Source organism: Pseudomonas sp. I2 (genome assembly GCF_040984075.1).
Taxonomy (GTDB): domain Bacteria; phylum Pseudomonadota; class Gammaproteobacteria; order Pseudomonadales; family Pseudomonadaceae; genus Aquipseudomonas; species Aquipseudomonas guariconensis_B.
In genome coordinates this window covers 1-57,671 of record NZ_JBCGFQ010000013.1, presented here as the reverse complement: position 1 = coordinate 57,671, position 57,671 = coordinate 1, and the positions used below count along the sequence as shown (strand labels likewise).

The following is a 57,671-nucleotide window of genomic DNA, read 5'->3' as shown; positions in this document are numbered from 1 at the left end:
GCGCGGCACGAGGCTGATTTGCTCGCCAATAATCGCGCCGTACTCAAGCGGGTAATCCATCTACTGCGAGTTGCCTGCGTGACATCGCCTGCCTGGCTTGTCGGCACGCGCGGCCATAGTTCGATCCTGAACGTGCCGGACGGAGTGGTCTGGGCTACCGTTGCAGGGCTTGTTCATCGCAACATTAGCAGTTTTGGTTCGGAAGATTCTCCACTGCTACTTGCATTGATCGAGGATGCTGTACGCGGCGTCAGTTGGTGGGCACCGGACATCGAAGGCTCTGAACAGATCGCCGGGATTGCTCATTGGCTCCTCCCGCGCGTTGACAGCTACAGAAGGGGCGATGCACGTAAACGCGTTCTCAAAGTCATTGCCAAGATTCCGAAGGCCAACCCTGTTCGCTTCGAAACTGTTATGCGCGGACAGATCAGGGACGGCTGGAATCACGACCCCGTGGCCGAAGAGTTCCGCGATATTCTTCTTGCGGGTCTAGACGGCGCACCTGCGGCCCGCGACCTGCCGGATCTTTTGATCTCCATCGCACTAGATAACCTCCTCGCCACGGAGGAGTACTTGAGCGAGGAACCCTTCGGCCGTTCATCCCTCGACATTGAGCTTTACTTCGGCATCAAGGAACACCTGAGCCGCCATTCTCTCCCTGCCAGTGCGTTCCGAGGACCATGGATCAACCTGCTCACGTGCCATCCGGGAAAGGGCCTCGATTTCCTGGTACAAGTCTTCAATCACAGTGCCGAGTGGTACGCGCATCCACGCCTTGGTGACCGATTGGAACGCGCTTGGGAAGTCGAGCTGACGCTCGCAGATGGGCTAGTGCGGAAACAATGGGTAAACCCGCGGCTTTGGGGGATGTACCGAGGCTTGGGCGTCAGCCCTTATGTACTTCAGTCGCTGCTGATGGCTCTTGAGAAATGGCTGCTCGGCTATGCCAAACTCCACCCTGAGGGATTGGATGCCATGCTGCTTGCGATCCTGCACCGCAGCGATTCCGCAGCACTCGCAGCTGTCGTTGCAAGCGTGGCAACCGCCCATCCTCACCAATCCGGAGAGGCTCTTCTGGTACTGCTTTCTGTGCAAGACTACATCCTTATCGACCGCAGTCGCATGGCCAGCGAGCACCAGACTTCCATGCTTGCGGGAATGTTCCCGACCCTAAACGCCGAGGACAAAATCTACGAAGAGGAAAGGAAGCAGTCGAACGAGCTACCGCATCGTCAACATGACCTCGAAGTAGCTATCGCAAACCTGCAATTCGGCTCTCTTGCCCCAAGGGTTCACGCGATCATCGACAAGCACCTAGCTGAACTGCCTGCATTGGACAAACGCCAAGAAGATGCCCTCATATGGCAACTTGCCCTTCATCGGATGGACTTACGCCAGTATGCCGTATCTGAAGCCCAGCCAGCATTGGGCGCGACATCCACAGTGGACAGCGAAAAGCCAACGAAGAACTACATCAGTTTGGAACCCAAACCCGCTGCCCTGGAAGTGCAGCAATTCATTGAGGAGAGCGCAAAAGACACGGAAGAAACGAATGCCCGGCTAGGCATCTACAACTGGGGACTCCAGATCTTCCAATACAAACTTGGCTCTGCTGAACCGGCACAATGGAGGAAGATACTGTCAGGTGCGCAGGAGATGGACCGCACCAATGAATACCCGGACGGCAGCCGAAATGCCCCCGGCTTCGCTGCTGCGGTCTGCGTCCGCGATCACTGGGAGGAGATGTCACCGCAAGAGCGGGACTGGTGCATTGATGTCATTTGCTCGGAAATCTCCAGGCACGCGGATTCATGGGGAACCATAAACCGGATGCAGAGGTTCTCGATGCAGGCAGATCGTCCATGTGCTTTTGTGGTGCCGCTGCTTCTATACAAGCCTCTGACCCAAGGCCAAACACCGCGCGTACGCCTAGCCTTTATCACTGCAATAACCCACCCGATTGACGAAGTCCGTTGGTATGCTACCAGGGGCATTGACGACCAGTTCTGGACAGCAAATCCCGCTCTCGCTCACTTGACTGTCAATGCTATTTCTACAGAGGCCTCTATTTCCAATTGTCATTGGAAAGCCGAAGAGAAGAAGCGTTACGACAAGCGGAACCCGCTGGAAGCAATCGTCGCTGCCGCAGCCTCAGCAGTTCGTGAGCGTTTCTGGACTGACGGAGCCATAGCCGAAGACGCGCACAGCCGTCTCGACATCACTGAGCCATTCGGTGCTGAGGCGTTCGCAAAAATCCTCGTAATACTAGGCCAGGCATCCAATGCGCCTCTTGCTATGGCTGCTTATAGACGCGCCAGTGAATACTTAGTCGACTGCTGGAACCGCGCGTACGGCAGTTCTAACGGTCGGCGTGACCGAAACTTCGAAAGTGAACAGTCGATATCCTACTGCATGCAAGAATTCGTCTTGCGTGTGACAGATGTCGATGCGGCACAAGTCCTGCAGCCAATCCTGGATGCAGTTGACAGGCATCCACGTGAAATCCATAGCTTCATCCAAGGATTGACCAGCAGCGAGGATCGCAACCCCAACCCCAAGCAATACTGGTTTTTGTGGAACCTGTTTGCCGAGAGGGTCAAGCACGCCAAATGGCTTGCCCATCTGGAAGGGGAGCTTCCTTACGGCAGTGAGGTACTCTCGACCATCTTTCTGACCGCGTATTGGAAGGACGATGTCCGGCACTGGCGGAGCCTGGAAGGCTACGCCCATAACGTCGATTCGCTGTTCAACGCTTTGCCACCGGCTTCGATCGTACTGGACAGCTACGCCCGTTTTCTCTACCACATAGGCGAGCGCTCCATGCCAGCAGCTTTTGTACACATCGCAAATGCGCTCAAACTGGGGAATACCGCCGAAATGCTGCGCGAGTCCAACACCGTTTTCATACTCGAAAGCCTGCTCCAACGGCATGTCTACTCACGCCCACTAGAACTCAAGCGTGATCCCACCCTGCGCGAGGCGATTCTGTATGTGCTCGACGTGCTTGTCGAAAGCGGCTCATCCGCAGCGTTCCGAATGCGGGACGACTTCGTAACACCGGCTACTTAGCGCTCAGGTAAGCACATTTGGGCGTTGATTACTTCTCCCAACCAGGGAAAGGCTACCTACAAAACCTACGGAACCTGGTTTTGTAGGTTTTGTAGGTAGCCCTTATGGGCTGAGGCTACGTTTTTCGCCAAACATAGCGTGTCGATGGGCGGCCACCTTTCTCACTGGCAACGTCGTAGCCAACGATGAAGTCGTGTTCAACCAGAATTGCGAGCGCGTTATTTACGGTGTCCTGCGAGCCCAATCCTGTCCAGTCCTTCTGGCGCACTTCTCGTGCGGTAAACGGCTCGGGTAATTTCTGCTGACGTTCCAGGAGCAACCGCGCCCCCAGTAGTGGGGCGTTAATTGCTGCACCGTACAATCGCTGTGCATGGCTCATCAGGTAGGCCGCCCAGCCAATTGCTCGGGTAGCAGCCTCTGCGCTGACCACTTGCTGTCCTCCGCCGATAAGCTCGAATAGAAGTGCTAATCCGGCAATGGTCTGTGGCATTTTTAGGAAGTGGGATTGCAATGCTGGATGTACTTCTTCCCTCCGGCTTTCCAGCATGTGGCGGGTATACCAAGCGTTAAATATCTCCTGTGCCTCCGGGCTGAACCTGAGCGCAGAACGAGGCTCATCGGGTATTTGGTCGAGCTGCTCTATAACCCAATCCACGCGCTCAGTGGCGGCTTTGTTCGGCCAGCGATCCACTAGACGCCATTCGCGGACATCGTCCGGGTAAACGGCAAGTTGTAGGCGCTGAATCAGGCCGTCATCCAATTCGCCGCTGATCGCGGCGCGCACCAGCGATGCGATTCGTGACGGTTGAATGCCGCCGATCAAGGATAAGCAGCATGACTCGATGAAAATGGTGCCGCGCCCAATGCGATCGTAGGTGAATGAGCCGTTGCCATCGAAACATTCCAGGTAGAAAGCTCGTGCGACAGAACCGTCCTCGCTTTGTATCGTCGCCAACCAGCCTCCCAGCTCGTCACGCAGAAGCAGTAGGCCGTTGGGGTTTTCGTTGAGCAGCTCGCCGAGTTTCTCAACAGTCGAGTCGTTGACGATGTACCGGCGAAGTACCGGAGCCTGCATGTCGCTGGAAAGTCTGTTCAGTTCCGCCAAAGCTGCGTTTTTATCGCCACTAGTGAGGAGTTTTTTTGCCTTGACCTTGGCGGCGTTGCGTTCCATTTCGAGCAACTCGTTGCTTGCCTTGTAATCGGCCTCAGCCAGGCTGTACTGTTTTCGCGCCCTGGACTCCAGCGCATGCAGTGGGCGCAGTGCCTGTTTGAGTGCAGGCGATTTCATCGCAGATGGCCGCCCGATGACGATACCCCACTGGTTGGGGACGACCATCCAATCATCGTGCTGTTTTGGGTGGATGGTAAATTTTCGGCCGACCACGGCGCTGACAGCAACCACGAGCGCGACTCCAATAAAATCTGGTGGGCATTGAGTGCGCTCAGCGACATCACGGACGTATTCCCGCAGATCGGCTGGCAGTAGCTCGTCATGCCAGGGCATGACCCTTGTTAACTCACACGGGAGCGGCTTTGGCGCAATTTCTGGGCTGAGATATGAGGCACGTGCCGGCTCGGGCATCTCCGCCAGGAATGGCGGGATCTGCTCGTTTGTGGTCATTGCTCATCTCTCTTGGGGAGATCCTCAGTGGTGCCATCACGTTCGCTGATCTTGCTCTCTAGCCAGGCCTCCACCTCCGCGACGACGAAGTAAACGCCAGCCTGTTTGGTTGAGCCAAATTTGATGGGGCGAGGGAAGCTGGGATCGTTTTCTCGCAGCTTCTCGAGGCCGGAGCGGCTCTTGTCAAAGCATTGCTGCAGAGAGGTATGGCTGATCAGGTACTTCTTGGGGGCATGTGTCGGCATGTGCGGGTCTCTGTGTGTAAGCCGACACAGATTTAATACTCCTGAAAGATCGCTGTGGCGCGTTTTCAAACCGGAAAAGCGACAGAAAACTTTTTTTCGGTTATTGAGGTAACGGCGGTAGCCGGGGAGGGGCTTCACGGGAAGGGAGGCTGTCATAAAGCTGGCATTACCCAACCATAACGGCCCCAAAAGACACAAAAAAGGCACTGTAGCTATTCGCTAAGTGCCTGATTTGTAAAGGATATTTGGTGGAGCCGGGGGGATTTGAACCCCCGTCCGCCAGTACTCCGCTGTCGGTACTACATGCTTAGCCGTGTCTACTGAGTTAACCCGCAGCCGCCCGACGGGCAGGGTGCTTTGGGCGAGTTGTGTAAGTTTTAGCCACTTCGTCCACAACGTACTACGCGGCGATCCTGTTCTGTATGACAATCACTTCGGGTTTACAGGCATCCCCTGGTGATTGCTGGAGCCGAAGCTACCAGGAGAGCGGGCTCGGCTGCTTACGCAGCGAGAGCGTAGCCCTCGTAGTTTTCGTCATTGGCAACTATAAAAGTTGCAACAGTGGATTTACGAGTTCTGTTACCAACTCGGCATGCACCTAGAGTTTCGCTACCGGCGTCGAATCCTAATCGGCCCCACGCATCAGCTCTAGCTGACGTGCCTTTCGACACGTGCGGTGGAGTATACGCCTTTGTGCGGGCGACGTCGACTGCTGGTCCGGTCGCCCGCGCGGCGCTCAGGCACCGCTGCCGCCGGAAGGGCCGCTGCCTTTGTCGGTTTTCTCCATGCGCTCGAGCACTTTGCTGGTGATGGCGATGCATTCCTTGGTGTCGCCGGCGGCCTGGGCTGCCTTGGCTTTGTCGACGTGCTCGGTGATGGCTTTGTCCAGGCCCTCGGAGGTGGCGCCGATGGTGGCCATGTTGTCGTCGATCTTCTGCAGGTTGAGGGTGCAGAGGTCCTCGTCGGCGAACACCGGCGAGGCCAGTAGGGTCGCGGCCGCGAAGAGGGCGGAAAGCGCAGTACCTTTCATGGGTGTCTCCTTCTGGAAGGCCTCTGGAAGGTGGGCCTGATCGGTGGACTGCGGGGGATTTGCGGGGGTTCCATCGGGGTGATGGCTCGGGGCGGTGTCGTTTGGGCGGTGGATGACGTGGTGAGCTTTCGGGCCCATTCGCCGGTAAGCCGGCTTGCACAGGTCCAATGGGGCGCACGGGTCGTGCGCCATGCAGAGGATTCTGGGGGCTGGCTTGCCAGCGGCTCCGAGGGTCAGAGGCTACGTGGGCGTGTCACGCGGTCCACCAGGTAGACCAGGCCGTGGTAGTCGATCCCGCTATGGCTCGACAAGCCGATCTCGCACGTGCGGCTGGTGGAGATCCCTTCGCTGCAATACTGCACCGCGTCCTTCAGGCTGCGCAGGGAGTGGGCATTGAGCTCTGGCGTGGTGAAGCCCTTGTCGCCGGCGAACCCGCAGCAATGGATGCCTTCGGGGATCACCACCTGCTTGCTGCAGCGCCGTGCCAAGTCGATCAGCGCCTGGCTCTCGCCCAGGTGCTGGGTGCTGCAGGTCACGTGGACGGCCACCGGTTCGTCCTGAGGGGTGAACTCCAGGCGCTCGAGCAGGTGGGTGCGGATGAAGCGCACCGGGTCGTACAGGTCCAGGCGGGTGTCGCCCAGGTCCTGGACCAGGCGCAGGGTGCAGGGGCTGGTGTCGCAGTAGATCGGGTCGAGGCCGCCGCGGCTGGCGTGGAGCAGGGCGTTGATCAGTTCCTGGCGCTTGTGCTCGGCCTGTTCCGGGTAGCCCTTGGAGGCGAATGGCTGGCCACAGCAGAGGTTGTCGGCGTTGTCGGGGAATACCACCTGGTAGCCGGCCTTCTCCAGCAGGGCGCGGGTCTTGTCGAGCAGCGAGCTCTGTTCGCGGTCGGCGTAGGCCGGGCCCATCACCCGTGACACGCAGGCGGCGAGGTACACCACGCGCGGGCGGGCGTCGTTGCCCGCCGGCCCGAATGCCACCGGGCGCAGGGGCTGGGGCATGGCCGGGGTCCACTGGGGCAGGCGGCCTTTGCTGGCCTTGCTCAGGGAGGTGCTCAGGCGGCTCAGGCGCGGGGCGCCGAGCAGCTTGCGTGCGCCGTTGGCGGCAGCCAGTGTCAGGCGGGCACCGCGCAGGGCGGTGTGGAAGTGCCCGGCCAGCCAGTCGGCGGCCTTGTCGTGTCCGGCGGCCTGGCTGCGCAGCTTCTTCACCAACTCGCCGGTATTGATGCCGACCGGGCAGCGCTGGGCGCACAGGCCGGTGGCGGCGCAGGTGTCGATGCCCTGGTACTGGTAGGTTTCGAGCAATTCGCGGGTGTCGAGGCCGGCGCGTTGCTTGGCTTGGATGTCACGCCACATGACGATGCGCTGGCGTGGGCTCAGGGTCAGCCCCTTGGAGGGACATACCGGCTCGCAGAAGCCGCACTCGATGCACTTGTCGACGATCTCGTCGGCGGCCGGCAGGGGCTTCAAGTGCTTGAGGTGGATGTCTGGGTCTTCGCTGAGCACCACGTCGGGGTTGAGGATGCCGTTGGGGTCGAGCAGGCGCTTGAGCGTCCACATCAGCTGGTAGGCGTCATGGCCCCACTCCAGTTCGACGAAGGGCGCCATGTTGCGGCCGGTGCCGTGCTCGGCCTTGAGCGAGCCGCCGAACTCCACCGCCACCAACTGCGCCACGTCGTCCATGAAGGCCTGGTAGCGCGCCACTTCCTCGGCGCTGTTGAAGCCTTGGGTGAAGACGAAGTGCAGGTTGCCCTCCAGGGCATGGCCGAAGATGATCGCCTCGTCGTAACGGTGCTTGTCGAACAGCTGGAGCAGGCGGTTGACGCCCTCGGCCAGTTGCTCGATGGGGAAGGTGACGTCTTCGATGATCACCGTGGTGCCGGTCTGGCGCACGGCGCCGACGGCGGGGAAGGTGTCCTTGCGGATTTTCCACAGCTGGTTGTACACCGCCGGGTCTTCGCTGAAGTCGACGCACTGCTCCAGCGGGAAGTCGGCGATGGAGGCCATGATCTGCTGCAACTGCTCATGCAGCAGGCTCTGGCTGCCCGCGCGGGACTCGATCAGCAAGGCGCAGGCATTGCCCGACAGGCCTTTCACCCAGATGGGCATGCCTGGCATGTCCTGGACCGAGCGCAGGCTGCGGCGGTCGAGCAGTTCCACGGCGGAAACCGGCTGGCGCTTGAGCACGGTGACGGCGCGGCAGCAGCTTTCCACGCTGGGGAAGACCAGCAGCGCGCTGGCTTTGTGCGGGTGGTCGGGCACGGTGTCGTAGGTGACCGCGCTGATGAAGCCGAGGGTGCCTTCGGAGCCGACCAGCAGGTGCTGGAGGATGTCCAGCGGCTGGTCGTAGTCCACCAGTGCATTGAGCGACAGCCCCGTGGTGTTCTTCAGCCGGTACTTGTGCCGGATCCGCTCGGCCAGCGCCGTGTTGGCGCGGGTCTCGCGGCCGAGGCGGGCGAGGGCTTCCAGCAGGTCGGCGTGGCTCTGCTCGAACGCCGCGACGCTGGCCGGGTCCTCGCTGTCCAGGCGGGTGCCATCGGCCAGTACCAGGCGCATGCCGGCCAGGGTGTGGTAGGTGTTCTGCGCCGTGCCGCAGCACATGCCGCTGGCGTTGTTGGCGACGATGCCGCCGATCTTGCAGGCATTGATCGAGGCCGGGTCGGGGCCGATCTTGCGCCCGTAGGGGGCGAGCCAGGCGTTGGCCTGGGCACCGATGACCCCGGGCTGCAGGCGGATCTGTTCGCCCTGGCCGCGGATTTCCTTGCCGCCCCAGTTGTCGCCGAGGACGATCAGCACCGAGTCGCTGATGGCCTGGCCGGAGAGGCTGGTGCCGGCGGCGCGGAAGGTCACCGGCACGCGCTCGCGCTGGGCCAGGTGGATCAGGCCGACGACTTCGTCCTCGGACTCGACACGTACCACCAGCTTGGGGATCAGCCGGTAGAAGCTGGCGTCGGTGCCGAAGGCCAGGGTCGAGGTCGGGTCGTCGAAACGGCGTTCGGCGGGGATCAGGCGCTCGACATCACGCAGGAACGCGGCGGGCAGGCTCATGCTATCTCCTCGCGGGGCCGCGGCGTCTGGTGCGCCGCGTGTCCCGGTCAATCAGGCGGTGTGTCGTGGGGCGCGGCTATCAGGCGCCCAGTTCGCGGACCAGCGAGTCGCGGGTGATTTCACTGATGGACTTGGCGCCGGTCAGCACCATGGCCACGCGCATCTCCTTCTCGAACAGGTCGAGCAGGTTCTTCACCCCGGCCTCGCCGTGGGTGGCCAGGGCGTAGAGGAAGGCGCGGCCGATCAGCACGCTGTCGGCGCCCAGGGCGATCATGCGCACCACGTCCAGGCCGCTGCGGATGCCGGAGTCGGCGAGGATCGTCAGGTCGCCCTTGACCGCGTCGGCGATCGCCGGCAGGGCCCGGGCGCTGGACAGCACGCCGTCGAGCTGGCGGCCGCCGTGGTTGGAGACGACGATGCCGTCGGCGCCGAATTTCACCGCGTCCTTGGCATCTTCCGGATCGAGGATGCCCTTGATGATCATCGGGCCGTCCCAGAATTCACGGATCCATTCCAGGTCCTTCCAGGAGATGGAGGGGTCGAAGTTGGCGCCCAGCCAGCCGATGTAGTCGGCCAGGCCCGTGGGGTTGCCACGGTACTTGGAGATATTGCCCAGGTCGTGCGGGCGGCCCAGCAGGCCGACATCCAGCGCCCATTGCGGGTGGGTCATGGCCTGCCAGACGCGGCGCAGCGGGGCGTTCGGGCCGCTCATGCCGGAATGGGCATCGCGGTAGCGGGCGCCGGGTACTGGCATGTCGACGGTGAACACCAGGGTCTTGACCCCGGCGGCCTTGGCCCGCTCCAGGGCGTTGCGCATGAAGCCGCGGTCCTTGAGCACGTACAGCTGGAACCACATGGGCCGGTCGATGGCCGGGGCGACTTCCTCGATCGGGCACACCGATACCGTCGACAGGGTGAAGGGAATGCCCTTGGCCGCTGCCGCACGGGCTGCTTGGACCTCGCCACGGCGGGCGTACATGCCGGTCAGGCCGACCGGGGCCAGGGCCACGGGCATGCTCAGGGTTTCGTCGAACAGCCGCGTCTCGAGGCTCAGCTCGGACATGTTCTTCAGCACGCGCTGGCGCAGGGCGATGCCGGCCAGGTCCTCGACGTTGTGGCGCAGGGTGTACTCGGCGTAGGCGCCACCGTCGGCGTAGTGGAACAGGAAGGGGGGCAGCTTGCGTTGGGCCGCGGCGCGATAGTCGGTGGAGGCGGAAATGATCATGGGGTCTCGCTGCAAAGGTGGAGAGGGGCGGCTGCCGGGCGCGACAGGGCGCGCCCGGCCCCTTTCACTTTAGTGATGAACCAGCATGCCGGTCAGCCAGTAGGCCTGGACCAGGGTGATCAGGCCGACGATGGTGGCGAAGAACAGGCTGTGCTTGACGGTGAAGCGGAACAGGTCCGATTCCTTGCCGACCAGGCCGGTGGCGGCGCAGGCCACGGCGATGGACTGTGGCGAAATCATCTTGCCGGTCACGCCACCGCTGGTGTTGGCGGCCACCAGCAGGGTGTCGTTGACCCCGATCTGGTGCGCAGTGGTGGCCTGCAGCGAGCCGAACAAGGCGTTGGACGAGGTGTCGGAACCGGTCAGGAACACGCCCAGCCAGCCGAGGAACGGCGAGAAGAACGGGAACGCGGCGCCGGTGCCGGCCAGGACCAGGGCCATGGTCGAGGACATGCCCGAATAGTTGGTGACGAAAGCGAAGGCCAGGACCATGCCGATCGACAGGATCGGCCAGCGCAGCTCCCAGAAGGTTTCCTTCAAAGTGGTCAGACCAGTTTTGACGTTGATCTTCAGCACGGCCATCGACAGCAGCGCGGAGATGAAGATCGCGGTACCGGTGGCGGAGATCGGGTCGAACTTGAACACGGCCGCGATCGCGGTCGGGGTGGCGGCGATCGGCGCGCCTTTCATCACCAGTTGGTCCAGGTGCGGGATGGCGAAGTTGAACACGAAGTCGTACATCGCGCCGCCCGGGGCGAACGCGGCCTTGAACGGCTTGAGGGTCCAGATCGTCACCAGCACGGTGAGGATCAGGAACGGCGACCAGGCCTTGAAGATCTCGCCCAGGCTGTAGGGCGAAGGCTGGCTGCCGCCGGTGCTGACCACGGCGGCGCCGACGCTGCCCTTGGCTTCGGCGAACGAGCGCTTGGGTTGCCAGACCTTGAGGAACAGGGTCAGGGCGATCAGGCTGGCCAGGGCCGAGGTGATGTCCGGCAGTTCGGGGCCGATGAAGTTCGAGGTGAAGTACTGGGTGACGGCGAAGCTCAGGCCGGCCACCAGGGCGGCAGGCCAGGTTTCCTTCACGCCGCGCACGCCATCCATCATGAACACCAGCCAGAACGGCACGAACAGCGACAGCAGCGGCAGCTGGCGACCGGTCATGGCGCCGATGTCGAAGGCGTCGATGCCGGTCACCTGGCCGGCGACGATGATCGGGATGCCCAGTGCGCCGAAGGCTACCGGCGCGGTGTTGGCGATCAGGCACAGGCCGGCGGCGTACAGCGGGTTGAAGCCCAGGCCTACCAGCAGCGCGGCAGTGATGGCCACCGGGGCGCCGAAACCGGCGGCGCCTTCGAGGAAGGCACCGAAGCAGAAGCCGATCAGCAGCACCTGCAGGCGCTGGTCGTCGGTGATCGACAGCACCGAACTGCGGATCACCTCGAACTGGCCGCTCTTGACCGTGAGTTTGTAGAGGAACACCGCGGCGACGATGATCCAGGCAATGGGCCACAAGCCGTAGAGGAAGCCATAGCCGGCGGCGGCCAGCGCCATGTCGACAGGCATCTGGAAGGCGAAGATCGCCACCAGGATCGACAGGGCAAGGGTGATGCTGCCGGCGACATGGCCTTTGAGGCGGAACACGGCCAGGGCGAGGAAGAAGAACACGATAGGGATGACGGCCGCCAGAGCGGACAGGCCAAGGCTCCCCAGGGGGGTATAGAGCTGTTGCCAGGTTTGCATAGTGGGATGGCCCCTAATTGTTGTTGGTCAAGCACTGGCATTGGATAATTGGTAAGACCAATTTACAATGACTGGTCGCTAGGTTAAAAGCGTGGTTGTGGCCGTGTCAATTTGTCCTGGGGAAAACTTTGGTCGGATATCGATGAGCGGGTATCTGGTAGCCCTGGAAAATCGTCATCTGATGGGTGTCGAGGCGGCGCGGATGGGCCAGAATAGGCGCCCCCCGGAATCCGCGGGGTTTGTGGAGAGCATGTGATGGTTTTTGATCAGGTCCGCCAGCGGCGCCTGTCCGACGACATCGTCGATCGGTTGGAAGGGATGATTCTCGAGGGCACCTTGACCTCGGGGCAGCGCTTGCCAGCCGAGCGCGCCCTGGCCGAGCAGTTCGGCGTGTCCCGCCCTTCGTTGCGCGAGGCGATCCAGAAGCTGGTGGCCAAGGGGTTGCTGGTCAGCCGCCAGGGCGGTGGCAACTATGTCGCCGAGACGCTGGGCTCGACCTTCAGCGACCCACTGCTGCAATTGCTCGAGCACAGCCCCGAGGCCCAGCGCGACCTGCTCGAGTTCCGCCACACCCTGGAGGCTTCCTGCGCCTACTATGCCGCCCAGCGCGCCACCGAGCCGGACCGCGACCGGCTCAAGGCGGCTTTCGACGCCTTGCAGGACTGCTATGCACGGGCCGACGAGGTCAGTCGGGCGGAGGAAGGGGCGGCCGATGCGCGTTTTCACCTGGCCATTGCCGAGGCCAGCCATAACGCGGTGTTGCTGCACACCATCCGCGGATTGTTCGACCTGCTCAAGCGCAACGTGGTGACCAATATCGGCGGCATGTACCAACAGCGTGCGGAGACCCGCGACATGCTGATCAGCCAGCATCGCGAGCTGTATCAGGCGATTGTCGAGGGGCGGGCGGACGATGCCCGGGAGGTGTCGAGCCGGCACATCCTGTATGTGCAGGAAGTGTTGCAGGAGGCGCAGCAGGAGGCCCGGCGGGTGGCGCGGGCGGAGCGGCGCAACGGCTGCTAGGGCATTGCCGGGAGGCCTTGGGGCTGGCTAGTCAGACGGTGCCTGGAGCCTTGGGGCTGCTGTGCAGCCCAAAGGCTGGGTAATCTCTCACAGAGCCCTCTGCATGGCACATGATGTGTGAGCGTCGCCGTCCCCTGGGCCAGAACAGGCCTACTCGTCGCGGCCTTTGCTGCGCACGGCGCGCTGGATCTCGCGGTTGGAGTCGCGCTCGCGTTGGGTGTCGCGCTTGTCGTATTCCTTCTTGCCCTTGCCAAGCGCGATCTCGCACTTGATCAGGTGCTTGCTCCAGTACAGCGCCATGGCCACGCAGGTGTAGCCCTTTTGCGCCACGGCCGCTTCCAGGCGCTCGAGCTCGCGCTTGTTCAGCAGCAGCTTGCGAGTACGGGTAGGGTCGGCGATGACGTGGGTGCTGGCGGTGGTCAGCGGGGTGATGTGGCTGCCGAACAGCCAGGCTTCGCCATCCTTGAGCAGCACGTAGCTGTCGGTCAGGTGCGCCTTGCCGGCCCGCAGGCTCTTTACTTCCCAGCCAGACAGGACCAGCCCGGCCTCGAACTTGTGCTCGATGAAGTAATCGTGTCGCGCCTTCTTGTTCAGCGCGATGGTCCCGGTCGGATGTTTCTTTTGCTTAGCCATAGGGGCGGCATTATAGGGAGTCGCCGCGCCGCCGGCTACGGGGTTTAGGTGTGCTTGAGCCTGTAGGACGAATCCCGGACAATGCAGACCCTGTTCTGTTGAACAGAACCGTTTTCGATGCGCTGAGAAGCGCTGCCGCCCAGTCTTGGAAGTGACGCCTGGATGACTACCCATATTCAACGCTCCGCCCTGCTGCCGTACCCCGCCCAGGCGCTCTACGATCTGGTCAACGATGTGGCCAGTTACCCGCAATTCCTGCCCTGGTGCTCGGCCTCGACGGTGCTCGAGGTCAGCGATACGCACATGCGGGCGAAGCTGGAAGTGGCCAAGGGCGGGATCAGCCAGCAGTTCGTCACGAACAATGTGCTGGTGCCGGGGCAATCGATCGAGATGAACCTGGAGGAAGGGCCGTTCACCCAACTGCATGGCCTGTGGATCTTCAAGCCATTGGGCGAAAAGGCCTGCAAGATCAGCCTCGACTTGTCCTTCGACTATGCCGGGCCCCTGGTGCGTGCCACCCTCGGCCCGTTGTTCAACCAGGCGGCCAATACCCTGGTCGATGCCTTCTGCCAGCGGGCCAAGCAACTCAATGCCTGAGGCCCTCGTGAACATCGAAGTCGCCTACGCCACGGCCGAGCGCCAGTGGCTGCTGGCCTGCGAGGTGCCGGCAGGGACCCGTGTCAGGGACGCATTGCGCCTGTCGGGCCTGGGTGAACAGGTGCCGGGGCTTGACCTGGCGTCCTGCCCGGTGGGGATTTTTGGCAAGGTGGTCAGCGATCCCGCTGAGCGCACGGTCGAGGAGGGCGATCGCCTGGAGGTGTATCGGCCATTGCTCGTCGATCCGAAGGAAGTGCGCAAGCAGCGAGCCGCCAAGGCGAAGGCGCAGCGCGGCGCCTGAGGGCTGAACGTCGCCATTGGGGCCGTGCCCGGCCCCAATGGCAGACAGCTTACTGCGGGGAGGTTTCCAGCGGTGCCGGCGTCGGGACCGGAGTGGTCTCGATGGTGTCGATCTCGCGTTGGATGGATTCTTCCAGCGAGCCTGGCTTGGCCGGCTTCTCTTCGGGCTGGCTCGGCTCGGTGGCCGGGCTGACGGTGGTGTCGCCGCTGCCGCCGAGGATCTCCTGGTCGCGGCTCACGCCTGGCATGAAGTCGCCAGACAGGCTTACCAACTGGTCGCTGTCGTTGAAGAAGATGCTCATGCGCTCCTGCTGGCGCTGGCCGCCGCCGGGCTGCAGGCTGTAGAGGTAATCCCAGCGGTTGGTGTTGAAGGTGTCCTGGATCAGTGGATTGCCCATGATAAACCTTACTTGCCGGCGGGTCATTCCGGGGCGTAATTGGTCTATCATGTCTTGCGTAACGACATTGCCCTGCTGGATGTCGATTTTGTAAACCCCGGGAAACGAGCAACCGGCGAGTGCGAGCAGTCCCACGAAGGTGAGGCTGGTTAGCAAGAGCTTGGTGTTTTGCATCGGTGGGCGACTTCCACTATCTTGGCTGGACAACGTAAACCCCGATCATACCCGTATTAAGAGAAGCTGCGAAGCAGCATCGGCGAGAAAGCTGACCATGGTTGAAAATAGCGAATTGCGCAAAGCCGGTCTCAAGGTGACCCTGCCTCGAGTCAAGATTCTTCAGATGCTCGACTCCACCGAGCAGCGTCACATGAGCGCCGAGGATGTCTACAAGGCGCTGATGGAAGCTGGCGAGGACGTCGGTCTGGCGACCGTCTATCGCGTCCTGACCCAGTTCGAAGCGGCGGGTCTGGTGGTTCGCCATAACTTCGACGGCGGTCACGCGGTATTCGAGCTGGCTGATAGCGGCCACCACGACCATATGGTCAACGTGGATACCGGTGAAGTCATCGAGTTCGTGGATACCGAGATCGAGAAGCGCCAGAAACAGATCGTGACCGACCATGGTTACGAGTTGGTGGACCATAACCTGGTCCTGTATGTGCGCAAGAAAAAGTAACGATTTGTTCGTTATCTAAAGCAAAGGCGGCCTTCGGGTCGCCTTTGTGCTTTTGGGGTGCCAGCCGTCTTTGGGGCCGCTTCGTAGCCCCTGGCATTGAGCCCGTTTCGATTCAGGAACGCCGGGCGACAACTGTCAGGCCTTGCCAGACACCACCATCTTGCGCGCATGGGCCAGTGATTCCTTGGTCAGGTCGATGCCGCCGAGCATCCGCGCCACTTCCTCGACCCGCTCGCGTTTGCCCAGGTTGGCGACGGCGGTATGGGTGGTGTCGCTGTGGCGCACCTTGTGCACGAACAGGTGGCGATGCCCCTGGGCTGCCACCTGCGGCAGGTGGGTCACGGTCAGTACCTGGCCGCGCTCGCCCAGGCGTCGTAGCAACTGGCCGACGATTTCCGCGGTGGGGCCACCGATGCCCACGTCCACCTCGTCGAACACCAGGGTCGGGATGCGTGAGGTTTGCGCGGTGATCACCTGGATCGCCAGGCTGATACGTGACAGTTCGCCACCCGACGCCACCCTGGCCAGGCCCTTGAGCGGCTGGCCGGGGTTGGCGCTGACCAGCAGTTCGATCTGTTCCAGGCCATGGGGCGACAGTTCGCCCCCTTCGTTGGGCGTGAGTTCGATGCAGAAGCGCCCGCCGGGCATGCCCAGGCGCTGGATCTCCTGCTCGACGGCAGTGGCCAGTTGCCTGGCCGCTTGCTGGCGCAAGGCGCTCAGCTCGCCAGCCTTCTCCTGGTAGTGCTGGGCGTAGGCGGCCAGCTCCTCGCCCAGGCGTTCGATCGACTCGTCGCTGGCGTTCAGCCCTTCCAGCTCTTCCATCAGGCGCTGTTGCAGGTGCGGCAGCTCGGTCGGGTGCACGCGGTGCTTGCGCGCCAGGGTATAGATGGTGTCGAGCCGCTCCTCCAGGGCCTGCAGGCGCATGGGGTCGGCGTCGAAATGGTCGAGGAAACGGTTGAGCTCACCGACCGCTTCCTCGACCTGGATCTGCGCGCTGGCTATCAGGTTGACCGCCTCGCCCAGGGCCTTGGGCGCGTTGGCCACAGCGGTCAGGCGGTTGAGGCTGGCGGTCAGGGCGCTGAGCACGTTGCCCGAGTCGCTCTCGCTGCACTGGTCGATGACCTGGCGGCAGATGCCGAACAGCGCCTCGGCATTGGTCAGGTTCTTGTGCTCCTGCTCCAGCTGTTCCAGCTCGTTCTCGCCAAGGCCGAGGTTGTCCAGCTCTTCCAGCTGGTAGCTGAGCAGTTGGTGGCGGGCGCGCTGTTCGTCGCCGGAGTTGGACAGGCGCTCCAGTTCCTGGCGGGTCTGGCGCCAGCGCTGGGCGGCCAGGTGCACCTGGCGGGACAGGTCGATGGCGCCGGCGTACTCGTCCAGCAGGCGACGGTGAGTGTCGGTCTTGAGCAGTGACTGGTGCTCGTGCTGGCTGTGGATGTCGATCAGCAGTTCGCCAAGGGCCTTGAGGTCGCCGAGCGGGCAGGGTGTGCCGTTTATATAGCCGCGGCTGCGCCCTTCGGCGGTGATCACCCGGCGCAGGATGCAGGGGCCGTCGCTGTCCAGGTCGCGTTCGGCGAGCCAGGCCGTCGCCTCGGGGATGTCGACGAGATCGAAGGTGGCCAGGATGTCCGCCTTGCTCGCGCCAGGGCGCACCACGCCACTGTCGGCGCGGTCGCCGAGGGTCAGGCCCAGGGCATCGAGCATGATCGACTTGCCGGCGCCGGTTTCGCCGGTGATGACGGTCATGCCGCGGGCGAGTTCGAGGTCCAGGTGTTCGACGATGGCGTAGTTGTGGATGGACAGGTGCACCAGCATGAGGGCAGCTCCCGAAGCGTCATGTCTGGTTATTTATACAGTGTTTTTTGTCGGGCTGACAATGCCCGCTCGGAGAATGCGCGCGCGTGCGGAAAACCCGCCTGCCCCTTGAACCTGGTTTTTCCGACCCCATATAGCCGGCAGACAAGGCGAGCCTGGCTCGCATACCCGAAATTGCGGAGGAGAGACCCGATGGCTGACGAACAGCTGGATGAGAAGAACCTTAACGCCGAAGAGGCTGGTGCAGAGGATCTCGGTGCCCGCGTACAGGTGCTCGAGGAGCAGCTGGCCGCCGCCAAGGACCAGTCCCTGCGCGCCGCCGCCGACCTGCAGAACATCCGCCGCCGTGCCGAGCAGGATGTCGAGAAGGCTCACAAGTTCGCCCTGGAGAAGTTCGCCGGCGACCTGCTGCCGGTGATCGACAGCCTGGAGCGCGGCCTGGAGCTGTCCAGTGCCGACGACGAAACCATCAAGCCGATGCGCGAAGGCATCGAGCTGACCCTGAAGATGTTCCACGACACCCTCAAGCGCTACAACCTCGAGGCGGTCGACCCGCACGGCGAACCGTTCAACGCCGAGCACCACCAGGCCATGGCCATGGAAGAGAGCGCCGAGGTTGAGCCCAACAGCGTGCTCAAAGTGTTCCAGAAGGGCTACCTGCTCAACGGCCGCTTGCTGCGCCCCGCCATGGTGGTGGTCAGCAAGGCGCCAGCGGCTCCTCAGCCATCGATCGATGAAAAGGCTTGAAATCCTTCCGGGCATCCCCATCTAGGTGTCAAGCATTCAAGTATTACCGCAGTTGGCCAATGTAGTCGCTGCAACCTAATTCAAGCTTCGGGAGAGTTAACATGGGCAAAATCATCGGTATCGACCTGGGGACCACCAACTCGTGCGTCTCCATCCTGGAAAACGGTAACGTCAAAGTCATCGAGAACGCCGAAGGCGCGCGCACCACGCCGTCGATCGTCGCCTACGCCAACGATGGCGAGATCCTGGTCGGCCAGTCGGCCAAGCGCCAGGCCGTCACCAACCCGCACAACACCCTCTTCGCCGTGAAGCGCCTGATCGGCCGCCGTTTCGAAGAAGATGTCGTGCAGAAAGACATCAAGCTGGTTCCGTACAAGATCGTCAAGGCCAACAACGGTGACGCCTGGGTCGAGGCCAACGGCAAGGAAATGGCTCCGCCACAGATCAGCGCCGAAGTCCTGAAGAAAATGAAGAAAACCGCCGAAGACTACCTCGGCGAGCCAGTCACCGAGGCGGTCATCACCGTACCAGCCTACTTCAACGACAGCCAGCGCCAGGCCACGAAGGATGCCGGTCGCATCGCCGGCCTGGACGTCAAGCGCATCATCAACGAGCCGACCGCTGCTGCACTGGCCTACGGCATGGACAAGGCCAAGGGCGACCACACCGTCATCGTCTATGACCTCGGTGGTGGTACCTTCGACGTTTCGGTCATCGAAATCGCCGAAGTCGACGGTGAGCACCAGTTCGAAGTACTGGCCACCAACGGCGACACCTTCCTGGGTGGCGAAGACTTCGACATGCGCCTGATCGACTACCTCGTCGACGAGTTCAAGAAAGAGTCCGGCATGGACCTGAAGAACGATCCGCTGGCCCTGCAGCGTCTGAAGGAAGCCGCTGAAAAGGCCAAGATCGAGCTGTCTTCCGCTCAGTCGACCGATGTCAACCTGCCGTACATCACCGCAGACGCGACCGGTCCTAAGCACCTGAACGTGAAGATCTCCCGCGCCAAGCTGGAGTCGTTGGTCGAAGACCTGGTCAACCGTACCATCGAGCCTTGCCGCATCGCCCTGAAGGACGCCGGCATCGACGCCAGCAAGATCCACGACGTGATCCTGGTCGGCGGCCAGACCCGTATGCCGCTGGTGCAGAAAGCCGTTGCCGACTTCTTCGGCAAGGAAGCGCGCAAGGACGTCAACCCGGACGAAGCGGTCGCCATGGGTGCCGCCATCCAGGGCGCGGTCCTGGCCGGTGACGTGAAGGACGTGCTGCTGCTGGACGTCAGCCCGCTGACCCTGGGTATCGAGACCATGGGTGGCGTGATGACCCCGCTGATCGAGAAGAACACCACCATCCCGACCAAGAAGTCGCAGGTGTTCTCCACTGCCGACGACAACCAGAGCGCCGTGACCATCCACGTGCTGCAGGGCGAGCGTAAGCAGGCCGCGCAGAACAAGTCGCTGGGCAAGTTCGACCTGGCCGACATTCCGCCGGCACCGCGTGGCGTTCCGCAGATCGAAGTGACCTTCGACATCGATGCCAACGGCATCCTGCACGTCGGCGCGAAGGACAAGGCCACCGGCAAGACCCAGTCGATCGTGATCAAGGCCAACTCCGGCCTGTCCGACGAGGAAATCGAGCGCATGGTGCGTGACGCCGAGGCCAACGCCGAGGAAGACCGCAAGTTCGAGGAGCTGGCCGCCGCCCGCAACCAGGGTGACGCGCTGGTCCACTCGACTCGCAAGATGGTCGCCGACGCCGGCGACAAGGTGACCGCCGAGGAGAAGACCGCGATCGAAGCTGCCGTGGTGGCCCTGGAAGCGGCCATCAAGGGCGACGACAAGGCTGCCATCGACGCCAAGGTCGAGGAGCTGTCCAAGGTCTCCGCGCCGGTTGCCCAGAAGATGTACGCCGAGCAGCAAGCCCAGCAGCCGCAGGGTGACGCCCAGCAGGCCGAACCGGAAGCCAAGCACGACGACGTGGTTGACGCCGAGTTCGAGGAAGTGAAAGACAACAAGCAGTAATCCCTGCACGTTGTCGGCCAGCCCAGCGCCGTTTGGCGTTGGGCTGGTAGGATGTCGCCGCGCGGGGGCTTGCTCCCGCGTTGGCGTGTCTGGAATACGGGAATTTTTACGGCATCTGTCAGGGCGCATTCGTGTGTGGCGGCAGGTGCTGACGGCAAGGCGCATAAGGCGCAGAGGTATGCCGAACGCCCTCAAGAGTGCAAATGACCTATGGCAAAGCGTGATTATTATGAGGTCCTGGGTGTCGAGCGTGGCGCCGGCGAAGGGGATCTCAAGAAGGCCTATCGCCGCCTGGCGATGAAGTACCACCCGGACCGCAATCCGGGCGACAAGGCGTCGGAAGAGAAATTCAAGGAGGCCAACGAGGCCTACGAAGTGCTGTCCGACGCGAGCAAGCGTGCCGCCTACGACCAGTACGGCCATGCCGGCGTCGACCCGAGCATGGGTGGCGGTGGAGCAGGCTTCGGTGGTGCCAACTTCTCCGACATCTTCGGTGACGTCTTCAGCGACTTCTTCGGCGGTGGCCGTGGTGGTTCGCGCGGTGGTGCCCAGCGTGGCAGTGACCTGCGCTATACCCTCGAGCTGAACCTCGAGGAAGCGGTGCGGGGCACCACGGTCAACATCCGTGTGCCGACGCTGGTCAACTGCAAGCCTTGCGACGGCTCCGGCGCGAAGAAGGGCTCCACCCCGGCCACTTGCCCGACCTGCGGCGGCATCGGCCAGGTGCGCATGCAGCAGGGCTTCTTCTCGGTGCAGCAGACCTGCCCGCGCTGCCATGGTCAAGGCAAGATCATCACCGACCCTTGCAGCGCCTGCCATGGCGAAGGCCGGGTCGAGGAATACAAGACCCTGTCGGTCAAGGTGCCGGCCGGTGTCGATACCGGTGACCGCATCCGCCTGTCCGGCGAGGGCGAGGCGGGTACCCACGGCGGCCCGACCGGCGACCTGTACGTGGTCATCAATGTGCGCGAGCACCCGATCTTCCAGCGCGACGGCAAGCACCTGTACTGCGAAGTGCCGATCAGCTATACCGACGCTGCCCTGGGTGGCGAGCTGGAAGTGCCGACCCTCGATGGTCGGGTCAAGCTGAAGATCCCGGAAGGCACCCAGACCGGCAAGCAGTTCCGCCTGCGCGGCAAGGGCGTGGCGCCGGTGCGCGGTGGTGCGGCTGGCGACCTGCTGTGCCGCGTGGCCGTGGAAACCCCGGTCAACCTCAGTCGTCGCCAGCGCGAACTGCTCGAGGAGCTGCGTGACTCGCTGCAGGGCGACAGCTCCCATTCGCCCAAGGCCAACGGTTGGTTCGAAGGCGTGAAGCGCTTCTTCGGCGATCTCTGACAAGGAACAGGCTATGCGACGTATTGCGGTAATGGGCGCGGCAGGGCGCATGGGCAAGACCCTCGTCGAGGCTGTGCAGCAACAGGCGCCCCAGGCGGGCCTGACGGCGGCGATCGACCGTCCCGACAGCACCCTGGTCGGTGCCGACGCCGGCGAACTGGCGGCGCTGGGGCGGATCGGCGTGCCGATCTGCGACGACCTGGCGAAGGTGGCGGACGAGTTCGACGTGCTGATCGATTTCACCCATCCTTCGGTGACCCTGAAGAACCTGGCGTTCTGCCGCAAGGCGGGCAAGGCCATGGTCATCGGCACCACTGGTTTCACTCCGGAGGAGAAGGAGCAGTTGGTCGAGGCGGGCAAGGAAATCCCGATCGTCTTCGCCGCCAACTTCAGCGTTGGCGTCAACCTGTGCCTGAAGCTGCTGGATACCGCGGCGCGGGTGCTGGGCGACGAGGTGGACATCGAGATCATCGAGGCGCACCACCGGCACAAGGTCGATGCGCCGTCGGGCACCGCGCTGCGCATGGGCGAGGTCGTGGCCCAGGCGCTGGGGCGCGACCTGCGCGAAGTGGCCGTCTATGGTCGTGAGGGCCAGACCGGTGCCCGCGACCGGCAGACCATCGGTTTCGCCACCGTGCGTGCTGGCGACGTGGTGGGCGATCACACCGTGCTGTTCGCCGCCGAGGGCGAGCGCGTGGAGATCACCCACAAGGCCTCCAGCCGCATGACCTTCGCCAAGGGCGCGGTGCGTGCCGCGTTGTGGCTGGAAGGACGCGAGCCGGGGCTGTACGACATGCAGGATGTGCTGGAGCTGCGTTGATCTGGTCGATGTAGGTGCCATTTGGGCTGCTGTGCAGCCCCAAATGGCACCTGCGGATCCCCTGTCGCAATCCTGTGTTTTAGAGGCACATGTGCGGTAGACCGAAAACGCCATTTCCTGTAAGCTACAGCTTTAGTGTGTCCACTAAAAGCGCGCAGACAAATTCAGCATAGAAGCGGGGTGACGTGTCCATACGTCATTCCGCTTTTTTGCAACCTGCGATCGCCCTTTCAGGCTTGATTTACGGGAGGTCTTCTTGACTAAGCCAGCCATACTCGCCCTTGCCGATGGCAGCATTTTTCGCGGTGAAGCCATCGGAGCCGACGGTCAGACCGTTGGTGAGGTGGTGTTCAACACCGCAATGACCGGCTACCAGGAAATCCTCACAGACCCTTCCTACGCCCAGCAAATCGTTACCCTGACTTACCCGCACATCGGCAACACCGGCACCACCGCCGAAGACGCCGAGTCCAACCGTGTCTGGTCTGCCGGCCTGGTCATCCGCGACCTGCCGCTGCTGGCCAGCAACTGGCGCAACACCCAGTCGCTGCCTGAGTACCTCAAGGCCAACAATGTCGTGGCGATCGCCGGCATCGACACCCGCCGCCTGACCCGCATCCTGCGTGAGAAGGGCGCGCAGAACGGCTGCATCCTGGCCGGTGACGACATCGGCGAAGAAGCCGCCATCGCCGCCGCCCGTGCCTTCCCAGGCCTCAAGGGCATGGACCTGGCCAAGGAAGTCAGCACCAAGGAGCGCTACGAGTGGCGTTCCAGCGTGTGGAACCTGGCTACCGACAGCCATCCGACCCTGGACGCCGCCGAGCTGCCGTACCACGTGGTCGCCTACGACTACGGCGTCAAGCTGAACATCCTGCGCATGCTGGTCGCCCGCGGCTGCCGCCTGACCGTGGTCCCGGCACAGACGCCAGCCAGCGAAGTCCTGGCGCTCAACCCCGATGGCGTGTTCCTCTCCAACGGCCCTGGCGACCCCGAGCCGTGCGACTACGCGATCCAGGCGATCAAGGACATCCTCGAGACCGATATCCCGGTCTTCGGCATCTGCCTCGGCCACCAACTGCTGGCCCTGGCCTCCGGCGCCAAGACCATGAAGATGGGCCACGGCCACCACGGTGCCAACCACCCGGTCCAGGACCTGGACAGCGGCGTGGTCATGATCACCAGCCAGAACCACGGCTTCGCCGTCGACGAGGCCACCCTGCCGGGCAATGTCCGCGCCATCCACAAGTCGCTGTTCGACGGTACCCTGCAGGGCATCGAGCGCACCGACAAGAGCGCGTTCAGCTTCCAGGGCCACCCTGAAGCGAGCCCAGGCCCGACCGACGTCGCGCCACTGTTCGATCGTTTCATCGATGCCATGGCCAAGCGCCGCTGAGCATCCTGCATCGAGGCCCCGGACCGGCCTGCGCCGCGTCCGGAAGCGCCTGACCCAGATTGTTCAAGACGGCTTGCCGACTGACCCGCGGATTTGAGTGACAACCCATGCCAAAACGTACAGACATCAAAAGCATCCTGATTCTCGGCGCTGGCCCGATCGTGATCGGCCAGGCCTGCGAATTCGACTACTCCGGCGCCCAGGCGTGCAAGGCCCTGCGCGAGGAAGGTTTCCGCGTCATCCTGGTGAACTCCAACCCGGCCACCATCATGACCGACCCGGCCATGGCCGATGCCACCTACATCGAGCCGATCAAGTGGCAGTCGGTGGCCAAGATCATCGAGAAGGAGCGCCCTGACGCGCTGCTGCCGACCATGGGCGGCCAGACCGCACTGAACTGCGCCCTGGACCTCGAGCGCCACGGCGTGCTGGAGAAGTTCGGCGTGGAAATGATCGGCGCCAACGCCGACACCATCGACAAGGCCGAGGACCGTTCGCGCTTCGACCAGGCGATGAAGGCCATCGGCCTGGAGTGCCCGCGCTCCGGTATCGCCCACAGCATGGAAGAAGCCAACGCGGTGCTCGAGCGCCTGGGCTTCCCGTGCATCATCCGTCCGTCCTTCACCATGGGCGGCACCGGTGGCGGTATCGCCTACAACCGTGAAGAGTTCGAAGAGATCTGCGCCCGCGGCCTGGACCTGTCGCCGACCAAGGAGCTGCTGATCGACGAATCGCTGATCGGCTGGAAGGAATACGAGATGGAGGTTGTCCGCGACAAGAAGGACAACTGCATCATCGTCTGCTCCATCGAGAACTTCGACCCGATGGGCGTGCACACCGGCGACTCGATCACCGTCGCCCCGGCGCAGACCCTGACCGACAAGGAATACCAGATCATGCGCAACGCCTCCCTGGCGGTGCTGCGTGAGATCGGCGTGGAAACCGGCGGTTCCAACGTCCAGTTCGGCATCTGCCCGAACACCGGCCGCATGGTCGTGATCGAGATGAACCCGCGCGTGTCGCGTTCCTCGGCCCTGGCTTCCAAGGCCACCGGCTTCCCGATCGCCAAGATCGCCGCCAAGCTGGCAGTCGGCTACACCCTGGACGAGCTGCAGAACGACATCACCGGCGGTCGCACCCCGGCGTCGTTCGAGCCCTCGATCGACTACGTCGTCACCAAGCTGCCGCGCTTCGCCTTCGAGAAATTCCCGAAAGCCGACGCCCGCCTGACCACCCAGATGAAGTCCGTGGGTGAAGTCATGGCCATCGGCCGTACCTTCCAGGAGTCGATGCACAAGGCCCTGCGTGGCCTGGAAGTCGGCGCCTGCGGCCTGGATCCGAAGGTCGAGCTGGGCAACCCGGACCTGACCAACATCCTCAAGCGCGAACTGACCGTGCCGGGCGCCGAGCGCATCTGGTACGTCGCCGATGCCTTCCGTGCCGGCATGAGCCGCGACGAGATCTTCGCCCTGACCAAGATCGACCACTGGTTCCTGGTGCAGATCGAGGACCTGATCAAGGAAGAAGAGAAGGTCAAGACCCTGGGCCTGGCCAACGTCGACGCTGCGCTGATGCGCCGCCTCAAGCGCAAGGGCTTCTCCGACCAGCGCCTGGCCAAGCTGCTGGGCGTCACTGACAAGACCCTGCGCCGCCATCGCCACAAGCTGGAAGTCTTCCCGGTCTACAAGCGCGTCGACACCTGCGCCGCCGAGTTCGCCACCGACACCGCCTACCTGTACTCCACCTACGAGGAAGAGTGCGAGGCCAACCCCTCGACCCGCGACAAGATCATGATCCTCGGCGGTGGCCCGAACCGCATCGGCCAGGGTATCGAGTTCGACTACTGCTGCGTGCACGCGGCCCTGGCGCTGCGTGAAGACGGCTACGAGACCATCATGGTCAACTGCAACCCGGAAACCGTCTCCACCGACTACGACACCTCCGATCGCCTGTACTTCGAACCGCTGACCCTGGAAGACGTCCTGGAGATCTGCCGTGTCGAGAAGCCCAAGGGTGTGATCGTCCACTACGGCGGCCAGACCCCGCTGAAACTGGCCCGTGCCCTGGAAGAGGCCGGTGTGCCGATCATTGGCACCAGCCCGGACGCCATCGACCGCGCCGAAGACCGCGAGCGCTTCCAGCAGATGGTCCAGCGCCTGAACCTGCGCCAGCCGCCGAACGCCACCGTGCGCAGCGAAGACGAGGCGATTCGCGCCGCTGCCGAGATCGGTTACCCGCTGGTCGTGCGTCCGTCCTACGTCCTGGGCGGCCGTGCCATGGAAATCGTCTACGAGCCCGAAGAGCTCAAGCGCTACCTGCGCGAAGCGGTCCAGGTGTCCAACGACAGCCCGGTCCTGCTCGACCACTTCCTCAACTGCGCCATCGAGATGGACGTGGACGCGGTCTGCGACGGCACCGACGTGGTGATCGGCGCGATCATGCAGCACATCGAGCAGGCCGGTGTTCACTCCGGTGACTCGGCGTGCTCGCTGCCGCCGTACTCGCTGCCGGCCCACGTGCAGGACGAAGTCCGCGAGCAGGTGCGCAAGATGGCCCTGGAACTGGGCGTGGTCGGCCTGATGAACGTGCAGCTGGCCCTGCAGGGCGACAAGATCTACGTGATCGAAGTCAACCCGCGCGCCTCGCGTACCGTGCCATTCGTCTCCAAGTGCATCGGCACTTCCCTGGCGATGATCGCGGCCCGTGTCATGGCTGGCAAATCGCTGAAAGAGCTGGGCTTCACCCAGGAAATCATCCCGAACTTCTACAGCGTCAAGGAAGCGGTCTTCCCGTTCGCCAAGTTCCCAGGTGTTGACCCGATCCTCGGCCCTGAGATGAAATCCACCGGTGAAGTCATGGGTGTCGGCGACAGCTTCGGCGAAGCCTTCGCCAAGGCCCAGATGGGCGCCAGCGAAGTGCTGCCAAGCGGCGGTACCGCCTTCATCAGCGTGCGCGACGACGACAAGCCGCAGGTGGCGGGTGTCGCCCGCGACCTGATCGCCCTGGGCTTCGAAGTGGTCGCAACCGCGGGCACCGCCAAGGTCATCGAGGCGGCTGGCCTGAAGGTGCGCCGTGTGAACAAGGTGACCGAAGGTCGCCCGCATGTGGTCGACATGATCAAGAACGACGAAGTCTCGCTGATCATCAACACCACCGAGGGCCGTCAGTCGATCGCCGACTCTTATTCGATTCGTCGCAATGCGCTGCAGCACAAGATCTACTGCACGACCACCATTGCGGCAGGTGAGGCCATCTGCGAAGCGCTCAAGTTCGGTCCCGAGAAGACCGTCCGTCGCTTGCAGGATCTGCATGCAGGATTGAAAGCATGAGCATTACCAAATACCCGATGACCGTCCAGGGCGCTCGCGCCCTGGAAGAGGAACTGACCTTCCTGAGCAAGACCGAGCGTCCGCGCCTGAGCCAGGCGATCGGCGAGGCCCGTGAGCTGGGCGATCTCAAGGAGAACGCCGAATACCATGCCGCCCGCGAGGAGCAGGGCATGGTCGAGGCCCGTATCCGTGATATCGAAGGTCGCCTGCAGAACTCGGTGGTGATCGATGTCACCACCATTCCTCACTCTGGCAAGGTGATCTTCGGCACCACCGTCGACCTGGCCAACACCGAAACCGACGAGCAGGTGAGCTACCAGATCGTCGGCGAGGACGAGGCAGACATCAAGAAAGGCAAGCTCTCGCACAGTGCGCCGATCGCCCGCGCCATCATCGGCAAGGAAGAAGGTGACATCGTCGTCGTCAAGACGCCAAGCGGCACGGTCGAGTACGAGATTGTCGAAGTCAAGCACCTCTGACCGGCACCAGCGGGCGCCATCCCTTGAAGGGATCCTCTGGCAACTGGCCCAGGTCTTCTGGGTCGGTGGCCTGTGGGTGTTCCATGTGGGGCTGGTGCCTGCGCTCAAGGTCAGTGGCCTGGCGCCCCTGCTGGTGCAGGACGTGGCCGCGCAGATCGACCGTTGGTTGATCGGCGTGGCTTTGCTCGGCTTGATGACCCAGCTGGCGGTGCTGGCGAGGGTGGATGGCCTGGCGGCCTGGTGGCGGCAGTTCCGTGGCCAGATGCTGCTGCTGGGCTTCGGTGCCTGCGTCAGCTACTACACGTTGCGCTACGGGATATCCGTGGGCGAGCGCTGGCAGATGTTCTGTTTCCTGGTGCTGGGCTTTTCCGGCATCGTGCTGGTCGCCCAGCCGGTCCCGGTCAGGGCGCGCCAGCCGCGCCGCTGACCGGAGCCACCGTCACTTGTAGCGGTGGATGTTGGACAGCTGCTTGTTCGGCTGCGGGTTCCTGCGGTAGATCAGCGCCATCTTGCCGATGGTCTGCACCAGCTCCGCGCGGCCGGCCTTGCACAGCTCGTCGATGACCGCCCGGCGTTCCTCGCGGTCTTCCAGCTTGACCTGGACCTTGATCAGTTCATGATCGGCCAGGGCGCGTTCCAGTTCGGCCAGGACGCCTTCGCTCAGGCCGTTGCCGGCGACCATCAACACCGGTTTCAAGTCATGGCCAATGGACTTGTACTGTTTCTTCTGCTCGTTATTGAGCGGCATAATCTGACCCTTTTCGTCTGATTCTGTAAAATTGGCGGCCATTTTACCCGAGGGCCCGTGGCTCCGCCCAGTCAATCACGACGCTTATCATCGAGGTGCCCCGTGGCGCAGCGTTCCAAGAGCAGCCATAACTGGCTGAGAGAGCATTTCAACGATCCTTTCGTCAAACAGGCGCAGAAGGATGGCTACCGCTCGCGTGCGAGCTACAAACTGCTGGAGATCCAGGAGAAGGACAAGCTGATCCGCCCGGGCATGAGCGTGATCGACCTGGGCGCGGCGCCCGGGGGCTGGTCGCAGGTGACCAGTCGTCTGATCGGCGGCCAGGGTCGGCTGATCGCCTCGGACATCCTGGAAATGGATGCGATCCCCGACGTGACTTTCATTCAGGGCGATTTCACCCAGGACGAGGTGCTCGAGCGCATCCTCGCGGCGGTCGGCGATTCGCACGTAGACCTTGTGATTTCCGACATGGCCCCCAATATGAGTGGTACGCCCGCCGTGGACATGCCGCGGGCCATGTTCCTCTGCGAACTGGCCCTGGACCTGGCCACCCGCGTGCTGCGCCCGGGAGGGGACTTCCTGATCAAGATCTTCCAGGGTGAAGGTTTCGACCAGTACCTCAAGGATGTACGCGGCAAGTTCGACAAGGTGCAGATGCGCAAGCCGTCGTCTTCCCGCGATCGTTCCCGCGAACAGTACCTGCTGGGCCGGGGCTTCAAAGGCGGGTGAGCGGCGTGTTGCGGGGTGGTCGATAGTTATTTCCAATCGGCGGTTCCGTCAGGATCGTCCGAACTTCGTGTAGTCTAGCTTTCATAAAGGGTTACAGACGGCGCCTGCGGATGCGTAGGTAATGTAGTAAGTTAGGGCGGTGAATATCATGCGAGGCACGGCAGCGTCGTGCGCCGGCCTCAGAGGGTAGCTAATTGAACGACATGGCAAAGAATCTGATCCTGTGGTTGATCATCGCGGCTGTCCTCGTGACGGTGATGAACAACTTCTCCAGCCCTAACGAGCCACAGACCCTCAACTATTCCGACTTCATCCAGCAGGTCAAGGACGGTAAGGTCGAGCGTGTGACCGTCGACGGCTACGTCATCACCGGCAAGCGCACCGATGGCGACAACTTCAAGACCGTTCGTCCGGCCATCACCGACAACGGCCTGATCGGCGACCTGGTCGACAACCACGTGGTGATCGAAGGCAAGCAGCCCGAGCAGCAGAGCATCTGGACACAGTTGCTGGTGGCCAGCTTCCCGATCCTGGTGATCATCGCCGTGTTCATGTTCTTCATGCGCCAGATGCAGGGCGGTGCGGGCGGCAAGGGCGGCCCGATGAGCTTCGGCAAGAGCAAGGCGCGCCTGCTTTCCGAAGACCAGGTCAAGACCACCCTGGCCGACGTCGCGGGCTGCGACGAGGCCAAGGAAGAAGTGGGCGAGCTGGTCGAGTTCCTGCGTGATCCGGGCAAGTTCCAGCGCCTGGGTGGCCGTATCCCCCGGGGCGTGCTGATGGTCGGCCCACCCGGTACCGGTAAGACCCTCCTGGCCAAGGCCATCGCTGGCGAGGCCAAGGTGCCGTTCTTCACCATCTCCGGTTCGGACTTCGTCGAGATGTTCGTCGGTGTGGGCGCCAGCCGTGTCCGCGACATGTTCGAGCAGGCGAAGAAACACGCCCCGTGCATCATCTTCATCGACGAGATCGACGCCGTCGGTCGCCATCGTGGCGCCGGCATGGGCGGTGGTCACGACGAGCGCGAGCAGACCCTCAACCAGTTGCTGGTGGAGATGGACGGCTTCGAGATGAACGACGGTATCATCGTCATCGCTGCCACCAACCGTCCCGACGTGCTCGACCCGGCGCTGCTGCGTCCGGGCCGTTTCGACCGCCAGGTGGTGGTCGGCCTGCCGGACATCCGTGGTCGCGAGCAGATCCTCAAGGTGCACATGCGCAAGGTCCCGGTTGGCGAGAACGTCAACCCGGCGGTCATCGCCCGTGGTACCCCCGGCTTCTCCGGTGCCGACCTGGCCAACCTGGTCAACGAGGCCTCGCTGTTCGCTGCCCGTTCCAGCAAGCGCCTGGTGGAAATGAAGGAGTTCGAGCTGGCCAAGGACAAGATCATGATGGGCGCCGAGCGCAAGACCATGGTCATGTCCGAGAAAGAAAAGCAGAACACCGCCTATCACGAGGCTGGCCATGCCATCGTCGGCCGTATCGTCCCCGAGCATGATCCGGTCTACAAGGTGTCGATCATCCCGCGTGGCCGGGCGCTGGGCGTGACCATGTTCCTGCCCGAGGAAGACCGCTACAGCCTGTCCAAGCGTGCGCTGATCAGCCAGATCTGCTCGCTGTACGGCGGCCGTATCGCCGAGGAGATGACCCTGGGCTTCGACGGTGTCACCACCGGCGCCTCCAACGACATCATGCGCGCCAGCCAGATCGCGCGGAACATGGTGACCAAGTGGGGCCTGTCCGAGAAACTCGGCCCGCTGATGTACGCCGAAGAGGAGGGCGAGGTGTTCCTCGGTCGCAGCGCGGCGAGCCAGCATGCCAGCGTATCGGGCGAGACCGCCAAGCTGATCGACTCCGAGGTGCGCAGCATCATCGATCACTGCTATGCCACGGCCAAGCAGATCCTCACCGAGAACCGCGACAAGCTGGACGCCATGGCCGAGGCCTTGATGAAGTACGAAACCATCGATGCCGACCAGATCGACGACATCATGGCCGGCCGCACGCCACGCGAGCCACGCGACTGGGACAACGATGCCGGCACCTCCGGCAACCAGGCCTCCCAGGGCGATCGTCCGGAGTCGCCGATCGGCGGTCCAGCGGCTCAACACTAAGGGCATCTATGACCTCACAGCAGTACCCGACCCGGTTGCCTTGCGGCAACCGGGTTCTTGATTTGTCCCGTACCCATGTCATGGGTATCCTCAACATCACCCCCGATTCCTTCTCCGATGGCGGGCGCTTCAGCCAGCGCGACGAGGCCCTGCGCCACGCCGAGGCGATGGTGGCGGCCGGCGCGACGCTGATCGACGTCGGCGGCGAGTCCACCCGTCCGGGCGCCCGGGCGGTGTCTCCCACCGAAGAGCTGGAGCGTGTGGCGCCCATCGTCGAGGCGATCGCCAGCCGGCTCGACGTGATCATCTCGGTCGATACCTCCACGCCCGCGGTCATGCGCGAGTCGGCGCGGCTGGGGGCTGGCCTGATCAACGACGTGCGAGCCCTGGAGCGCGATGGTGCGCTCGACGCCGCCGCCGATACCGGCCTGCCGGTGTGCCTGATGCACATGCGTGGCGAGCCGGGCACCATGCAGGACAATCCGCATTACGACGACGTGACCGCCGACGTGACGCGCTATCTTGAAGAGCGTATGGCCGTGTGCGCGGCGGCTGGCATCGACGCCGGGAAGATCATCCTCGACCCGGGGTTCGGTTTCGCCAAGACGCTCGATCACAACCTGAGCCTGTTCAAGCACATGGAAGCGCTCTACCGCCTGGGTCGCCCCCTGCTGGTGGGTGTCTCGCGCAAGAGCATGATCGGCCTGACGCTCGATCGCCCGGTCGGCGAACGCCTCTATGGCAGCCTGGCGCTGGCGGCATTGGCCATGACCAAGGGTGCCAGCATCCTGCGTGTGCACGATGTGGCCGAGACCGTCGACGTGGTGCGCATGATCGCCGCGGTGCAGAACGCCGAATAAGAACATTGGAGTCCCTATGAGCAGAAAATACTTTGGTACCGACGGTATCCGTGGCCGCGTCGGCGAATACCCCATCACCCCCGACTTCATGCTGAAGCTTGGCTGGGCCGCCGGCATGGCGTTCCGCAAGCAGGGCAACTGCCGCGTGCTGGTGGGCAAGGACACGCGGATCTCTGGCTACATGTTCGAGTCCGCGCTCGAGGCCGGGCTTTCCGCGGCCGGCGCCGACGTACTGCTGCTCGGGCCGATGCCGACCCCGGCCATCGCCTACCTGACGCGTACCTTCCACGCCGAGGCGGGCATCGTCATCAGTGCGTCGCACAACCCGCACGACGACAATGGCATCAAGTTCTTCTCCGGGCAGGGCACCAAGCTGCCGGATGAGGTGGAGCTGATGATCGAGGAGTTGCTCGACCAGCCGATGAACGTGGTGGAATCGGGCAAGCTGGGCAAGGTTTCGCGCATCAACGACGCGGCTGGCCGCTACATCGAGTTCTGCAAGAGCAGCGTGCCGACCAGCACCAGCTTCGAAGGGCTCAAGCTGGTGATCGATTGCGCCCACGGTGCGACCTACAAGGTGGCCCCGAGCGTGTTCCGCGAGCTGGGCGCCGACGTCACCGTGCTGCATGCCGAGCCCGATGGCCTGAACATCAACGAAAAATGCGGCTCCACCCATATCGAGTCGTTGCAGGCCGCCGTGTTGGTGGGGCATGCCGACCTGGGGATCGCCTTCGACGGCGATGGCGACCGGGTGCTGATGGTCGATCACACCGGTGCCATCGTCGACGGTGACGAACTGCTGTTCATCATCGCCCGCGACTTGCAGGAGCGCGGCAAGCTGCAGGGCGGGGTGGTGGGCACCCTGATGAGCAACCTGGGCCTGGAGCTGGCGCTCAAGGAGCTGGGCATCCCGTTCGCCCGGGCCAAGGTCGGCGACCGCTATGTCATGGCCGAGCTGCTCGAGCGCGACTGGCAGCTCGGTGGCGAGAACTCCGGGCACCTGGTGTGCTGCAACCACACCACGACCGGCGACGCCATCATCGCGGCCCTGCAAGTGCTCATGGCGCTCAAGCGCCGTGGCGAGAACCTGGCCCAGGCGCGCCAAGCCATCCGCAAGTGCCCGCAGGTGCTGATCAACGTGCGCTTCGGTGCCAGCAAGGTCGATCCGCTGGAAAGCCCCGAGGTGAAGGAGGCCAGTGCCAAGGTCACCGAGGCCATGGCGGGGCGTGGCCGGGTCCTGCTGCGCAAGTCCGGCACCGAGCCGCTGGTGCGTGTGATGGTCGAAGGCGACGACGAAAACCAGGTCCGCGGCCATGCCGAAGCCCTGGCCAAGCTGGTCGCCGAAGTTTGTGCCTGAAAGACGCTTGCCAGCGCAGTTCGGGTTGGGTAAGATCTGCGCCCACTTTGACCGACGAGGTAAAGCATGCGTCGCCCCATGGTAGCTGGTAACTGGAAGATGCACGGTACCCGCGCCAGCGTCGCTGAGCTTATCCGGGGCTTGAGCAATCTGGCCCTGCCGAGCGGTGTGGAGGTCGCGGTGTTTCCGCCGGCCCTGTTCATCAATCAGGTGATTGATGGCCTGGAAGGCAAGGGGATCACCGTTGGAGCCCAGAATTCTGCGGTACAGCCCGAACAGGGCGCGCTGACCGGCGAAATCGCCCCGAGTCAGCTGGCTGAAGCGGGTTGCAGGCTGGTATTGGTCGGGCATTCGGAGCGTCGCCAGATCGTTGGCGAGAACGACGACGTGCTCAACCGCAAGTTTGCAGCCGCCCAGGCAAGTGGTTTGAAGCCCGTGCTCTGTGTAGGGGAAACCCTCGAGGAGCGCGAGGCCGGTAAGACGCTCGAAGTCGTGGGGCGTCAACTGAGCAGTATCATCGATGCGTTCGGTGTTACGGCTTTTGCCGATGCGGTAATCGCCTATGAGCCCGTTTGGGCCATCGGTACGGGTCTGACGGCCTCGCCCCAGCAAGCCCAGGATGTGCATGCCGCCATCCGAGCCCAGCTGGCGGCGCAGGACGCCGAAGTTGCCGCGAAAGTGCAGCTTCTGTACGGCGGCAGCGTGAAGGCGGCCAATGCGGCCGAACTGTTCGGCATGCCGGATATCGATGGGGGGCTCATTGGTGGAGCGTCCCTGAACGCAGACGAATTCGGTGCAATTTGTCGCGCCGCAGGAAACTGAACAAATGCTGGAAACAGTCGTAGTTGTTTTTCATCTGTTGGCTGCACTGGCAGTGGTCGTGCTGGTATTGCTGCAACAGGGTAAAGGTGCGGAAGCAGGTGCATCTTTCGGCGCAGGTGCTTCAAATACTGTGTTTGGAAGCCAAGGTTCCGCTACCTTTTTGAGTAAAGTTACTGCTATACTTGCTGCCACTTTCTTTTTGACTGCTCTTGGGTTAGGATACTTCGCTAAAGAGAAAGCTCATCAGCTGACTCAAGCAGGTCTGCCAGATCCAGCAGTACTGGAAGTCAAAGAGCAGAAGCCGGCAGTAAATGATGATGTACCGGTGCTCCAGGAGCAGAAGAGCGAAACCACCAACACTGGTGATGTACCTCCTCCAACCGAAGAGCAGAAGTAACGGGTTTCAAGTAGTAGTATTGCCGAGGTGGTGGAATTGGTAGACACGCAACCTTGAGGTGGTTGTGCCCATAGGGTGTAGGGGTTCGAGTCCCCTTCTCGGTACCAATTGAAGCATGAGAGCCCGCTTTAGCGGGCTTTCTTGCAGGTGGAGGTCGGATTGACCCTGTAGAGGGTTCGGTCTTATACTTTCGCCCCAGCTTTGACGCGGGGTGGAGCAGCTTGGTAGCTCGTCGGGCTCATAACCCGAAGGTCGTTGGTTCAAATCCAGCCCCCGCAACCAGCCATAGCGGAGCCCCTTTTCAGGGGCTTTTTGCTAGCTGGACAGTTCTTCGCGTCGTTGTCCAACGGCGTTTTCAGGGATGGGCGCTTTGCCCATTTTTTATTTGCACAGCATGCACGAGGGGGTTCAGGTGTCGAGCAAGCTAGAACAGTTGCAGGCCTTGTTGGCCCCGGTTGTCGAGGGTCTTGGCTACGAATGCTGGGGGATCGAGTTCATCTCCCAGGGCAAGCATTCGGTCCTGCGTATCTACATCGACAAGGAAGGCGGTGTCCTGGTGGACGACTGCGAAGTGGTCAGCCGTCAGGCCAGTGGCGTTCTCGACGTGGAAGACCCGATCAGTACCGAATATACCCTCGAGGTGTCCTCTCCAGGCATGGATCGCCCGCTGTTCACCCTTGAACAGTTTGCCAAGCATGCCGGCGAACAAGTGAAGATCAAGCTGCGTACGCCCTTCGAAGGTCGTCGTAACTTCCAGGGCCTTCTCCGCGGCGTGGAGGACCAGGACGTGGTGGTCCAGGTGGACACACATGAGTTCCTGTTGCCGATCGACTCGATCGACAAGGCCAATATTATTCCCAGTTTTGACTGAGACGTGCCGGGCCCGGCGGACTATCCGGGCCCAATGGCTTGCGCAAGGCGAGGCGTACGATGAGCAAAGAAGTACTGCTGGTTGTTGAATCGGTATCCAACGAAAAGGGTGTACCACCCGGCGTCATTTTCGAAGCGCTGGAAGTGGCTCTGGCCACTGCAACCAAGAAACGTTTTGAGGATGAAGTCGACCTGCGTGTGGAAATCAACCGCCACACGGGTAGCTACGAGACCTTCCGTCGCTGGACCGTGGTCGACGAGGACGCGCTCCAGGACCCGGCGATCGAGACCTGGCCGAGCAAGATCCACGAAACCCACCCCGACGCCAAGGTCGGCGACGTGATCGAGGAGAAGATCGAGTCGATCGAGTTCGGTCGTATCGCCGCCCAGACCGCCAAGCAGGTGATCGTGCAGAAGGTCCGCGAGGCCGAGCGCGCCCAGGTGGTCGACGCGTACCGTGAGCGGGTCGGCGAGATCATCTCCGGCACCGTGAAGAAGGTCACCCGCGACAACGTCATCGTCGACCTGGGCAACAACGCCGAGGCCTTGCTGGCCCGCGAAGACATCATTCCACGCGAGACCTTCCGGGTCGGCGTGCGCCTGCGCGCGCTGCTCAAGGAGATCCGTACCGAGAACCGTGGCCCGCAGCTGATCCTGTCGCGTACCGCGCCGCAGATGCTGATCGAACTGTTCCGCATCGAAGTGCCGGAAATCGCCGAGGGCCTGATCGAGGTGATGGCCGCCTCCCGTGATCCGGGATCGCGCGCCAAGATCGCCGTCCGCTCCAAGGACAAGCGTATCGACCCGCAAGGCGCCTGCATCGGCATGCGCGGTTCGCGCGTCCAGGCCGTTTCCGGCGAGCTGGGCGGTGAGCGCGTGGATATCGTCCTGTGGGACGAAAACCCGGCGCAGTTCGTCATCAACGCCATGTCGCCCGCCGAGGTCGCGGCGATCATCGTTGACGAGGACGCCCATGCGATGGACATCGCCGTGGCCGAGGACAACCTGGCCCAGGCCATCGGCCGTGGCGGTCAGAACGTTCGCCTGGCCAGCCAGCTGACCGCCTGGACCCTGAACGTGATGACCGAGAAGGACATCCAGGCCAAGCAGCAGGCAGAAACCGGTGACATCCTGCGTAATTTCATCGAGGAACTGGAAGTCGACGAAGAGCTGGCACAGGTGCTGGTCGACGAAGGCTTCACCAGCCTCGAAGAAATTGCCTACGTACCGTTGGAAGAAATGCTCAACATCGATGGCTTTGACGAGGACATCGTCAACGAGCTGCGTGCTCGTGCCAAGGACCGTTTGTTGACCAAGGCCATCGCTACCGAAGAAAAACTGGCAGACGCCCATCCGGCCGAAGACCTGCTCTCCCTCGAGGGCATGGACAAGGACCTGGCGGCGGAACTGGCGGTGCGCGGCGTGGTTAACCGCGAAGACCTGGCCGAGCAGTCTATAGACGATCTGCTCGACATCGACGGCATCGACGAAGAGCGTGCCGGCAAGTTGATCATGGCCGCCCGAGCCCACTGGTTCGAGTAATTAGGCGTGGCCTGAGGAGAGAAGTGCATGACGCAAGTCACGGTGAAAGAACTGGCCCAAGAGGTCGAGGCACCGGTAGAGCGCCTGCTGCAGCAGATGCGTGAGGCAGGTCTGCCGCACACCGACGCCGGTCAGGTAGTGACCGATAATGAGAAGCAGGTTCTGTTGACCCATTTGAAAAGTAGCCACAAGAGCAAGGTGGAAGAGCCGCGCAAGATCACGTTGCAGCGCAAGACCACCAGCACCCTGCGTGTCGCCGGTAGCAAGAGCATCAGCGTAGAAGTACGCAAGAAGAAAGTTTTCGTGCAGCGCAGCCAGGAAGAGATCCAGGCCGAGCAGAAGCGCGAGCTGGAAGAGCGCCGCGCGGCCGAGAACGCCGCCCGCGAGAAGGCCGACGCCGAAGCGCGCCAGCGTGCCGAGGAGCAGGCCCGCCGCGACGCGGCCGAGGTCGCCAAAGCCGCGCCTGCGCCTGCGCCTGCCTCCGAGCCTGCACCGGCTCCGGTAGCGGTCGAGGCGCCTGCCGTCGACGAGGCCCCGCGTGCGGCCGAGCGCAAGAAGGACGACAGCCGCCGCAGCGACAGCCGTGGCCGCGACGACGACCGCCGTGGTGGCGAGCGTCGTGGCGAAGCGCCGCGTGTCTCGATCAAGGTCAAGGTCAAGGAGAAGGAAAAGGCGCCGACTCCACGTGCCGCACCGCGCACCACCGACGAAGAGAGCGATGGCTTCCGTCGTGGCGGCCGTGGCAAGGGCAAGCTGAAGAAGCGCAACCAGCATGGCTTCCAGAACCCGACCGGCCCGGTCATCCGCGACGTCACCATCGGCGAGACCATCACCGTCTCCGAGCTGGCGCAGCAGATGTCGGTCAAGGCCGCCGAAGTCGTCAAGTTCATGTTCAAGCTCGGTACCCCGGTCACCATCAACCAGGTGCTTGACCAGGAAACCGCCCAGCTGGTAGCCGAGGAACTGGGCCACAAGGTGACCCTGATCAGCGATACCGCCCTGGAAGACTCCCTGGCCGAATCGCTGAAGTTCGAAGGCGAGATCGAGCCGCGTGCGCCGGTAGTGACCGTCATGGGCCACGTCGACCACGGCAAGACCTCGCTGCTCGACTACATCCGTCGCGCCAAGGTCGCCGCGGGCGAGGCCGGTGGCATCACCCAGCACATCGGTGCCTACCACGTGGAAACCGATCGCGGCATGATCACCTTCCTCGACACCCCGGGCCACGCCGCGTTCACCGCGATGCGTGCCCGTGGTGCCAAGGCCACCGACATCGTCATCCTGGTGGTGGCGGCCGATGACGGCGTGATGCCGCAGACCATCGAGGCCGTGCAGCACGCCAAGGCCGCCGGTGTTCCGCTGGTGGTGGCCGTGAACAAGATCGACAAGCCGGGCGCCAACGACGAGCGTATCCGCAACGAGCTGGCCGTTCACGGCGTGACCTCCGAGGAGTGGGGTGGCGACACCCCGTTCGTCAAGGTTTCGGCGAAGATGGGCACCGGTGTCGACGACCTGCTCGAGGCCGTGCTGCTGCAGGCCGAGATCCTCGAACTCACCGCCACCCCGACCGCGCCTGGTCGTGGTGTCGTGGTCGAATCGCGCCTGGACAAGGGCCGTGGCCCGGTGGCCACCATCCTGGTCCAGGACGGTACCCTGCGCCAGGGCGACATGGTCCTGGTCGGCTCCAACTATGGCCGCGTGCGCGCCATGCTCGACGAGAACGGCAAACCTGTGAAGGAAGCCGGCCCGTCGATCCCGGTCGAGATCCTCGGCCTGGATGGCACGCCGGAAGCCGGTGACGAGCTGTCCGTGGTCGCCGACGAGAAGAAGGCCCGCGAGGTCGCCCTGTTCCGCCAGGGCAAGTACCGCGAGGTCAAGCTGGCCCGTGCCCACGCCGGCAAGCTGGAAAACATCTTCGAGACCATGGGTCAGGAAGAGAAGAAGACCCTCAACATCGTCCTCAAGACCGATGTGCGCGGCTCCCTCGAGGCGCTGCAGGGCTCGCTCGGCGGCCTGGGCAACGACGAAGTGCAGGTCCGCGTGGTCGGTGGCGGCGTCGGTGGTATCACCGAGAGCGATGCCAACCTGGCCCTGGCGTCCAACGCGGTGCTGTTCGGCTTCAACGTGCGTGCCGATGCCGGTGCGCGCAAGATCGTCGAGCAGGAAGGTCTGGATATGCGTTACTACAACGTGATCTACGACATCATCGAAGACGTCAAGAAGGCCCTGACCGGCATGCTCGGCAGCGATGTCCGCGAGAACATCCTGGGTATCGCCGAGGTGCGTGACGTGTTCCGTTCGCCGAAGTTCGGCGCCATCGCCGGCTGTATGGTCATCGAGGGTACCGTGTACCGCAACCGTCCGATCCGCGTACTGCGCGAGGACGTGGTGATCTTCGAAGGCGAGCTGGAGTCGCTGCGTCGCTTCAAGGACGACGCTGCCGAGGTTCGTTCGGGCATGGAGTGCGGCATTGGCGTCAAGAGCTACAACGACGTCAAGGTCGGCGACAAGATCGAAGTCTTCGAGAAAGTCCAGGTGGCCCGTACCCTCTGAGGCGCGGGCATGGCGAAAGCCCCGCCCCAGGGCGGTCGGCGGAGCCTCTGAAGGTGGCGCCCGGTCAGGCATGAGCCTGTCCGGGCGTTTGCCGCTTTAGTTACAGGTAGCAAGAATGGCAAAAGAATATAGCCGTACCCAACGCATCGGCGACCAGATGCAGCGCGAGCTGGCCGAACTGATCCGTCGTGAAGTCAAAGATCCGCGCGTCGGCCTGGTGACCATCACCGCCGTCGACGTCAGCCGCGACCTGGGCCATGCCAAGGTCTTCATCACGGTCATGGGGGCGGACGGCTCCGATGCGGTCGGGCAGTCGCTCAAGGCCCTCGGTAGCGCCGCGAGCTTCCTGCGCCTGCAACTGGGCAAGGTGATGAAGCTGCGCAGCGTGCCGCAACTGCATTTCCACTTCGACGAGAGCATCAGCCGGGGCGCCCACCTGTCGGCGCTGATCGAGCGGGCGATGGCCGAAGACCGCCTGCACAAGGATGCCGACAAAGCGGACGCCGAGGAGTAACCGGTGGCCCAGGTCAAACGAATCCGCCGCAATGTCAGCGGCATCATCCTGCTCGACAAGCCCCTGGGCTTTACCTCCAACGCGGCGCTGCAGAAGGTCCGTTGGCTGCTCAACGCCGAGAAGGCCGGCCATACCGGCAGCCTCGATCCCTTGGCCAGCGGTGTGCTGCCGTTGTGCTTCGGCGAGGCGACCAAGTTTTCCCAGTACCTGCTCGACTCCGACAAGGGCTACGAAACGGTCATGCAACTGGGGCAGACGACCAGCACCGCGGACGCCGAGGGCGAAGTCCTGCAGACCCGCGAAGTGACCGTTGGTCGCGCCGATATCGAGGCCGTGCTGCCGCGTTTTCGCGGGCAAATCAGCCAGGTACCGCCGATGTACTCGGCGCTCAAGCGTGACGGCCAGCCGCTTTACAAACTGGCGCGTGCAGGAGAGGTAGTGGAGCGCGAGGCGCGTTCTGTTACTATTAGCCGCTTGGAATTGCTCGAGTGCGAAGGCACCCGCGTGCGCCTGTCGGTCGGTTGCAGCAAGGGCACCTATATCCGCACCCTGGTGGAGGATATCGGCGAAGCCCTGGGATGCGGCGCCTATGTCGCTGAATTGCGTCGAACCCACGCCGGGCCTTTCGAGTTGGCACAGACCGTGACCCTCGAGACGCTCGAGCAGGCCCATGCCGAAGGTGGCAACGAAGCGCTCGACCGCTTCCTGATGCCGTCCGACAGCGGGCTGCAGGACTGGCCACTGGTGCGTCTCTCCGAGCACAGCGCGTTCTACTGGCTGCACGGGCAGGCGGTACGTGCCCCGGATGCACCGCAGTTCGGCATGGTCCGGGTACAGGATCACAATGAACGCTTCATCGGTATCGGTGAAGTGAGCGAAGACGGGCGCATCGCGCCGCGTCGACTGATTCGGTCGGAATGACCGGAACCGCAGGCCGAGGCCCTGGCTGAAACCTGCGTAATCGAGGGTGGCTGTTAATAGGCACGGTCACGCCTCTTCTATTAATACGGGGATTCGTCCCTGGCCTATTGGAGCCCGTTCGCGGGCCCCTTGATCAGGAGAAGCCAAATGGCCCTCAGCGTTGAAGAAAAAGCTAAGATCGTTGCCGAATACCAGCAAGCCGCCGGCGATACCGGTAGCCCGGAAGTGCAGGTTGCTCTGCTGACCGCCAACATCAACAAGCTGCAAGGCCACTTCAAGGCCAACGAGAAAGACCACCACTCCCGTCGTGGCCTGATCCGTATGGTCAACCAGCGTCGTAAGCTGCTGGACTACCTGAAGGGCAAAGACACCACTCGTTACAGCGCCCTGATCGGTCGCCTGGGCCTGCGTCGCTAATAGCGGCCTGGCCAGTGGTGTGCATGGCGTGTCGCATGCTTCGGGAGCGCTGCCTGGCAGCGTTGCCGTCGGACACGCCACGCGTATCTGCGAGGTTGGCAGCCTGGTGTTGCTGAGCGGATTTTCCGCCCGGTGGCCAGGCTCCCAGCCTCGTGTTGTATCTGGACGGTCAATGGGGCCGATACCCCGTTCTGCCCAAGCATTCGCAAGAGCAAGTTCCCCCAGAGCCACTGAAAAAAGGTAGGAAACCGTGAACCCGGTAATCAAGAAATTCCAGTTCGGTCAGTCGACCGTTACTCTCGAGACGGGCCGCATCGCCCGCCAGGCGACCGGCGCCGTGCTGGTCACCGTCGACAACGACGTCACCGTGCTGGTGACCGTGGTCGGTGCCAAGCAGGCCGATCCAGGCAAGGGCTTCTTCCCGCTGTCGGTCCACTATCAGGAAAAGACCTACGCTGCCGGCAAGATCCCTGGCGGCTTCTTCAAGCGTGAAGGCCGTCCTTCCGAGAAAGAGACCCTGACCTCGCGCCTGATCGACCGTCCGATCCGCCCGCTGTTCCCCGAAGGGTTCATGAACGAAGTGCAGGTCGTCTGCACCGTGGTTTCCACCAGCAAGAAGACCGATCCGGACATCGCTGCGATGATCGGTACCTCGGCTGCCCTGGCCATTTCCGGTATTCCGTTCGAAGGCCCGATCGGCGCTGCCCGCGTCGCGTTCCATGAAAGTACCGGCTACCTGTTGAACCCGACCTACGAGCAACTGCAGGCCTCCAGCCTGGACATGGTCGTCGCCGGTACCGAAAGTGCCGTGCTGATGGTCGAATCGGAAGCCAAGGAGCTGACCGAAGACCAGATGCTGGGTGCCGTCCTGTTCGCCCACGACGAATTCCAGGTCGTGATCCAGGCCGTCAAGGAACTGGCCGCCGAAGCCGGCAAGCCGACCTGGGACTGGCAGCCAGCCGCCGCCAACACCGAGCTGCTGAACCTGGTGCGCGCCGAGTTCGGCGAGGCCATTTCCCAGGCTTACACCATCACCCTCAAAGCCGACCGCTACAACCGCCTCGGCGAGCTGCGCGACCAGGCCGTCGCCCGCCTGTCCAACGAAGAGGCTGGCCCGACCGCCGCGCAGATCAAAGAGATCTTCGGTGAGCTGGAATACCGCACCGTCCGCGAGAACATCGTCAACGGCAAGCCGCGTATCGACGGCCGTGACAACCGCACCGTGCGTCCGCTGAATATCGAAGTCGGCGTACTGCCCAAGACCCACGGTTCGGCCCTGTTCACCCGTGGCGAAACCCAGGCCCTGGTCGTCGCGACCCTGGGCACCGCCCGTGATGCGCAGCTGCTGGACACCCTGGAAGGCGAGAAGAAAGACGCCTTCATGCTGCACTACAACTTCCCGCCGTTCTCGGTGGGCGAGTGTGGCCGCATGGGTGGTGCCGGCCGTCGCGAGATCGGTCATGGCCGCCTGGCCCGCCGTGGCGTCCAGGCCATGCTGCCGAACGACGACGAGTTCCCGTACACCATCCGCGTGGTTTCGGAAATCACCGAATCCAACGGTTCCAGCTCCATGGCCTCGGTCTGCGGTGCTTCCCTGGCACTGATGGACGCTGGTGTGCCGATGAAGGCGCCGGTGGCCGGTATCGCCATGGGCCTGGTCAAGGAAGGCGACAAGTTCGCGGTCCTGACCGACATCCTGGGTGACGAAGACCACCTGGGCGACATGGACTTCAAGGTAGCCGGTACCGCCAAGGGCGTCACCGCGCTGCAGATGGACATCAAGATCAACGGCATCACCGAAGAGATCATGGAAATCGCCCTGGGCCAGGCCCTGGAAGCGCGCCTGAACATCCTCGGCCAGATGAACCAGGTGATCGCCCAGTCGCGCAGCGAGCTGTCGGCCAACGCCCCGACCATGCTGTCGATGAAGATCGATACCGACAAGATCCGCGACGTCATCGGCAAGGGTGGCGCCACCATTCGAGCCATCTGCGAAGAGACCAAGGCCTCGATCGACATCGAAGACGATGGCTCGATCAAGATCTTCGGCGAGACCAAGGAAGCTGCCGAGGCCGCCCGCCAGCGCATCCTGGGCATCACCGCCGAGGCCGAGATCGGCAAGATCTACGTCGGCAAGGTCGAGCGCATCGTCGACTTCGGTGCCTTCGTCAACATCCTGCCGGGCAAGGACGGTCTGGTGCACATCTCCATGCTCAGCAACGAGCGTGTCGAGAAGGTCACCGACGTGCTGAAGGAAGGCCAGGAAGTCGAAGTACTGGTGCTGGACGTGGATAACCGCGGCCGCATCAAGCTGTCGATCAAGGACGTTCCGGCTGCCAAGGCTTCCGGCGTCTAAGCGACACGGCTGACGAAAAAGACCCTGCGATCCCTTTTTGGGGGCCGCGGGGTCTTTTTTTTTTAGCTGCAAGAAAAAGCAGGCGGCGATCATGAGGGCCGAGCGCTGTCAGGACATTCTGCGCCGATCAGCTTGAAGCAGGAAGCTTGCGGCTTGACGCTCGGGAGGACTTGCATCTTGCATGCAGGATTGTGCCAGGGCTTGCAAAATGCACGACCAAGAGGGCAAGTGTTTTTTGTAAGCCTTTGATTTAAAAGAAGTTAAGCGAAGCGGAAAAGCTGGCACACGCCGTGCAACATCACTCATACCTGACGCCAGGAATCTCGGCGCAGGCCTTTCGAAAAACAGGAGTGTCTCGTATGAAGAAGTTCGCCATTGCTGCCGCTACTGCTACCGCTCTGACCCTGACCATGGCTAACGCGGCATTCGCCCAACAGCCCGCCCAGGCCCCGATGATGCTGGCGGCCGGTGAGGTGACCAAGACCAAGGAAGCGGCCTCCGATACCTGGATCACCACCAAGGTCAAGGCCGACCTGATGACCGAGAAAGGTATTCCTGGCAGTGACATCAAGGTCGAAACCAACAAGGGTGTGGTGTCCCTGTCGTCCGATGTGGCCATTACCGCGTCGCAGAAAGAGCAGGCGATCGCCATCGCCCAGAAGATCGAAGGCGTGCAGGCCGTGTCGGCTGACGGTCTGAAAGCCGAATAAGGGATTGTCCCGTCGGCCAAAGGGAATTGGCCATCCTAATTCCTGGGGCGCGAAGCGGCCCCAGGCTCTCTCTCACCCCACCGGATTACGCACCACCACATCGCTCTCGAAACATACCTGCTCGACGATCAACGGCTCCACCAACGGCCGGCTGTCGCGAAAATGCGCAGTCTGGGTATGCGCCTCGTACGCCGCATCGTCGCGGTAGATCTCGTACAGGTAGATCACATCCGGATCCTCGCGATCCTGCGACACATCGAACACCAGGCAACCGGGTTCGTTGGCCACCGAGGCAGCGGCATTGACTTTGATGGCACTGAGAAAATCTTCGGCGCTGCCAGGCTTGACGCGGGTCTTGATGAACAGACTGTACACAGGGCGTTCCTTTTGTTTTAAATTCGTTTCTGAATTGTATACAAAAAAGGAATCGCGTCCATGTCCGAACTCCCTGTCCGCCCCGGCCGCCTGAACGGCCTACGCCACCTGGCCCTGCTGGTGCCGAACCTGGAAGAGTGCGAGCGCTTCTACGTCGACCTGCTCGGCATGGAAGTGCTGCACCGTGCCAATGAAGACCTGGTCTACCTCACCTGTGGCAACGACAACCTATCCCTGGGGCGCGGTGCCGGCGCCGCCAATGGTTTGCAGACCCTGGACCACTACGGTTTCATCGTCGACAGCGTCGAGGAGCTGGAGGCCTGGTATCAGTACTTCAAGGCCCATGGCGTGACCCTGCTGGACCGTCCCTTCGACCATGGCGACGGGGCGCGCAGCTTCCACCTGCTCGACCCGGCAGGGAACAAGGTACAGCCGCTGTATCACCCGGCGGTGTCCGGGCAGCGGCTGGTCTGAGCAGGGTGTTGGATGTGGGGTAGTTGGGGCGCGAGGCGCCCCAGATTGACGCGTCTGGCTTACTCGGCGTCCAGGTGCATGGGCGTGATCACCCGGCTATCGGCCTCGGCCTGGCCGAGCGTGGTATCGAGGAAGTACACCCGGTCGTCTTCCAGTTGGCCCTTGTCCACCAGGTAGTCCTTGATGCTAGCGGCTCGGGCCTGGCCCAACTGACGCAACAGTGCGGCGTTCTCGGCCCAGGATTTGATCACTGCTTCACGCAACTTGGTGGTGCGCTCGTCGCGGCTCAGCTCCTGCCATTCGGCAGGTGGCTGCTGCTTGAGGCGGGTGCGGTAGATGCCTTCGAGCATGGCGGGCTTGTCATCCTCGTCGACTTCCAACAGGGAGGCGTTGGCCGGTACCTTGTCACCGCGTCGCTGCAGGATCTTGTACCAGATGGCCTGGTATTCGCGCTCCAGGCGCTCCTGGGCAATCAACGGGCCATCGCTGCTCTGGGCGCTGGTTCCCTCGATCTCCAGGCGCAGTTCCGGCCGCTCCTTGAGGGCGGCGGCCAGCTTGTCCAAGGCCGATTGGGCGTCGCCGCTCAGTTCGCTGGAGCCGGCCGTGAAGGCTACGGTGCCGAGGTCCTCTGCTCCCCCTCCGGCGACCAGCCCGCCGATGAACTTGAACGGCGCCTGAGCCGCGCGTAGGACCAGGTTGCGCAAGGTTTGCCAGACGATCGGCATGACGCTGAACTCAGGGTTGTTCAGGTCGCCGGACACCGGCAGCTCGATGGAGATCTTGCCCTCGGTGTCCTTGAGCAAGGCCACCGCAAGGCGGATCGGCAAGTCCACGGCGTCCGGGCTGTCGACTTTCTCCCCCAACTGCAATTGCTCGACCACCACCTTGTTCTCGGCCTTGAGCTGGCCATTGGTGATCAGGTAGTGCAGGTCGAGGTTGAGCCGGCCCTTGCGAATGCGAAAGCCCGCGAACTTGCCGGAGTAGGGTGTCAGGGTGGTCAGCTCGACGCGCTTGAAGCTGGTCGCAATATCCAGGCTGGCCAGTGGGTTGAACGGGTTGAGCGCACCTTTGATGGTCACCGGGGCGTAGCGGTCGACCTTGCCCTTGACGTCCACCTTCGCCGGTGCCGGCTTGCGGTTGTCGATGGTGCCGATCTGGCCGTTGAGCTGCTGGATCGCCGTGGCGAAGTGGGGCCGCAGGGTCAGGTCGGCGAAGTTCGCCGAGCCGTCGTCGATGTCGATCCCGCCGATGCGGATGCCCAGCGGTTTCTCGGCGCTGGCACTGGCCTGGCTGGGAGCGGGCGCGGGGCTGGCCGGTTGCGGGATCAGCAGGTCGTCGACGTTGGTGGTGCGATCCTCGTTGATGATGAAGCGCGCATAGGGCTGCAGCAGGCTCACCTTGTCGATCGACAGGGCATCGCCGTGGACATAGGACAGGCCGTCGAGGTCCAGCCGCTGCCATTTGACGAAGTCCCGGTCCTTGAGGGTATCGAGGGTGTGCAACTGGCTGACCTGGGCCTTGCCGCCAACGCTGAAGGCCAGTGGCTCGGTGCTCTTGAGATCGACCTTCAGGTCGCTGGCGAGCATGCCGCTGCGCAGCTCCAAGCGGATGAACGGGCTGATGTAGGCCTGGGCCACGCGCAGGTCGATGTCGCGGGTGCTGACGTCGAGTTTGGCGGTGACCGGGTCCAGGTTCACCTGCCCCGCGGCCTGCAGCTTGCCCTGCTTGCCGACGCCGGTGTCGAGCTTGAGGGTGAAGGGTGACTGGTTGAGGCTGTCGAAGCCCTGCACGTCGAGGTTGAGCGGGCCGACGTCCAGCGCCACGGGTTCCTTCTGGCTACGGTCGGCCAGGTGCACCAGGTAGTTGCGCAGTTGCACGTCCTTGAGCAGCACCTGCCAGGGCTTGGCAGGGGCTTTCGCGGCATTTTCCTCGGGGCTGGGCTCGGCGGCGGCCGGTTCGGTCTTTTCCTGTGGGGTGGCCTTGGCCGGTTGGCTGGCGAACAGCTTCTGCCAGTCGAGCTGGCCGTCGGCTTCCAGCGCGGCCCAGGTTTCGAGTTTTTCGCTGCGCACCTTGCCGACGGTGACCAATTGCTTGGCCAGGTCGATGGACGTCTCGCTCACCTCCAGCGTGGCCAGGCGCGCCAGTGGGCGACCGTCCGGGGCCTTGATGGCGAACGGCGCGATGCGTACCGAGGTCTTGTCCAGCAACAGCTCGGTTTCCTTGGCCAGGTTGAGTTTGTAGTGGGTATCGAGGCTCACCACGCCGTCCTCCAGCACCAGGGGCACGGCGTCGCGCACGTAGGGCCAGAAGGCCTTCATCTTGCCTTCGGTGACCTTGAGGGTGCCTTCCGAGGCGATGGGCGCCAGGCTCAGGGTGCCGCTCCAGTCGATACGGCCGCCGTTCGGGCCGTTGGCCACCAGGCTCATGTCGGCGTTGTCGTCCGGCAGGGTGCTGAGGTTCTTCAGCTCCAGGTTCATGGAGTCGTAGAGGAACTCGATGGGCTCGCTCGGGCGCAGGTCCTGGAAGTGCAGGTAGCCTTCGCTGAGCTTGATGCTGCCGATGCGCAGCGGAAACGGGTCGCCTGCCGGCTCCTGCGGCTCGGGTTCGCTGGGCGGCAGCTTGAACAGCTGGGTCAGGTTGAGGGTACCGTCCTTGGCGAACAGCACCTCGCTGCGCGGCTTGTCCAGTTCGACCGCCTCCAGGTGCAGGGCTCCGGTCCACAGGCTGTCGAGCGAAAGATTCGCATACAGGCGTTCGAAGCCCACCTGTTCCTTGCCGGGCTCGCCGATCTGCAGCCCGTGGAGGGTGAGTTCGAGGCTGAACGGGTTGAGCTCGATGCGCTGCAAGTGCGCCGGCACCGTGGCGTACTGGGCCAACTGCTGGTTGGCGATACGCAGGCCGACGCCGGGAAGAATGAAAAAGCCGAGCAGGCTGTACAAGGCTACGATGGCCAGCAAGGCGCCGAGGGCGCGTGTCAATCCTTTGGGCATGTATGGCGTCATCTATCTGGAGCAGGGGTGCCTTGGAGTATGGCACGTTAAAACGGTTCCAATGAAACGAGCAGAATAGCTCACTCGATGCCCATGCGCCGCCTGGCACGGTGCGCCGAACCGTCGCGCATGGCCCAGCGCAGCACTGGCGCGGTACGTTCGATGCCCAGGCGGATCATGCGGCGCTGCAAGGGGCCCTGGTGCAGGTCGAGCATTTCACGGGCCCAGTCCGGCAGCAGGTCGATGCCGGCACGCAGCATCAGCTTGCCCACCGGTTCGGCCAGGCGGCTGGGCGCGGGCGCTTCGAGCAGGATCTTCATCACTTCATGACTGCGCGCATCGCACTGCAACTGTGGGCGCATGCGTCGCAGGTAATCGTCCACCTGGCGACAGGAGCGCGGTACGTCGCGTGCCCCCAAGCGTTCGGCGATCAGGGCGATCTCGTCGTAGTAGCTGTCCTGGTCGGCGAGTGAGAGGTTGGGGTTGCGGTAACGCAGGTGGGCGGCGAGGAAACTGCTGACCTCGGCGACGTGGACCCAGGTCAGCAGGTCAGGGTCGCTGGCGGCGTAGGAGCGGCCATCGGGCGCGGTACCGACCACTTGGAGATGGATGGTGCGGACCTTGTCGATCAGCCATTCGGCGTCGCGGGTCGAGCCGAAGGTGGTGCCGGAGATGAACTGGCTGGTGCGGCGCAGGCGGCCGAGCAGGTCCTGGCGGAAGTTGGAGTGGTCCCAGACCCCGGCCAGGGCCAGGGGGTGCAGCAACTGCAGCATCAGGGCGCTGATGCCACCGACCAGCATGCTGGGAAAGTCGCCGTGCACCTGCCAACTGATGCTCTGTGGGCCGAACAACCCCGGATCGCCCTTGGGCGACTCCAGGTCGAGCTGGCCGAGGGCCAGCCCGGTAAGGCTCATGACCTGGGTTTCGATGCGGCGGCGTAAGGTTTCCATGGTGACCTGCTGTAAAAGGCAGCCCGCCATGGAGCTGCCGTCATTGATTCAAGCGTTTGTCGATCAGCCCCTGCACGACGCTCGGGTCGGCCAGGGTCGAGGTATCGCCGAGGTTGTCCAGCTCGTTGCAGGCGATCTTGCGCAGTATACGCCGCATGATCTTGCCCGAGCGGGTCTTGGGCAGGGCTGGGGCCCACTGGATCAGCTCTGGCTTGGCGAAACTGCCGATCTCCTTGCTGACCAGGGCCAACAGTTCGGCCTTGAGCGTGTCGTCCGGGGTGACGCCGTTCATGGGCGTGACGAAGGCGTAGATGCCTTGCCCCTTCAAGTCGTGGGGGTAACCGACCACCGCGGCTTCGGCGATGCTGTCGTGCAGCACCAGGGCGCTTTCCACCTCGGCGGTGCCGATACGGTGGCCGGAGACGTTGATCACATCGTCGACGCGCCCGGTGATCCAGTAGTCGCCATCAGCGTCGCGGCGAGCGCCGTCGCCGGTGAAGTAATAACCGGGCATGGGTTTGAAGTAGGTGTCGACCATGCGCTGGTGGTCGCCGTAGACGCTGCGGATCTGCCCCGGCCAACTGGCCTTGATCGCCAGCAGGCCGGCGCCGGGGCCTTCGATGAGCGTGCCTTTGTCGTCCAGCAGCACCGGTTGCACGCCGAACAGCGGCTGGGTGGCGCAGCCTGGCTTGAGCTGCCGGTTGCCCGGCAGCGGGCTGAGCATGATGCCGCCGGTTTCGGTCTGCCACCAGGTGTCGACGATCGGGCAGCGCTTGAGCCCGACCTCCTCGAAGTACCATTCCCAGGCTTCGGGGTTGATCGGTTCGCCCACGCTGCCGAGCAGGCGCAGGCTCTGCCGCGAGGTGCCCTGCAAGGGGCCTGTGCCTTCGCGCATCAGAGCGCGCAAGGCGGTGGGCGCGGTATAGAAGATGTTGACCTGGTGCTTGTCCACCACCTGCCAGAAACGCGAGCTGTCCGGGTAGTTCGGCACGCCTTCGAACATCAGCGAGATCGCCCCGTTGGCCAGTGGGCCGTAGACGATGTAGCTGTGGCCGGTGACCCAACCGACGTCGGCGGTGCACCAGAACACCTCGCCGTCGCGGTAGTCGAACACCACCTGGAAGGTCAGGGTGGCCTGCAGCAGGTAGCCGGCGGTAGTGTGCAGCACGCCCTTGGGTTTGCCGGTGCTGCCGGAGGTGTAGAGGATGAACAGCGGGTCTTCGGCCGCCATGGCTTCGGGCGGGCAGTCGTCGCCGGCCTTTTCCGTGGCCTCGTGGTACCAGAGGTCGCGGCCCTCGCTCCAGGCCACCTCGGCGCCGGTACGGCGCACCACCAGCACGCTGCTGACGTCGGGACAACTGGCCAGGGCCTTGTCCACGTTCTGCTTGAGCGGGATGCGCTTGCCGCCACGGATGCCTTCGTCGGCGGTGATGACGGTACGGCAGTCGGCATCGAGGATGCGATCGCGCAGGGCGTCGGGCGAGAAGCCACCGAACACCACCGAATGGATGGCGCCGATGCGTGCGCAGGCGAGCATGGCATAGGCGGCTTCGGGGATCATCGGCATGTAGATGCACACCCGGTCGCCTTTGCCGACCCCGCGCGCCTTGAGCGCGTTGGCCAGGCGGCAGACCTGGCGGTGCAGCTCGCGGTAGCTGATGGCCCTGGAGTCGTTCGGCTCGTCGCCCTCCCAGAGCAGGGCGGTCTGCTCGCCGCGTGTGGCCAGGTGACGGTCGATGCAGTTATGGCTGACGTTCAGCTGCCCGCCATCGAACCAGCGCGCAGCGCCAGTCCTGAGGTCGCACTGCTGTACGGTCGACCAGGGCTTGATCCAGTCCAGACGCTTGGCCTGTTCGGCCCAGAAGGTATCGGGATCCTCCACCGACTGGCGGTACAGGCGACGGTATTCTTCGGGGGTGAGCTGGGCGGACTGGCTGACGGCCTGGGCCTGGGGATAATCGCGGATATCGAACATGGCGGGTTGTCCTGCTCTTGTCGGGGCGATGGACTGCACGACATGCCGGCGGGCAAGGCAATGACTCGATCGCCGGCAGGATGAGGTGCAACGGCTATTCGATTGGACAGTGTAGCTATAGGAGACGTTCCTGGGTTGATGGGCCCCAACTGGCAGTTGGGGCCCAGGGAAGGGACGATCAGCCGCGGTGACGACCGCGGAAGTAGTTGATCAGCCCCTGGGTCGAGCCATCTTCGGCACTGTCTTCCAGGCTGCCGACCAGGCGCTGGTAGACCCCCTTGCCCAGCTCTTTGCCCAGTTCCACACCCCACTGGTCAAAGGCGTTGATGCCCCAGATGACGCTCTGCACGAACACCTTGTGCTCATACATCGCCACCAGCGCGCCGAGACGGCGTGGGCTGATGCGTTCGACCACCAGGGTATTGCTCGGGCGATTGCCCGGGATCACCTTGTGCGGTGCCAGCTTCTCGATGTCTGCATCGTTGAGCCCCTTGGCACGCAGCTCGGCCTCGGCTTCGGCGCGGGTCTTGCCCAGCATCAGGGCCTGGCTCTGGGACAGGCAGTTGGCATACAGCCATTGGTGATGGTCGGCCACCGGGTTGAAGCTCACCACCGGGACGATGAAGTCCGCTGGGATCAGTTGGGTGCCCTGGTGCAGCAACTGGTGGTAGGCATGCTGGCCGTTGCAGCCGACACCGCCCCAGATCACCGGGCCGGTGTCGGTCTTCACGGGCCTGCCATCTTGCAGCACGCTCTTGCCGTTGGACTCCATGTCCAATTGCTGCAGGTGCTTGGTGATGTTGCGCAGGTAGTGGTCGTACGGCAGGATCGCGTGGCTCTGGGCACCCCAGAAATTGCCGTACCACACGCCCAGCAGGGCCAGCAGCACCGGCATGTTGCTGGCGAACGGCGCGGTCTGGAAGTGCTGGTCCATGGTGTAGGCACCCGACAGCAGTTCCTTGAAGTTGGCTGTGCCGATGGCCAGGGCGATCGGCAGGCCGATGGCCGACCACAGCGAGTAGCGCCCGCCTACCCAGTCCCACATGGGGAAGATGTTCTCTTCGCGGATGCCGAAGGCCACGGCGGCGGCCTTGTTGCTCGAGACGGCGATGAAGTGGCGGTACAGCTCGGCTTCCGAGCCGCCCTGGGCCAGGTACCAGGTACGCGCGGCGGTGGCGTTCTTCAGGGTTTCCAGGGTGTTGAACGATTTCGACGAGACGATGAACAGGGTGGTCTCGGCGCGCAGGTTGGCCGACAGTTCATGGAATTCGCTGCCGTCGATGTTCGCCAGGTAGTGGCAGCGCACGCCACGCTGGGCGTACGGCAGCAGGGCCTCGGAAACCAGCTCGGGGCCCAGGAACGAGCCGCCGATGCCGATGTTCACCACATCGGTGATCGGCTTTTCGCTGTAGCCACGCCACAGGCCGTCATGGATGCGGCCGACCAGCTCGGTGATCTGGTTGAGCACCTTGTGCACTTCCGGCATCACGTTGACGCCATTCACGCTGAGCTTGTCGCCCACCGGGCGGCGCAGGGCGGTGTGCAGCACTGGGCGACCTTCCGATGCGTTGATGATCTCGCCGTCGAACATCGACCTGATGGCGTGCGCAAGGCCCACCTCGTTGGCCAGGTTCACCAGCAGGTCGCGGGTCTGTTCGGTGATCAGGTTCTTCGAGTAGTCGAGGAACAGGCCACAGCTGCTCAGGGAGAATTGTTCGAAGCGCTTGGCGTCGGCGGCGAAGGCTTCGCGCATGCTGAAGCCCTGCATGGCGTCGCGGTGTTGCTGGAGCGCCTGCCAGGCGGGCAGCGCCGTCACATCGTGGGGGGTACGGTAATACGCCATTGCGGATGTTTTCCTTGGTGCGTGGTCTGGCCTTGGACACTGGCAGTTGCTGCCAGTTGCAGGGTGGCCATCATTATAGGCATTGGCGGCTTGGGGGGAATGGGGGAGAGGAGCTGGGGCGCTGTGCGCCCCTTTCGCGACACAAGGCCGCTCCCACAGACACCGAACTGGGTTGCCTGGGGGAGCGGCCCTGTGTCGCGAGGGGCTGCGAGGGTTACGCGGTCTTTTCGTCCAGATGCACGTACAGGTTGTCGATCAAGCGGGTCGTGCCCAGGTAGGCCGCTGCCAGGATCACCAGGTCGCGATCGTCCAGCATGGCCGGGCGCAGGGTCAGGGCGTGGCGCACTTCCAGGTAGTCCGGGCGCAAGCCCGCGGCCACCAGTTGTGCCTGGCCTTCGGCGAGCAGCGCCGGGTAGTCGCGCCGCCCGCGTCGAAGGGCCTCGCCCAGTTCGCTCAGCACGCGGTACAGGGCAGGCGCCGTGGCCCGCTGTTCCGGGGTCAGGTAACCGTTGCGCGACGACAATGCCAGGCCGTCCTCGGCACGTACGGTGGGCTCGCCGATGATCTGGATCGGCATGTTCAGGTCGCGCACCATGGCGCGGATCACCGCCAGTTGCTGGAAGTCCTTCTCGCCGAACACGGCCAGGTCGGGCTGGACCATGTTGAACAGCTTGTTGACCACCGTCGCCACGCCCTCGAAGTGCCCAGGGCGGCTGGCACCGCACAAGCCTTCGGAGAGCTGCGGCACGCTGACCCGGGTCTGCACGGCCATGCCGTCGGGGTACATCTCCTCGACGCCAGGCGCGAACAGCAGGTGGCAACCGGCCTGGAGCAGGCGCTCCTGGTCGGCGGCGAGGGTGCGCGGGTACTTGTCGAGGTCTTCGCCCGCGCCGAATTGCAGCGGGTTGACGAAGATGCTGGCGACCACGAAGTCGGCGCGCTGGGCGGCCTTGGTCACCAGGGCGGCGTGGCCGCTGTGCAGGTTGCCCATGGTCGGTACGAAGCCGATGCGCTTGCCCTCGCCGCGGGCACGCGCTACGGCGGCGCGCAATTCTCGGACGGTCTTGACTGTGTTCATGCGCTGAACCCGTGTTCGCTGCCTGGGAAGCTGACGTCCTTGACCGCTGCGACATAGGCGGCGAAGGCGCCCTGGACGTCCGCCTGGCCGGCCATGAAGTTCTTCACGAACTTCGGCACCCGGCCGCTCAGGGACAGGCCGAGCATGTCATGCATGACCAGCACCTGGCCATCGGTCGCGCTGCCGGCGCCGATACCGATCACCGGGATGCCCACCGCCTGGGTGATTTCTGCGGCCAGCTCGCTGGGCACGCATTCGAGCAGCAGCATGGCCGCACCGGCCTGCTCCAGGGCGATGGCATCGGCACGCATCTGCCGCGCCTGGGCTTCCTGGCGCCCCTGGACCTTGTAGCCACCGAGCACGTTGACCGTCTGTGGGGTCAGGCCCATGTGCGCGCACACCGGCACGCCGCGTTCGGCCAGCAGGCGGATGGTCTCGGCCAGCCAGGCAGCGCCTTCGATCTTGATCATGTGGGCGCCGGCCTGCATCAGCGTGGCGCAGTTGGCGAAGGCCTGCTCGGGGGTGGCGTGGGCCATGAACGGCAGGTCGGCGAGGATCAGCGCACCGTCATTGCCACGCTTGACGCTGGCGGTGTGGTAGGCCATCTCGGCGGTGGTGACGGGCAGGGTGCTGTCATGGCCCTGCAGGACCATCCCCAAGGAGTCCCCCACCAGCAGGACTTCCACGCCGGCCTGGCTGGCGATCTTGGCGAAGGTCGCGTCGTAGCAGGTCAGCATGGTGATTTTCTCACCCTTGGCCTTGAGGCCGTGCAGGGTAGTCAGGGTTACTTCAGGCATGTAGGAAATCCTCGTTCAGGCGCTGTGAAAAACGACTGCGTACAACGCGTGTATTCATCTTCCGGAGCGGCACATCATCGCGTGTGATGTTCGGGGCACAGGTCCGTCCGAGCCTAAATAGGTGATATGCGGCACATCGGCGCCACGGGACGCCTATAGTCGTGAGCGAGGGGGGGGAAGTCAATCACCCTGTTACCGCATTGTTACGATCAGGGTGTTACTGGCGTTACCGCCAGGGGGAACGCCCGGTCTACAGGCGTTCCAGGCCGACGAACGGGCAATCTGCCAGCAGTTGCGCCAAGGCCCGGCCGTCGGCGAGGCGGAAGTCGGCCGGTACCAGCTCGGCCAGCGGGTAGAGCACGAAAGGGCGGGCCTGCATGTGGTAGTGCGGGACTTTGAGGCGGGGTACGTCGATCACCTGGTCGCCGTACAGCAGCACGTCCAGGTCGAGGGTACGCGGGCCCCAGCGTTCCTTGCGCTCGCGGCCCTGATCGTTCTCGATGGCCTGCAGGGCGTCGAGCAGGGCCAGCGGTTCCAGGCTGGTGTCCAGGGCGGCCACGGCATTGGTGTAGCGTGGCTGGCCGGGCAGCAGCGAGTCGCTGGCATAGAAGGCGGACGCCGCCGCCAGGCGGCTAGCGGCGAGGCTATCCAGCGCCCCAAGGGCGCTGCGCAACTGCTCGGCAGGATCGGCCAGGTTGCTGCCCAGGCCGATGTAGGCGCGCGTCGTCATGCTCAGTCCCAGGTCTCGTCAGTGCTGCGCTTGCGCTTTGCACCACTGCGCTTGCGCTTGCGAGGCGCAGCGGCGGCACCCTCGTCGCGGCTGCCCAGCTCGCGGATCATGTCGCGCCGCTCGCTGTCGCTGGCTTCCTGGTAGTCGGTCCACCACTGGCCGAGGTCGTCGGTCTGCTCACCGGCGCTTTCACGCAGCAGCAGGAAGTCGTAGCCGGCGCGGAAGCGCGGGTTGTCCAGCATGGCATCGGCACGTTTGCCGCTGCGCCGTGGCAGGCGCTCCTGCATGTCCCAGATCTCGCGGATCGGCAGGGTGAAGCGTTTGGGAATGGCGATGCGCTGGCATTGCTCGGCGATCAGGTCGTGGGCGGCTTCGTTCATCGCCGGGATCGGCGGCACGCCCTGACTCTGCAGGTACAGGGCGCGGCCTGGCAAGGCCGGCCAGAGCAGGGCGGCGAACAGGAACGCCGGAGTCACCGGTTTGCCCTGCTTGACCCGCAGGTCGGTGTTGCTCAGCGCCTGGCTGATCAGGGTGTGCGTGTAGGTCGGGCGTTCTTCCAGTGCGTGGGTGCTGGCCGGGAACAGAGGGTCGAACAGTTGCAGGTCGACCAGCATCTCGAAGGAGATCGCCCCTTGGCCGGAGAGGAACAGCTTGAGGCTTTCCTCGAACAGACGCGCCGGCGGGATCTCGCGCAACAGTGGCGCCAGCTCGCGGATCGGTTGCACGGTGTGCTTCTCGATGCCGAAGTCGAGCTTGGCGGCGAAGCGCACGGCACGCAGCATGCGCACCGGGTCTTCCTGGTAGCGCTGGGTCGGGTCGCCGATCAGGCGCAGCAGGCGATTGCGGATATCGTGCACGCCGTTGGCATAGTCGAGGATGCGCTCGCTGACCGGGTCGTAGTACAGGGCGTTGATGGTGAAGTCGCGACGCTGGGCATCGTCTTCCAGGGTGCCGTACACGTTGTCGCGCAGGATACGCCCGCTGGCATTGTGCGACGAACGGTGGCTGTCGCCCTGGTCTTCTTCGGTGTGATGGGCACGGAAGGTGGCGACTTCGATGATCTCACGGCCGAAATGCACGTGGACCAGCTTGAAGCGGCGACCGATGATGCGAGCATTGCGAAACTCGGCGCGCACCTGCTCGGGGGTGGCGCTGGTGGCGACGTCGAAGTCCTTGGGCGTGATGCCCAGCAGCAGGTCGCGGACGCAGCCACCGACCAGGTAGGCCTGGTAGCCGGCGCTCTGCAGGCGCTCGACGATGCTCACCGCGTGGCGGCTGAACTGGCTGCGCTGCAGCGAGTGCTGGCTCTTGTTGATCACTTCAGGCGTGGTGCGCCTGTGGTGTTGACCACGAACGGGAGGACGGAACGACTGGAACAGCTTCTTCAGCATGGGATGCACTGTTTGAAGGAATGTTCGGCCAAGAATAGGAGAATGGCCGCATGATGGGCGGGGATTCTAGCATTTACTCGGGGAATGGTGTAGGCGGTGCGCCAAGGGCTGCAGGCGGGAGAAACGACATGGGGAGCCGAGGCTCCCCAAGAAGTCGTTGCGTGCTCTTGTTGTTCTTCTGCTGGGCTTCTTATTTTTGTTGAGTGCCCTGCCCACAAATCTCGAAGCTTGTGGACGACCCCCAACCCGGGGGTGAAGAGCAAACGGATTGCTTTGGTCGCTGATGTTATGTTGATCGTTCGATCCAACCAGTTCAGGCGCTGCTTTTTAGTGCAGTTTTTGTTGTTCTCTGCCTGGTTGTGGGGCAAGCCCAAACACAACTCCTCTCCAAAAGAATCAGTTAGCTGCGCCTCCGCCGTCTTGTTTTTATTGTGCGTGAGCCGTTTCGTCTTGTTCTTATTCTGGGTTGCAGTGCTTGTTATTGTTCTTGTGCCAGAGATATAGCAGATGCCGTGCCAACTTTTGAAAACCCAATGAAAACGGGGGCTTGGCAGCATTGAGAGGGATTCGGCGGGCAAAAAATGTAGACATTTCGTTACCGTACGCCTCGGCGGATGTTACGTC

47 protein-coding genes, 2 tRNA genes and 1 other RNA gene (1 of these 50 running past the window's edge) are annotated in these 57,671 nt (G+C 63.4%); 30 read left to right on the top strand and 20 right to left on the bottom strand.

From position 1 onward, the window contains the following. Positions 1-3,069 carry the 3' portion of an AAA family ATPase gene (locus WCE05_RS08895; RefSeq protein WP_368815762.1) on the top strand. 2,013 nt of this gene lie to the left of the window's left edge, so the window shows 3,069 of its 5,082 coding nt (coding positions 2,014-5,082); the start codon falls outside the window, past its left edge; its stop codon occupies positions 3,067-3,069. Between the two features lie 115 nt (positions 3,070-3,184). Here the strand turns inward: WCE05_RS08895 and WCE05_RS08890 are convergent, their stop codons facing one another. The 7 genes from WCE05_RS08890 to WCE05_RS08860 form a co-directional block, all read right to left on the bottom strand. Then, a complete protein-coding gene (locus tag WCE05_RS08890) occupies positions 3,185-4,690 on the bottom strand; it encodes a YfjI family protein (protein WP_368815761.1) in 1,506 nt (501 codons plus the stop codon). Beyond that, the gene (locus tag WCE05_RS08885; protein WP_368815760.1) at positions 4,687-4,935 is read right to left on the bottom strand and encodes a helix-turn-helix transcriptional regulator; all 249 of its coding nucleotides are present in this window, start codon (positions 4,933-4,935) and stop codon (positions 4,687-4,689) included. Before WCE05_RS08885 ends, WCE05_RS08890 begins: the two co-directional genes overlap by 4 nt. A 246-nt stretch (positions 4,936-5,181) precedes the next feature. Further along, positions 5,182-5,572: a transfer-messenger RNA gene (ssrA, locus tag WCE05_RS08880) on the bottom strand. A 99-nt stretch (positions 5,573-5,671) separates the two neighbouring features. After that, positions 5,672-5,965, bottom strand: a complete 294-nt coding sequence (locus WCE05_RS08875; protein ID WP_225790281.1) for a hypothetical protein — start codon at positions 5,963-5,965, stop codon at positions 5,672-5,674. Positions 5,966-6,198: 233 nt separating this feature from the next. Beyond that, a complete protein-coding gene (locus tag WCE05_RS08870) occupies positions 6,199-9,009 on the bottom strand; it encodes an FAD-binding and (Fe-S)-binding domain-containing protein (RefSeq protein ID WP_368815759.1) in 2,811 nt (936 codons plus the stop codon). 79 nt (positions 9,010-9,088) lie between these two features. Next, complete coding sequence (gene lldD / locus WCE05_RS08865) at positions 9,089-10,234, bottom strand: FMN-dependent L-lactate dehydrogenase LldD (RefSeq protein ID WP_225790279.1); 1,146 nt, start codon at positions 10,232-10,234, stop codon at positions 9,089-9,091. A 69-nt stretch (positions 10,235-10,303) separates the two neighbouring features. Next, complete coding sequence (locus WCE05_RS08860; RefSeq protein WP_253080730.1) at positions 10,304-11,974, bottom strand: lactate permease LctP family transporter; 1,671 nt, start codon at positions 11,972-11,974, stop codon at positions 10,304-10,306. Between the two features lie 255 nt (positions 11,975-12,229). On the opposite strand from WCE05_RS08860, the gene WCE05_RS08855 reads away from it, so the two are divergent. Beyond that, a complete protein-coding gene (locus tag WCE05_RS08855; RefSeq protein ID WP_225790277.1) occupies positions 12,230-12,997 on the top strand; it encodes an FCD domain-containing protein in 768 nt (255 codons plus the stop codon). A gap of 150 nt (positions 12,998-13,147) precedes the next feature. Here WCE05_RS08855 and smpB read toward each other — a convergent pair whose 3' ends face one another. Further along, on the bottom strand, positions 13,148-13,630 hold the full coding sequence (gene smpB, locus WCE05_RS08850; protein WP_225790276.1) for an SsrA-binding protein SmpB: 483 nt from the start codon (positions 13,628-13,630) through the stop codon (positions 13,148-13,150). A gap of 162 nt (positions 13,631-13,792) precedes the next feature. Here smpB and WCE05_RS08845 point away from each other — a divergent pair, with 162 nt between their 5' ends. Continuing rightward, positions 13,793-14,227: a type II toxin-antitoxin system RatA family toxin gene (locus WCE05_RS08845; RefSeq protein ID WP_225790275.1), complete on the top strand. Its 435-nt coding sequence runs from the start codon at positions 13,793-13,795 to the stop codon at positions 14,225-14,227. Further along, on the top strand, positions 14,220-14,528 hold the full coding sequence (locus tag WCE05_RS08840) for an RnfH family protein (RefSeq protein WP_225790274.1): 309 nt from the start codon (positions 14,220-14,222) through the stop codon (positions 14,526-14,528). The genes WCE05_RS08845 and WCE05_RS08840 overlap by 8 nt, the downstream gene beginning before the upstream one ends. Positions 14,529-14,577: 49 nt before the next feature. On the opposite strand, the gene WCE05_RS08835 is transcribed toward WCE05_RS08840, so the two are convergent. After that, positions 14,578-15,099 carry an outer membrane protein assembly factor BamE gene (locus tag WCE05_RS08835; RefSeq protein ID WP_225790273.1) on the bottom strand — a complete coding sequence of 174 codons (522 nt, stop codon included), beginning with the start codon at positions 15,097-15,099 and terminating at the stop codon, positions 14,578-14,580. Positions 15,100-15,196: 97 nt separating this feature from the next. On the opposite strand from WCE05_RS08835, the gene fur reads away from it, so the two are divergent. Continuing rightward, complete coding sequence (gene fur / locus WCE05_RS08830; protein WP_225790272.1) at positions 15,197-15,601, top strand: ferric iron uptake transcriptional regulator; 405 nt, start codon at positions 15,197-15,199, stop codon at positions 15,599-15,601. A 135-nt stretch (positions 15,602-15,736) separates the two neighbouring features. On the opposite strand, the gene recN is transcribed toward fur, so the two are convergent. Continuing rightward, a complete protein-coding gene (gene recN, locus WCE05_RS08825; protein WP_225790271.1) occupies positions 15,737-17,410 on the bottom strand; it encodes a DNA repair protein RecN in 1,674 nt (557 codons plus the stop codon). Positions 17,411-17,602: 192 nt separating this feature from the next. Here recN and grpE point away from each other — a divergent pair, with 192 nt between their 5' ends. The 8 genes from grpE (at position 17,603) to WCE05_RS08785 (ending at position 27,964) form a co-directional block, all read left to right on the top strand. Further along, a complete protein-coding gene (gene grpE, locus WCE05_RS08820; protein WP_225790270.1) occupies positions 17,603-18,157 on the top strand; it encodes a nucleotide exchange factor GrpE in 555 nt (184 codons plus the stop codon). A 101-nt stretch (positions 18,158-18,258) separates the two neighbouring features. Beyond that, positions 18,259-20,181, top strand: coding sequence for a molecular chaperone DnaK (dnaK, locus tag WCE05_RS08815; RefSeq protein ID WP_225790269.1), 1,923 nt, complete (start codon positions 18,259-18,261; stop codon positions 20,179-20,181). A 210-nt stretch (positions 20,182-20,391) separates the two neighbouring features. Next, a complete protein-coding gene (dnaJ, locus tag WCE05_RS08810) occupies positions 20,392-21,516 on the top strand; it encodes a molecular chaperone DnaJ (protein ID WP_225790268.1) in 1,125 nt (374 codons plus the stop codon). Between the two features lie 13 nt (positions 21,517-21,529). After that, positions 21,530-22,336: a 4-hydroxy-tetrahydrodipicolinate reductase gene (dapB, locus tag WCE05_RS08805; RefSeq protein WP_225790267.1), complete on the top strand. Its 807-nt coding sequence runs from the start codon at positions 21,530-21,532 to the stop codon at positions 22,334-22,336. Positions 22,337-22,592: 256 nt separating this feature from the next. Beyond that, positions 22,593-23,729, top strand: coding sequence for a glutamine-hydrolyzing carbamoyl-phosphate synthase small subunit (carA, locus tag WCE05_RS08800; protein WP_368815758.1), 1,137 nt, complete (start codon positions 22,593-22,595; stop codon positions 23,727-23,729). 107 nt (positions 23,730-23,836) lie between these two features. Next, a complete protein-coding gene (carB, locus tag WCE05_RS08795; RefSeq protein WP_225790265.1) occupies positions 23,837-27,058 on the top strand; it encodes a carbamoyl-phosphate synthase large subunit in 3,222 nt (1,073 codons plus the stop codon). Positions 27,059-27,060: 2 nt separating this feature from the next. Beyond that, positions 27,061-27,537, top strand: a complete 477-nt coding sequence (gene greA / locus WCE05_RS08790) for a transcription elongation factor GreA (RefSeq protein ID WP_225790295.1) — start codon at positions 27,061-27,063, stop codon at positions 27,535-27,537. Further along, positions 27,515-27,964, top strand: a complete 450-nt coding sequence (locus tag WCE05_RS08785; RefSeq protein ID WP_225790264.1) for an MFS transporter — start codon at positions 27,515-27,517, stop codon at positions 27,962-27,964. Before greA ends, WCE05_RS08785 begins: the two co-directional genes overlap by 23 nt. Before the next feature lie 12 nt (positions 27,965-27,976). Here the strand turns inward: WCE05_RS08785 and yhbY are convergent, their stop codons facing one another. After that, positions 27,977-28,285: a ribosome assembly RNA-binding protein YhbY gene (yhbY, locus tag WCE05_RS08780; RefSeq protein ID WP_225790263.1), complete on the bottom strand. Its 309-nt coding sequence runs from the start codon at positions 28,283-28,285 to the stop codon at positions 27,977-27,979. A 102-nt stretch (positions 28,286-28,387) separates the two neighbouring features. On the opposite strand from yhbY, the gene rlmE reads away from it, so the two are divergent. From rlmE to WCE05_RS08700, 16 genes are all read left to right on the top strand, one after another. After that, positions 28,388-29,014, top strand: a complete 627-nt coding sequence (gene rlmE, locus WCE05_RS08775; protein WP_225790262.1) for a 23S rRNA (uridine(2552)-2'-O)-methyltransferase RlmE — start codon at positions 28,388-28,390, stop codon at positions 29,012-29,014. Positions 29,015-29,217: 203 nt separating this feature from the next. After that, the gene (gene ftsH / locus WCE05_RS08770; protein ID WP_225790261.1) at positions 29,218-31,125 is read left to right on the top strand and encodes an ATP-dependent zinc metalloprotease FtsH; all 1,908 of its coding nucleotides are present in this window, start codon (positions 29,218-29,220) and stop codon (positions 31,123-31,125) included. 8 nt (positions 31,126-31,133) lie between these two features. After that, positions 31,134-31,985 carry a dihydropteroate synthase gene (folP, locus tag WCE05_RS08765; protein WP_253080732.1) on the top strand — a complete coding sequence of 284 codons (852 nt, stop codon included), beginning with the start codon at positions 31,134-31,136 and terminating at the stop codon, positions 31,983-31,985. A 16-nt stretch (positions 31,986-32,001) separates the two neighbouring features. Continuing rightward, on the top strand, positions 32,002-33,342 hold the full coding sequence (gene glmM / locus WCE05_RS08760) for a phosphoglucosamine mutase (RefSeq protein ID WP_253167996.1): 1,341 nt from the start codon (positions 32,002-32,004) through the stop codon (positions 33,340-33,342). A gap of 66 nt (positions 33,343-33,408) precedes the next feature. Beyond that, positions 33,409-34,164, top strand: a complete 756-nt coding sequence (tpiA, locus tag WCE05_RS08755) for a triose-phosphate isomerase (protein WP_225790258.1) — start codon at positions 33,409-33,411, stop codon at positions 34,162-34,164. Positions 34,165-34,168: 4 nt separating this feature from the next. Beyond that, entirely contained in the window at positions 34,169-34,561 is a 393-nt protein-coding gene (secG, locus tag WCE05_RS08750) for a preprotein translocase subunit SecG (RefSeq protein ID WP_253080735.1), read from the top strand. Positions 34,562-34,582: 21 nt separating this feature from the next. Next, a tRNA-Leu gene (locus WCE05_RS08745) sits at positions 34,583-34,668 on the top strand. Positions 34,669-34,766: 98 nt separating this feature from the next. After that, a tRNA-Met gene (locus WCE05_RS08740) sits at positions 34,767-34,843 on the top strand. A gap of 130 nt (positions 34,844-34,973) precedes the next feature. Beyond that, positions 34,974-35,432, top strand: a complete 459-nt coding sequence (gene rimP, locus WCE05_RS08735; RefSeq protein WP_225790256.1) for a ribosome maturation factor RimP — start codon at positions 34,974-34,976, stop codon at positions 35,430-35,432. Between the two features lie 59 nt (positions 35,433-35,491). Further along, positions 35,492-36,973, top strand: a complete 1,482-nt coding sequence (nusA, locus tag WCE05_RS08730) for a transcription termination factor NusA (RefSeq protein ID WP_225790255.1) — start codon at positions 35,492-35,494, stop codon at positions 36,971-36,973. A gap of 27 nt (positions 36,974-37,000) precedes the next feature. Then, positions 37,001-39,526: a translation initiation factor IF-2 gene (gene infB / locus WCE05_RS08725; RefSeq protein WP_225790254.1), complete on the top strand. Its 2,526-nt coding sequence runs from the start codon at positions 37,001-37,003 to the stop codon at positions 39,524-39,526. A gap of 115 nt (positions 39,527-39,641) precedes the next feature. Beyond that, positions 39,642-40,040 (top strand): 30S ribosome-binding factor RbfA, encoded by a 399-nt coding sequence (gene rbfA / locus WCE05_RS08720; RefSeq protein WP_225790253.1) that lies wholly within the window; start codon positions 39,642-39,644, stop codon positions 40,038-40,040. A gap of 3 nt (positions 40,041-40,043) precedes the next feature. Further along, entirely contained in the window at positions 40,044-40,961 is a 918-nt protein-coding gene (gene truB, locus WCE05_RS08715) for a tRNA pseudouridine(55) synthase TruB (protein ID WP_225790252.1), read from the top strand. Positions 40,962-41,108: 147 nt separating this feature from the next. Then, the gene (gene rpsO, locus WCE05_RS08710; RefSeq protein WP_225790251.1) at positions 41,109-41,378 is read left to right on the top strand and encodes a 30S ribosomal protein S15; all 270 of its coding nucleotides are present in this window, start codon (positions 41,109-41,111) and stop codon (positions 41,376-41,378) included. 250 nt (positions 41,379-41,628) lie between these two features. Next, positions 41,629-43,734 (top strand): polyribonucleotide nucleotidyltransferase, encoded by a 2,106-nt coding sequence (pnp, locus tag WCE05_RS08705; RefSeq protein ID WP_368815757.1) that lies wholly within the window; start codon positions 41,629-41,631, stop codon positions 43,732-43,734. A gap of 359 nt (positions 43,735-44,093) precedes the next feature. After that, complete coding sequence (locus tag WCE05_RS08700) at positions 44,094-44,444, top strand: BON domain-containing protein (RefSeq protein WP_225790249.1); 351 nt, start codon at positions 44,094-44,096, stop codon at positions 44,442-44,444. Between the two features lie 72 nt (positions 44,445-44,516). On the opposite strand, the gene WCE05_RS08695 is transcribed toward WCE05_RS08700, so the two are convergent. After that, positions 44,517-44,819: a putative quinol monooxygenase gene (locus tag WCE05_RS08695; RefSeq protein WP_368815756.1), complete on the bottom strand. Its 303-nt coding sequence runs from the start codon at positions 44,817-44,819 to the stop codon at positions 44,517-44,519. 60 nt (positions 44,820-44,879) lie between these two features. On the opposite strand from WCE05_RS08695, the gene WCE05_RS08690 reads away from it, so the two are divergent. Continuing rightward, positions 44,880-45,293 carry a VOC family protein gene (locus WCE05_RS08690; RefSeq protein WP_225790247.1) on the top strand — a complete coding sequence of 138 codons (414 nt, stop codon included), beginning with the start codon at positions 44,880-44,882 and terminating at the stop codon, positions 45,291-45,293. Positions 45,294-45,352: 59 nt separating this feature from the next. Here the strand turns inward: WCE05_RS08690 and WCE05_RS08685 are convergent, their stop codons facing one another. The 8 genes from WCE05_RS08685 to WCE05_RS08650 form a co-directional block, all read right to left on the bottom strand. After that, a complete protein-coding gene (locus tag WCE05_RS08685) occupies positions 45,353-48,283 on the bottom strand; it encodes a DUF748 domain-containing protein (RefSeq protein ID WP_368815755.1) in 2,931 nt (976 codons plus the stop codon). Positions 48,284-48,363: 80 nt separating this feature from the next. Then, positions 48,364-49,233 carry an oxygenase MpaB family protein gene (locus tag WCE05_RS08680; protein ID WP_225790245.1) on the bottom strand — a complete coding sequence of 290 codons (870 nt, stop codon included), beginning with the start codon at positions 49,231-49,233 and terminating at the stop codon, positions 48,364-48,366. 40 nt (positions 49,234-49,273) lie between these two features. Continuing rightward, positions 49,274-51,208 carry an acetate--CoA ligase gene (acs, locus tag WCE05_RS08675; RefSeq protein ID WP_225790244.1) on the bottom strand — a complete coding sequence of 645 codons (1,935 nt, stop codon included), beginning with the start codon at positions 51,206-51,208 and terminating at the stop codon, positions 49,274-49,276. A 178-nt stretch (positions 51,209-51,386) separates the two neighbouring features. Further along, positions 51,387-53,051, bottom strand: a complete 1,665-nt coding sequence (gene pgi, locus WCE05_RS08670) for a glucose-6-phosphate isomerase (RefSeq protein WP_225790243.1) — start codon at positions 53,049-53,051, stop codon at positions 51,387-51,389. 214 nt (positions 53,052-53,265) lie between these two features. After that, positions 53,266-54,129: a pantoate--beta-alanine ligase gene (gene panC / locus WCE05_RS08665; protein WP_253091394.1), complete on the bottom strand. Its 864-nt coding sequence runs from the start codon at positions 54,127-54,129 to the stop codon at positions 53,266-53,268. Continuing rightward, positions 54,126-54,926 carry a 3-methyl-2-oxobutanoate hydroxymethyltransferase gene (panB, locus tag WCE05_RS08660; protein ID WP_368815754.1) on the bottom strand — a complete coding sequence of 267 codons (801 nt, stop codon included), beginning with the start codon at positions 54,924-54,926 and terminating at the stop codon, positions 54,126-54,128. The genes panC and panB overlap by 4 nt, the downstream gene beginning before the upstream one ends. 250 nt (positions 54,927-55,176) lie before the next feature. After that, positions 55,177-55,656, bottom strand: coding sequence for a 2-amino-4-hydroxy-6-hydroxymethyldihydropteridine diphosphokinase (folK, locus tag WCE05_RS08655; protein ID WP_253080738.1), 480 nt, complete (start codon positions 55,654-55,656; stop codon positions 55,177-55,179). 2 nt (positions 55,657-55,658) lie between these two features. Next, the gene (locus WCE05_RS08650; protein ID WP_225790239.1) at positions 55,659-57,047 is read right to left on the bottom strand and encodes a polynucleotide adenylyltransferase PcnB; all 1,389 of its coding nucleotides are present in this window, start codon (positions 57,045-57,047) and stop codon (positions 55,659-55,661) included. Between the last annotated feature and the right edge of the window lie 624 nt (positions 57,048-57,671).

Coding starts and splice junctions, on each gene's coding strand:
- WCE05_RS08890 (WP_368815761.1), bottom strand. CDS start 4,690: ATGACCACAAACGAGCAGATCCCGCCATTCCTGGCGGAGATGCCCGAG.
- WCE05_RS08885 (WP_368815760.1), bottom strand. CDS start 4,935: ATGCCGACACATGCCCCCAAGAAGTACCTGATCAGCCATACCTCTCTG.
- WCE05_RS08875 (WP_225790281.1), bottom strand. CDS start 5,965: ATGAAAGGTACTGCGCTTTCCGCCCTCTTCGCGGCCGCGACCCTACTG.
- WCE05_RS08870 (WP_368815759.1), bottom strand. CDS start 9,009: ATGAGCCTGCCCGCCGCGTTCCTGCGTGATGTCGAGCGCCTGATCCCC.
- lldD (WP_225790279.1), bottom strand. CDS start 10,234: ATGATCATTTCCGCCTCCACCGACTATCGCGCCGCGGCCCAACGCAAG.
- WCE05_RS08860 (WP_253080730.1), bottom strand. CDS start 11,974: ATGCAAACCTGGCAACAGCTCTATACCCCCCTGGGGAGCCTTGGCCTG.
- WCE05_RS08855 (WP_225790277.1), top strand. CDS start 12,230: ATGGTTTTTGATCAGGTCCGCCAGCGGCGCCTGTCCGACGACATCGTC.
- smpB (WP_225790276.1), bottom strand. CDS start 13,630: ATGGCTAAGCAAAAGAAACATCCGACCGGGACCATCGCGCTGAACAAG.
- WCE05_RS08845 (WP_225790275.1), top strand. CDS start 13,793: ATGACTACCCATATTCAACGCTCCGCCCTGCTGCCGTACCCCGCCCAG.
- WCE05_RS08840 (WP_225790274.1), top strand. CDS start 14,220: ATGCCTGAGGCCCTCGTGAACATCGAAGTCGCCTACGCCACGGCCGAG.
- WCE05_RS08835 (WP_225790273.1), bottom strand. CDS start 15,099: ATGCAAAACACCAAGCTCTTGCTAACCAGCCTCACCTTCGTGGGACTG.
- fur (WP_225790272.1), top strand. CDS start 15,197: ATGGTTGAAAATAGCGAATTGCGCAAAGCCGGTCTCAAGGTGACCCTG.
- recN (WP_225790271.1), bottom strand. CDS start 17,410: ATGCTGGTGCACCTGTCCATCCACAACTACGCCATCGTCGAACACCTG.
- grpE (WP_225790270.1), top strand. CDS start 17,603: ATGGCTGACGAACAGCTGGATGAGAAGAACCTTAACGCCGAAGAGGCT.
- dnaK (WP_225790269.1), top strand. CDS start 18,259: ATGGGCAAAATCATCGGTATCGACCTGGGGACCACCAACTCGTGCGTC.
- dnaJ (WP_225790268.1), top strand. CDS start 20,392: ATGGCAAAGCGTGATTATTATGAGGTCCTGGGTGTCGAGCGTGGCGCC.
- dapB (WP_225790267.1), top strand. CDS start 21,530: ATGCGACGTATTGCGGTAATGGGCGCGGCAGGGCGCATGGGCAAGACC.
- carB (WP_225790265.1), top strand. CDS start 23,837: ATGCCAAAACGTACAGACATCAAAAGCATCCTGATTCTCGGCGCTGGC.
- yhbY (WP_225790263.1), bottom strand. CDS start 28,285: ATGCCGCTCAATAACGAGCAGAAGAAACAGTACAAGTCCATTGGCCAT.
- ftsH (WP_225790261.1), top strand. CDS start 29,218: ATGGCAAAGAATCTGATCCTGTGGTTGATCATCGCGGCTGTCCTCGTG.
- folP (WP_253080732.1), top strand. CDS start 31,134: ATGACCTCACAGCAGTACCCGACCCGGTTGCCTTGCGGCAACCGGGTT.
- glmM (WP_253167996.1), top strand. CDS start 32,002: ATGAGCAGAAAATACTTTGGTACCGACGGTATCCGTGGCCGCGTCGGC.
- tpiA (WP_225790258.1), top strand. CDS start 33,409: ATGCGTCGCCCCATGGTAGCTGGTAACTGGAAGATGCACGGTACCCGC.
- secG (WP_253080735.1), top strand. CDS start 34,169: ATGCTGGAAACAGTCGTAGTTGTTTTTCATCTGTTGGCTGCACTGGCA.
- nusA (WP_225790255.1), top strand. CDS start 35,492: ATGAGCAAAGAAGTACTGCTGGTTGTTGAATCGGTATCCAACGAAAAG.
- infB (WP_225790254.1), top strand. CDS start 37,001: ATGACGCAAGTCACGGTGAAAGAACTGGCCCAAGAGGTCGAGGCACCG.
- rbfA (WP_225790253.1), top strand. CDS start 39,642: ATGGCAAAAGAATATAGCCGTACCCAACGCATCGGCGACCAGATGCAG.
- rpsO (WP_225790251.1), top strand. CDS start 41,109: ATGGCCCTCAGCGTTGAAGAAAAAGCTAAGATCGTTGCCGAATACCAG.
- WCE05_RS08700 (WP_225790249.1), top strand. CDS start 44,094: ATGAAGAAGTTCGCCATTGCTGCCGCTACTGCTACCGCTCTGACCCTG.
- WCE05_RS08690 (WP_225790247.1), top strand. CDS start 44,880: ATGTCCGAACTCCCTGTCCGCCCCGGCCGCCTGAACGGCCTACGCCAC.
- WCE05_RS08685 (WP_368815755.1), bottom strand. CDS start 48,283: ATGCCCAAAGGATTGACACGCGCCCTCGGCGCCTTGCTGGCCATCGTA.
- WCE05_RS08680 (WP_225790245.1), bottom strand. CDS start 49,233: ATGGAAACCTTACGCCGCCGCATCGAAACCCAGGTCATGAGCCTTACC.
- acs (WP_225790244.1), bottom strand. CDS start 51,208: ATGTTCGATATCCGCGATTATCCCCAGGCCCAGGCCGTCAGCCAGTCC.
- pgi (WP_225790243.1), bottom strand. CDS start 53,051: ATGGCGTATTACCGTACCCCCCACGATGTGACGGCGCTGCCCGCCTGG.
- panC (WP_253091394.1), bottom strand. CDS start 54,129: ATGAACACAGTCAAGACCGTCCGAGAATTGCGCGCCGCCGTAGCGCGT.
- panB (WP_368815754.1), bottom strand. CDS start 54,926: ATGCCTGAAGTAACCCTGACTACCCTGCACGGCCTCAAGGCCAAGGGT.
- folK (WP_253080738.1), bottom strand. CDS start 55,656: ATGACGACGCGCGCCTACATCGGCCTGGGCAGCAACCTGGCCGATCCT.
- WCE05_RS08650 (WP_225790239.1), bottom strand. CDS start 57,047: ATGCTGAAGAAGCTGTTCCAGTCGTTCCGTCCTCCCGTTCGTGGTCAA.